The 52,547-nt window shown below is 63.9% G+C and carries 55 protein-coding genes, 1 tRNA gene and 1 pseudogene (1 of these 57 only partly in view); 34 read left to right on the top strand and 23 right to left on the bottom strand.

What is annotated here, in order from left to right; all coding sequences use genetic code 11:
• The 9 genes from MUO32_RS22060 to MUO32_RS22100 form a co-directional block, all read left to right on the top strand.
• On the top strand, window positions 1-1,344 hold the end of the coding sequence (locus tag MUO32_RS22060; protein ID WP_069060770.1) for a 2-oxoglutarate dehydrogenase E1 component. The gene continues 1,653 nt to the left of window position 1, outside the view; only the last 1,344 of its 2,997 coding nucleotides appear in the window; its start codon lies off the left edge, out of view; its stop codon occupies window positions 1,342-1,344.
• Between the two features lie 52 nt (window positions 1,345-1,396).
• Window positions 1,397-2,623 (top strand): 2-oxoglutarate dehydrogenase complex dihydrolipoyllysine-residue succinyltransferase, encoded by a 1,227-nt coding sequence (gene odhB / locus MUO32_RS22065; RefSeq protein ID WP_257950530.1) that lies wholly within the window; start codon window positions 1,397-1,399, stop codon window positions 2,621-2,623.
• Between the two features lie 11 nt (window positions 2,624-2,634).
• The gene (locus tag MUO32_RS22070) at window positions 2,635-3,048 is read left to right on the top strand and encodes an MAPEG family protein (RefSeq protein WP_257950531.1); all 414 of its coding nucleotides are present in this window, start codon (window positions 2,635-2,637) and stop codon (window positions 3,046-3,048) included.
• Between the two features lie 9 nt (window positions 3,049-3,057).
• The gene (locus tag MUO32_RS22075; RefSeq protein WP_257950532.1) at window positions 3,058-3,480 is read left to right on the top strand and encodes a VOC family protein; all 423 of its coding nucleotides are present in this window, start codon (window positions 3,058-3,060) and stop codon (window positions 3,478-3,480) included.
• Complete coding sequence (locus MUO32_RS22080) at window positions 3,477-4,121, top strand: LysE family translocator (RefSeq protein WP_257950533.1); 645 nt, start codon at window positions 3,477-3,479, stop codon at window positions 4,119-4,121. The genes MUO32_RS22075 and MUO32_RS22080 overlap by 4 nt, the downstream gene beginning before the upstream one ends.
• A 2-nt stretch (window positions 4,122-4,123) precedes the next feature.
• Complete coding sequence (locus tag MUO32_RS22085; RefSeq protein WP_257950534.1) at window positions 4,124-4,615, top strand: hypothetical protein; 492 nt, start codon at window positions 4,124-4,126, stop codon at window positions 4,613-4,615.
• Window positions 4,612-5,364 (top strand): SDR family oxidoreductase, encoded by a 753-nt coding sequence (locus MUO32_RS22090; RefSeq protein WP_257950535.1) that lies wholly within the window; start codon window positions 4,612-4,614, stop codon window positions 5,362-5,364. The genes MUO32_RS22085 and MUO32_RS22090 overlap by 4 nt, the downstream gene beginning before the upstream one ends.
• A gap of 24 nt (window positions 5,365-5,388) precedes the next feature.
• The gene (gene lpdA, locus MUO32_RS22095; protein ID WP_257950536.1) at window positions 5,389-6,795 is read left to right on the top strand and encodes a dihydrolipoyl dehydrogenase; all 1,407 of its coding nucleotides are present in this window, start codon (window positions 5,389-5,391) and stop codon (window positions 6,793-6,795) included.
• An 83-nt stretch (window positions 6,796-6,878) separates the two neighbouring features.
• Complete coding sequence (locus MUO32_RS22100) at window positions 6,879-7,379, top strand: DUF2867 domain-containing protein (protein ID WP_257950537.1); 501 nt, start codon at window positions 6,879-6,881, stop codon at window positions 7,377-7,379.
• Here MUO32_RS22100 and MUO32_RS22105 read toward each other — a convergent pair.
• Window positions 7,363-8,442, bottom strand: coding sequence for a TraB/GumN family protein (locus MUO32_RS22105; RefSeq protein WP_374708704.1), 1,080 nt, complete (start codon window positions 8,440-8,442; stop codon window positions 7,363-7,365). The genes MUO32_RS22100 and MUO32_RS22105 overlap by 17 nt on opposite strands.
• A 63-nt stretch (window positions 8,443-8,505) precedes the next feature.
• Window positions 8,506-9,441: a tyrosine recombinase XerC gene (locus MUO32_RS22110; RefSeq protein ID WP_257950538.1), complete on the bottom strand. Its 936-nt coding sequence runs from the start codon at window positions 9,439-9,441 to the stop codon at window positions 8,506-8,508.
• 149 nt (window positions 9,442-9,590) lie between these two features.
• Between MUO32_RS22110 and MUO32_RS22115 the strand changes: the two genes are divergently transcribed.
• From MUO32_RS22115 to MUO32_RS22155, 9 genes are all read left to right on the top strand, one after another.
• Complete coding sequence (locus MUO32_RS22115) at window positions 9,591-10,727, top strand: AAA family ATPase (RefSeq protein ID WP_257950595.1); 1,137 nt, start codon at window positions 9,591-9,593, stop codon at window positions 10,725-10,727.
• 70 nt (window positions 10,728-10,797) lie between these two features.
• Window positions 10,798-13,002 (top strand): primosomal protein N', encoded by a 2,205-nt coding sequence (locus MUO32_RS22120; RefSeq protein ID WP_257950539.1) that lies wholly within the window; start codon window positions 10,798-10,800, stop codon window positions 13,000-13,002.
• Window positions 13,003-13,105: 103 nt separating this feature from the next.
• Window positions 13,106-13,489 carry a DUF4345 domain-containing protein gene (locus MUO32_RS22125; protein WP_257950540.1) on the top strand — a complete coding sequence of 128 codons (384 nt, stop codon included), beginning with the start codon at window positions 13,106-13,108 and terminating at the stop codon, window positions 13,487-13,489.
• A 261-nt stretch (window positions 13,490-13,750) separates the two neighbouring features.
• Window positions 13,751-14,317 carry a F0F1 ATP synthase subunit delta gene (locus MUO32_RS22130; protein ID WP_257950541.1) on the top strand — a complete coding sequence of 189 codons (567 nt, stop codon included), beginning with the start codon at window positions 13,751-13,753 and terminating at the stop codon, window positions 14,315-14,317.
• Window positions 14,317-15,846 carry a F0F1 ATP synthase subunit alpha gene (gene atpA, locus MUO32_RS22135; protein WP_257950542.1) on the top strand — a complete coding sequence of 510 codons (1,530 nt, stop codon included), beginning with the start codon at window positions 14,317-14,319 and terminating at the stop codon, window positions 15,844-15,846. The genes MUO32_RS22130 and atpA overlap by 1 nt, the downstream gene beginning before the upstream one ends.
• A 116-nt stretch (window positions 15,847-15,962) precedes the next feature.
• Complete coding sequence (locus MUO32_RS22140) at window positions 15,963-16,844, top strand: F0F1 ATP synthase subunit gamma (RefSeq protein ID WP_257950543.1); 882 nt, start codon at window positions 15,963-15,965, stop codon at window positions 16,842-16,844.
• A 26-nt stretch (window positions 16,845-16,870) separates the two neighbouring features.
• Entirely contained in the window at window positions 16,871-18,397 is a 1,527-nt protein-coding gene (gene atpD / locus MUO32_RS22145; protein ID WP_257950544.1) for a F0F1 ATP synthase subunit beta, read from the top strand.
• Between the two features lie 65 nt (window positions 18,398-18,462).
• Window positions 18,463-18,870, top strand: coding sequence for a F0F1 ATP synthase subunit epsilon (locus MUO32_RS22150; RefSeq protein ID WP_257950545.1), 408 nt, complete (start codon window positions 18,463-18,465; stop codon window positions 18,868-18,870).
• A gap of 228 nt (window positions 18,871-19,098) precedes the next feature.
• A complete protein-coding gene (locus tag MUO32_RS22155) occupies window positions 19,099-20,526 on the top strand; it encodes a mannose-1-phosphate guanylyltransferase/mannose-6-phosphate isomerase (protein WP_257950546.1) in 1,428 nt (475 codons plus the stop codon).
• Between the two features lie 7 nt (window positions 20,527-20,533).
• Here MUO32_RS22155 and MUO32_RS22160 read toward each other — a convergent pair whose 3' ends face one another.
• The 4 genes from MUO32_RS22160 to MUO32_RS22175 all read right to left on the bottom strand — a co-directional run bounded on the left by MUO32_RS22160 (window position 20,534) and on the right by MUO32_RS22175 (window position 23,345).
• Complete coding sequence (locus MUO32_RS22160; RefSeq protein WP_257950547.1) at window positions 20,534-21,151, bottom strand: thermonuclease family protein; 618 nt, start codon at window positions 21,149-21,151, stop codon at window positions 20,534-20,536.
• Window positions 21,152-21,163: 12 nt separating this feature from the next.
• A complete protein-coding gene (locus tag MUO32_RS22165; protein WP_257950548.1) occupies window positions 21,164-22,000 on the bottom strand; it encodes a DUF6030 family protein in 837 nt (278 codons plus the stop codon).
• Between the two features lie 76 nt (window positions 22,001-22,076).
• Complete coding sequence (locus MUO32_RS22170; RefSeq protein WP_257950549.1) at window positions 22,077-22,274, bottom strand: hypothetical protein; 198 nt, start codon at window positions 22,272-22,274, stop codon at window positions 22,077-22,079.
• A 96-nt stretch (window positions 22,275-22,370) separates the two neighbouring features.
• Complete coding sequence (locus MUO32_RS22175) at window positions 22,371-23,345, bottom strand: LysR substrate-binding domain-containing protein (protein ID WP_257950550.1); 975 nt, start codon at window positions 23,343-23,345, stop codon at window positions 22,371-22,373.
• 93 nt (window positions 23,346-23,438) lie between these two features.
• Here MUO32_RS22175 and MUO32_RS22180 point away from each other — a divergent pair, with 93 nt between their 5' ends.
• The 4 genes from MUO32_RS22180 (at window position 23,439) to ubiG (ending at window position 28,109) form a co-directional block, all read left to right on the top strand.
• On the top strand, window positions 23,439-24,581 hold the full coding sequence (locus tag MUO32_RS22180; RefSeq protein ID WP_257950551.1) for an iron-containing alcohol dehydrogenase: 1,143 nt from the start codon (window positions 23,439-23,441) through the stop codon (window positions 24,579-24,581).
• A 9-nt stretch (window positions 24,582-24,590) separates the two neighbouring features.
• Window positions 24,591-26,090: an aldehyde dehydrogenase gene (locus MUO32_RS22185; RefSeq protein ID WP_257950552.1), complete on the top strand. Its 1,500-nt coding sequence runs from the start codon at window positions 24,591-24,593 to the stop codon at window positions 26,088-26,090.
• Between the two features lie 71 nt (window positions 26,091-26,161).
• Window positions 26,162-27,286 carry a mandelate racemase/muconate lactonizing enzyme family protein gene (locus MUO32_RS22190; RefSeq protein ID WP_257950553.1) on the top strand — a complete coding sequence of 375 codons (1,125 nt, stop codon included), beginning with the start codon at window positions 26,162-26,164 and terminating at the stop codon, window positions 27,284-27,286.
• 73 nt (window positions 27,287-27,359) lie between these two features.
• Window positions 27,360-28,109 (top strand): bifunctional 2-polyprenyl-6-hydroxyphenol methylase/3-demethylubiquinol 3-O-methyltransferase UbiG, encoded by a 750-nt coding sequence (ubiG, locus tag MUO32_RS22195; protein ID WP_257950554.1) that lies wholly within the window; start codon window positions 27,360-27,362, stop codon window positions 28,107-28,109.
• Here the strand turns inward: ubiG and MUO32_RS22200 are convergent, their stop codons facing one another.
• Genes MUO32_RS22200 through MUO32_RS22220 form a run of 5 tightly spaced genes read right to left on the bottom strand, consistent with a single transcriptional unit; the run spans window position 28,110 to window position 31,064 of the window.
• The gene (locus MUO32_RS22200) at window positions 28,110-28,688 is read right to left on the bottom strand and encodes a DUF3291 domain-containing protein (protein WP_257950555.1); all 579 of its coding nucleotides are present in this window, start codon (window positions 28,686-28,688) and stop codon (window positions 28,110-28,112) included. It abuts the gene before it with no gap.
• Entirely contained in the window at window positions 28,688-29,116 is a 429-nt protein-coding gene (locus MUO32_RS22205) for a DUF1178 family protein (protein WP_257950556.1), read from the bottom strand. Before MUO32_RS22205 ends, MUO32_RS22200 begins: the two co-directional genes overlap by 1 nt.
• Window positions 29,113-29,970 (bottom strand): carbon-nitrogen hydrolase family protein, encoded by an 858-nt coding sequence (locus tag MUO32_RS22210; protein ID WP_257950557.1) that lies wholly within the window; start codon window positions 29,968-29,970, stop codon window positions 29,113-29,115. The genes MUO32_RS22205 and MUO32_RS22210 overlap by 4 nt, the downstream gene beginning before the upstream one ends.
• An 11-nt stretch (window positions 29,971-29,981) precedes the next feature.
• A complete protein-coding gene (gene grxC / locus MUO32_RS22215; RefSeq protein WP_257950558.1) occupies window positions 29,982-30,239 on the bottom strand; it encodes a glutaredoxin 3 in 258 nt (85 codons plus the stop codon).
• 33 nt (window positions 30,240-30,272) lie between these two features.
• Complete coding sequence (locus MUO32_RS22220; RefSeq protein ID WP_257950559.1) at window positions 30,273-31,064, bottom strand: ComF family protein; 792 nt, start codon at window positions 31,062-31,064, stop codon at window positions 30,273-30,275.
• Between the two features lie 61 nt (window positions 31,065-31,125).
• Between MUO32_RS22220 and MUO32_RS22225 the strand changes: the two genes are divergently transcribed.
• Entirely contained in the window at window positions 31,126-31,995 is an 870-nt protein-coding gene (locus MUO32_RS22225; RefSeq protein ID WP_257950560.1) for a class I SAM-dependent methyltransferase, read from the top strand.
• Between the two features lie 6 nt (window positions 31,996-32,001).
• Here MUO32_RS22225 and MUO32_RS22230 read toward each other — a convergent pair whose 3' ends face one another.
• The 6 genes from MUO32_RS22230 to MUO32_RS22255 form a co-directional block, all read right to left on the bottom strand.
• Window positions 32,002-32,181 carry a Flp family type IVb pilin gene (locus MUO32_RS22230; protein ID WP_257950561.1) on the bottom strand — a complete coding sequence of 60 codons (180 nt, stop codon included), beginning with the start codon at window positions 32,179-32,181 and terminating at the stop codon, window positions 32,002-32,004.
• 44 nt (window positions 32,182-32,225) lie between these two features.
• A complete protein-coding gene (locus MUO32_RS22235) occupies window positions 32,226-32,543 on the bottom strand; it encodes a hypothetical protein (RefSeq protein WP_257950562.1) in 318 nt (105 codons plus the stop codon).
• Between the two features lie 154 nt (window positions 32,544-32,697).
• Window positions 32,698-33,120: a (deoxy)nucleoside triphosphate pyrophosphohydrolase gene (locus MUO32_RS22240; protein ID WP_257950563.1), complete on the bottom strand. Its 423-nt coding sequence runs from the start codon at window positions 33,118-33,120 to the stop codon at window positions 32,698-32,700.
• On the bottom strand, window positions 33,117-33,875 hold the full coding sequence (locus MUO32_RS22245) for an N-acetyltransferase (RefSeq protein ID WP_257950564.1): 759 nt from the start codon (window positions 33,873-33,875) through the stop codon (window positions 33,117-33,119). Before MUO32_RS22245 ends, MUO32_RS22240 begins: the two co-directional genes overlap by 4 nt.
• Before the next feature lie 36 nt (window positions 33,876-33,911).
• Window positions 33,912-35,144, bottom strand: a complete 1,233-nt coding sequence (gene argJ, locus MUO32_RS22250; protein ID WP_257950565.1) for a bifunctional glutamate N-acetyltransferase/amino-acid acetyltransferase ArgJ — start codon at window positions 35,142-35,144, stop codon at window positions 33,912-33,914.
• A 52-nt stretch (window positions 35,145-35,196) separates the two neighbouring features.
• Window positions 35,197-36,096, bottom strand: a complete 900-nt coding sequence (locus MUO32_RS22255; protein WP_257950566.1) for a peptidylprolyl isomerase — start codon at window positions 36,094-36,096, stop codon at window positions 35,197-35,199.
• 236 nt (window positions 36,097-36,332) lie between these two features.
• Here MUO32_RS22255 and secA point away from each other — a divergent pair, with 236 nt between their 5' ends.
• The 3 genes from secA to MUO32_RS22270 all read left to right on the top strand — a co-directional run bounded on the left by secA (window position 36,333) and on the right by MUO32_RS22270 (window position 41,879).
• The gene (secA, locus tag MUO32_RS22260) at window positions 36,333-39,050 is read left to right on the top strand and encodes a preprotein translocase subunit SecA (RefSeq protein ID WP_257950567.1); all 2,718 of its coding nucleotides are present in this window, start codon (window positions 36,333-36,335) and stop codon (window positions 39,048-39,050) included.
• Window positions 39,051-39,190: 140 nt separating this feature from the next.
• Complete coding sequence (locus MUO32_RS22265; protein WP_257950568.1) at window positions 39,191-40,618, top strand: lipopolysaccharide biosynthesis protein; 1,428 nt, start codon at window positions 39,191-39,193, stop codon at window positions 40,616-40,618.
• The gene (locus MUO32_RS22270) at window positions 40,608-41,879 is read left to right on the top strand and encodes a GNAT family N-acetyltransferase (protein WP_257950569.1); all 1,272 of its coding nucleotides are present in this window, start codon (window positions 40,608-40,610) and stop codon (window positions 41,877-41,879) included. Before MUO32_RS22265 ends, MUO32_RS22270 begins: the two co-directional genes overlap by 11 nt.
• A 52-nt stretch (window positions 41,880-41,931) precedes the next feature.
• Here MUO32_RS22270 and MUO32_RS22275 read toward each other — a convergent pair whose 3' ends face one another.
• Both MUO32_RS22275 and MUO32_RS22280 read right to left on the bottom strand, forming a co-directional pair.
• Window positions 41,932-43,575 carry an AMP-binding protein gene (locus MUO32_RS22275; protein WP_257950570.1) on the bottom strand — a complete coding sequence of 548 codons (1,644 nt, stop codon included), beginning with the start codon at window positions 43,573-43,575 and terminating at the stop codon, window positions 41,932-41,934.
• 77 nt (window positions 43,576-43,652) lie between these two features.
• Window positions 43,653-43,916: a BON domain-containing protein gene (locus MUO32_RS22280; RefSeq protein ID WP_257950571.1), complete on the bottom strand. Its 264-nt coding sequence runs from the start codon at window positions 43,914-43,916 to the stop codon at window positions 43,653-43,655.
• Between the two features lie 173 nt (window positions 43,917-44,089).
• Here MUO32_RS22280 and MUO32_RS22285 point away from each other — a divergent pair, with 173 nt between their 5' ends.
• Entirely contained in the window at window positions 44,090-45,004 is a 915-nt protein-coding gene (locus MUO32_RS22285; RefSeq protein WP_308311325.1) for a M10 family metallopeptidase C-terminal domain-containing protein, read from the top strand.
• A gap of 262 nt (window positions 45,005-45,266) precedes the next feature.
• Here the strand turns inward: MUO32_RS22285 and MUO32_RS22290 are convergent.
• Window positions 45,267-45,351, bottom strand: a tRNA-Leu gene (locus MUO32_RS22290).
• 167 nt (window positions 45,352-45,518) lie between these two features.
• Between MUO32_RS22290 and MUO32_RS22295 the strand changes: the two genes are divergently transcribed.
• Window positions 45,519-46,034 carry a disulfide bond formation protein B gene (locus MUO32_RS22295; RefSeq protein WP_374708708.1) on the top strand — a complete coding sequence of 172 codons (516 nt, stop codon included), beginning with the start codon at window positions 45,519-45,521 and terminating at the stop codon, window positions 46,032-46,034.
• 69 nt (window positions 46,035-46,103) lie between these two features.
• Here the strand turns inward: MUO32_RS22295 and MUO32_RS22300 are convergent, their stop codons facing one another.
• Both MUO32_RS22300 and MUO32_RS22305 read right to left on the bottom strand, forming a co-directional pair.
• Window positions 46,104-46,661 (bottom strand): HNH endonuclease, encoded by a 558-nt coding sequence (locus MUO32_RS22300; RefSeq protein ID WP_257950573.1) that lies wholly within the window; start codon window positions 46,659-46,661, stop codon window positions 46,104-46,106.
• Window positions 46,662-46,765: 104 nt separating this feature from the next.
• A complete protein-coding gene (locus tag MUO32_RS22305; protein ID WP_257950597.1) occupies window positions 46,766-47,416 on the bottom strand; it encodes a DNA-3-methyladenine glycosylase in 651 nt (216 codons plus the stop codon).
• Between the two features lie 111 nt (window positions 47,417-47,527).
• Between MUO32_RS22305 and gluQRS the strand changes: the two genes are divergently transcribed.
• Window positions 47,528-48,436 carry a tRNA glutamyl-Q(34) synthetase GluQRS gene (gene gluQRS, locus MUO32_RS22310; protein WP_257950574.1) on the top strand — a complete coding sequence of 303 codons (909 nt, stop codon included), beginning with the start codon at window positions 47,528-47,530 and terminating at the stop codon, window positions 48,434-48,436.
• On the opposite strand, the gene MUO32_RS22315 is transcribed toward gluQRS, so the two are convergent.
• Complete coding sequence (locus tag MUO32_RS22315) at window positions 48,383-49,330, bottom strand: YihY/virulence factor BrkB family protein (RefSeq protein WP_257950575.1); 948 nt, start codon at window positions 49,328-49,330, stop codon at window positions 48,383-48,385. The genes gluQRS and MUO32_RS22315 overlap by 54 nt on opposite strands.
• 196 nt (window positions 49,331-49,526) lie before the next feature.
• Between MUO32_RS22315 and MUO32_RS22320 the strand changes: the two genes are divergently transcribed.
• The 5 genes and pseudogenes from MUO32_RS22320 to MUO32_RS22340 all read left to right on the top strand — a co-directional run.
• Window positions 49,527-50,375 (top strand): SDR family oxidoreductase, encoded by an 849-nt coding sequence (locus MUO32_RS22320; RefSeq protein ID WP_257950576.1) that lies wholly within the window; start codon window positions 49,527-49,529, stop codon window positions 50,373-50,375.
• A 102-nt stretch (window positions 50,376-50,477) separates the two neighbouring features.
• Window positions 50,478-50,678 carry a twin transmembrane helix small protein gene (locus MUO32_RS22325; protein ID WP_244763154.1) on the top strand — a complete coding sequence of 67 codons (201 nt, stop codon included), beginning with the start codon at window positions 50,478-50,480 and terminating at the stop codon, window positions 50,676-50,678.
• Window positions 50,678-51,256, top strand: coding sequence for a cob(I)yrinic acid a,c-diamide adenosyltransferase (locus tag MUO32_RS22330; RefSeq protein WP_257950577.1), 579 nt, complete (start codon window positions 50,678-50,680; stop codon window positions 51,254-51,256). Before MUO32_RS22325 ends, MUO32_RS22330 begins: the two co-directional genes overlap by 1 nt.
• A 34-nt stretch (window positions 51,257-51,290) precedes the next feature.
• Window positions 51,291-52,076 (top strand): rhomboid family intramembrane serine protease, encoded by a 786-nt coding sequence (locus MUO32_RS22335; RefSeq protein WP_257950578.1) that lies wholly within the window; start codon window positions 51,291-51,293, stop codon window positions 52,074-52,076.
• Window positions 52,077-52,259: 183 nt separating this feature from the next.
• Window positions 52,260-52,547: pseudogene (locus MUO32_RS22340) on the top strand (electron transfer flavoprotein subunit beta/FixA family protein); the annotation flags it as partial.

The raw sequence follows: 52,547 nt of genomic DNA on the forward strand, positions 1-52,547 counted from the left end.
AAGATGAAGGCCGACTGGCGTGCCAGCCTCGAACAGGAATTCGAGGCCGGCCAGTCCTACAAGCCGAACAAGGCCGACTGGCTGGACGGTGTGTGGTCGGGCCTGCGCTCGGCCGACAACCAGGACGAACAGCGTCGCGGCAAGACATCCGTGCCGATGAAGCAGCTGAAGGAAATCGGCCGCAAGATCTCGACGATCCCGGAAGGCTTCCGCGCCCACAAGACCATTCAGCGGTTCATGGACAACCGCATGCAGATGGTCGAGACGGGCGAAGGCATCGACTGGGCAATGGCCGAGGCGCTCGCTTTCGGCACGCTCTGCGTCGAGGGCACGAAGATCCGCCTGTCCGGCCAGGACTGCGAACGCGGCACCTTCTCGCAGCGCCATTCTGTGCTCTACGATCAGGAGACCGAAGACCGTTACATCCCGCTCGCCAACCTCGCGCCGACCCAGGCCCGCTACGAGGTCATCAACTCGATGCTCTCGGAAGAGGCCGTGCTCGGTTTCGAATACGGCTACTCGCTGGCCCGTCCGAACGCGCTGACGCTGTGGGAAGCCCAGTTCGGCGACTTCGCCAACGGTGCGCAGGTCGTCTTCGACCAGTTCATTTCGTCGGGCGAACGCAAGTGGCTGCGCATGTCGGGTCTCGTCTGCCTGCTGCCGCACGGCTATGAGGGCCAGGGTCCGGAGCACTCCTCCGCCCGCCTCGAACGCTGGCTGCAGATGTGCGCCGAAGACAACATGCAGGTCGCCAACGTCACGACGCCGGCGAACTACTTCCACATCCTGCGCCGCCAGGTGAAGCGCGACTTCCGCAAGCCGCTGATCATGATGACGCCGAAGTCGCTGCTGCGCCACAAGCGCGCGGTCTCCTCGCTGTCGGAAATGGCGGGCGAAAGCTCGTTCCACCGCCTGCTGTGGGACGACGCGGAGGTCATCAAGGACGGCCCGATCAAGCTGCAGAAGGACGCGAAGATCCGTCGCGTCGTGATGTGCTCGGGCAAGGTCTATTACGACCTGCTGGAAGAGCGCGAAAAGCGCGGCATCGACGACGTCTACCTGCTGCGCCTGGAACAGCTCTATCCGTTCCCGGCCAAGGCGCTGATCAACGAGCTGTCGCGCTTCCGCAATGCCGAGATGGTGTGGTGCCAGGAAGAGCCCAAGAACATGGGCGGCTGGGCCTTCATCGACCCCTATCTCGAATGGGTGCTTGCCCATATCGACGCCAAGTACCAGCGCGTGCGCTACACCGGCCGTCCGGCCGCAGCCTCGCCGGCAACGGGCCTGATGTCCAAGCACCTCGCGCAGCTCGCTGCCTTCCTTGAGGACGCACTGGGCGGTTGATCCGCCCAGTTCCCCGCACCCGCGACAACGAAATCAAGAACGGAACACACTCATGGCTACCGAAATCCGCGTCCCGACTTTGGGCGAATCCGTCAGCGAAGCCACCGTCGGCACCTGGTTCAAGAAGGTCGGCGACGTCATCAAGGCAGACGAGCCGCTCTGTGAGCTCGAAACCGACAAGGTGACGATCGAAGTGCCCGCACCGGCCGCCGGCGTCCTGTCGGAAATTGTTGCGAATGCCGGCGACACCGTCGCCCCGGGCGGCCTGCTCGGCCAGATCTCCGAAGGCGCTTCTGCCGCTCCGGCTGCCGCCGAAAAGGTCGAGAAGGTTGCGGCCGCCCCGGCTGCCGAAGCCAAGCCGGCCGCTGCTGCGTCTTCCATGCCGCCGGCCCCGTCCGCTGCAAAGCTGCTTGCCGAAAACAACGTCTCGGCCGATCAGGTTGACGGTTCCGGCAAGCGCGGCCAGGTGCTGAAGGGCGACGTGATCGCCGCCGTTGCCAAGGGCATCACGGCAACCCCTGCTGCCGCCGCCGAGCCGGTCAAGGTTGTCGCCCGTGCGGCATCTTCCGAAGCCGATGCGCCGCGCGAAGAGCGCGTGAAGATGACGCGCCTGCGCCAGACGATCGCCAAGCGCCTCAAGGACGCGCAGAACACCGCAGCCATGCTCACCACCTACAACGAGGTGGACATGTCGGCCGTGATGGACCTGCGCAACCGCTACAAGGACCTGTTCGAGAAGAAGCACGGCGTGAAGCTCGGCTTCATGGGCTTCTTCACCAAGGCCGTGACCCACGCGCTGAAGGAACTGCCGGCGGTCAACGCCGAGATCGACGGCACCGACATCATTTACAAGAACTACTGCCACATCGGCGTCGCCGTCGGCACCGACAAGGGCCTCGTCGTTCCGGTCGTGCGCGATGCCGACCAGATGTCGATTGCCGAAATCGAAAAGGACATCGGCCGTCTCGGCAAGCTCGCCCGTGACGGTGCGCTCTCCATGGCCGACATGCAGGGCGGCACGTTCACCATCTCGAACGGCGGCGTCTACGGTTCGCTGATGTCCTCGCCGATCCTCAACGCCCCGCAGTCCGGCATCCTCGGCATGCACAAGATCCAGGAACGCCCGGTCGTTGTCGGCGGCCAGATCGTCATCCGCCCGATGATGTATCTCGCCCTCTCCTATGACCACCGCATGGTCGACGGCAAGGAAGCGGTTACCTTCCTGGTCCGCGTCAAGGACAGCCTGGAAGATCCGGAACGCCTCGTTCTCGATCTGTAAGGGAGGTCCCTATGGAGGCGGCAGCGTCTGCATCTTCGCCGATGCTCGTGCTTCTTGCACTGAGCGTGGCGCTGCTCGTCTTCCATATCGGGCTCCAGGGCATGCTCTCCACGAGGGAGCTTGGCTCCGCCTGGAACGCCGGCCCGCGCGATGGCGCGCGGGAGCCGACAGGCAAGCTTGCCGGACGCGCCGCCCGCGCGTCGGCGAATTTTCGGGAAACCTATCCTGCCTTCGTCGCTCTCGCGCTGGCGCTTGCCATCGCGGGCGACCCGGCAGGTTGGGGCCTCATCGGGGCGTGGCTGTGGTTCGTTGCCCGGCTCGTCTATATCCCGCTCTATCTCGCAGGCATCCCCTATATCCGTTCGATCGTCTGGCTCGTCGCGCTGGCGGGTCTCGCGGTCATGGCGGGTGTGGTCGTTCTCTAGGAGGCTGGCATGGCATTCACCAATGTTCCCCCGCTTCAGCCGCATATCTGCGTGAAGGGCGGCCTGGAAGCGATCGCCTTCTACGAAAAGGCGCTCGGCGCTGAAAAAACGTTCCATCAGCTTGCCGAAGATGGCAGGCGCGTCATGCATGCCAATCTCGCCATCTATGGCGGCGAGGTGATGCTGCACGACGAGTTCCCGGAATTCGAGATGGCCGTCAGCGCGCCGACGACGGTCGGCGGCACGAGCTTTGCCATCAGCATTAACCTGGCCGACCCGTCCGCCGTCGATGTGGCCTTCGCCAAGGCGGTGGATGCCGGCGCCCATGGTCTGATGCCGCCCGCCGATGTGTTCTGGGGCGCCCGCTACGCCCGCATCACCGATCCCTTCGGCCATATCTGGGCCTTCAACGCGCCCCTGGAGAGACAATGAGCAGCTATTTTCTGGAACTCGCCTCGCTGATGGCGATCTTCTCCTTTGCCATCGTCTCGCCGGGTGCCGACCTTGCCATGGTCATGCGCCAGTCGATCGTGCATGGGCGCCGTTCGGCGATCATCACGTCCTTCGGCGTGGGCACCTCGCTGATGTTCCACGTCACCTATACGATCCTTGGCCTCGGCCTCATCATTTCCCAGTCGATCTACCTGTTCAATATCGTGAAGTGGTGCGGTGTCGCCTACCTCATCTATATCGGCATCAAGGCCTTGCGTGCCGGCAAGACGGACATGTCCGTCGAGACGGTGAAGGGCAACGAGGACGGCAAGGGCGAGCAGTCGGCGCTGCGCGCCTTCGGCCTCGGTTTCCTCGCCAATGCGCTGAACCCCAAGCCGGTCTTCTTCTTCCTGTCGATCTTTTCGACCGTCGTCAGTGCCCACACGCCGATTGCCATCAAGTTCGGCTATGGCCTTGTCATGGCGTCCTGCCTGATCGCCTGGTTCGTCGGTGTCTCGCTGTTCATGACGACGCCGCGCATGCGGGCGGCGTTTTCCCGTGCCAGCCAGTGGATCGACCGCGCCAGCGGTCTCGTCTTCATCGCGCTCGGCATCAAGCTCGCCACGGAAAAGGCCCACTGAGCATGCGCACCGCCCTCGTTTTCCTCGGTCTCGTTGCCGCGACCACCGCTTCCGCGGCGGAGTGCCGGCAGGACCGCGCGATCTATGCGGATCGCGACGGGGGCTATGAGCTGACCTTCGAGCCGGTCGGGTCGAGTGCAGCGGCAACCAGCCATCATTTCAAGCTGAAGGTTCTTTCGAGCAAGACCGTTCTCGACGGCATCGTCATGCCCGGTGACGACCCGGTCCGTTCCAATGGCATGGTCATGCACAATTGCCCGGAAGGCGACGTGACCGGCGAGGAGATCGCCGCCTGCACCGTCTGGGAAGGCGTGATCTACGTGCTCGATGGCGCCGGTGATGCCGCCGTCCTGCCGGAGGAAGGCGCCAAGGCCGCCGAAACGCTGCTGCTGGCCGGCTTCGGACCGTCGCTGCGCTATTCGACGCTGTGGGATGAGAGCAAGGCCAAGGTCGCGCCGTGGGACGTGTTCAAGCGGAAGGGATGCGCCGCATGACGGAAGCGCCCGTTCTTCTCGTCACCGGCGGGAGCCGCGGCATTGGCGCGAGTGTCTGCCGCATGGCAGGCGCTGCCGGCTGGCAGGTTGCGGTGAACTACGTCTCCAACCTCGACGCGGCCGAGGCGATCGTCGCGCAGATCCATGCGCTGGGCGGCTCGGCGATTGCCGTTCAGGGCGATGTCGGCAGCGAGCTCGGCCTTGCCTCGATCTTTTCGGCGATCGACGGCACCTTCGGCCGGCTCGACGGGCTGGTCAACAATGCCGGCATCGTCGCCCTGCCGCAGCGTCTCGACGAGATGTCCGCCGAGCGGCTGGAGCGCATGTTCGCCGTCAACGTCATGGGCTCGATCCGCTGCGCACAGGAGGCCGTACGGCGCATGTCGACGCTGCATGGCGGCAAGGGCGGTTCGATCGTCAACATTTCCTCGGTGGCGGCCCAGCTCGGCTCGGCCGGGCAATATATCGATTATGCCGCGAGCAAGGGCGCGATCGAGAGCTTTACCATCGGGCTTGCCCGCGAAGTGGCGCTGGAAGGCATCCGCGTCAATCTCGTGCGCCCCGGCATCATCGACACCGACATCCACGCTTCCGGTGGCCTGCCGGAGCGGGCGCGCGACATTGCCTCGCTCATTCCGATGCAGCGGCCGGGTACGGCCGATGAAGTCGCCCATTCGATTCTCTATCTTCTCTCCGATGCGGCATCCTATGTGACGGGTGCCGCCCTCAACGTCAGCGGCGGCCGCTAGGCCCCCGCGCAGGAAGGACTTGTCATGGCATATGATCTCATCGTTATCGGTTCCGGCCCCGGCGGCTATGTCTGCGCCATAAAGTCGGCCCAGCTCGGCCTGAAGGTCGCGGTCGTCGAAAAGCGAGCGACCTACGGCGGCACCTGCCTCAATGTCGGCTGCATCCCGTCGAAGGCGCTGCTGCATGCGTCGGAGACCTACAGCCATGCCGCCCATGGCATGGAAGCACTCGGCATTGACGGCGTGAAGCCGACCCTCAACCTGCCGAAGATGATGGCGCACAAGGATGCGACCGTGAAGTCGAACGTCGACGGCGTCGCCTTCCTGTTCAAGAAGAACAAGATCGACGGCATCCAGGGCACCGGCAAGGTGATGGGCGCGGGCAAGGTCTCCGTCACCAACGACAAGGGTGAAGAGCAGGTCCTGGAGACGAAGAACATCGTCATCGCCACCGGCTCCGACGTCGCGGGCATTCCGGGCGTACCGGTCGATATCGACGAGACGATCATCGTCTCCTCCACCGGCGGCATCGCGCTCGAAAAAGTGCCGGGTCATCTCATAGTCGTCGGCGGCGGCGTGATCGGCCTCGAACTCGGCTCGGTCTGGGCGCGCCTCGGTGCCAAGGTGACGGTGGTCGAATATCTCGACACGATCCTCGGCGGCATGGACGGCGATGTCTCCAAGCAGTTCCAGCGCATGCTCGCCAAGCAGGGCATGGAGTTCAAGCTCGGCGCCAAGGTAACGGGTGTGGAAAAGGCAGGTTCGGGCGCCAAGGTGACGTTCGAGCCGGTCAAGGGCGGCGATGCCGTGACGATCGAGGCAGACGTCGTTCTGATCGCCACCGGCCGCAAGCCTTACACAGAAGGTCTCGGCCTCAAGGAAGCCGGTGTTGCGCTCGACAACCGCGGCCGCGTCGAGATCGACAATCACTTCCAGACCAACGTTCCCGGCATCTATGCGCTGGGTGACGTGGTGCGCGGTCCGATGCTCGCCCACAAGGCGGAAGACGAGGGTGTTGCCGTTGCCGAAATCCTCACCGGCCAGGCCGGACATGTGAACTATGACGTCATCCCGGGCGTCGTCTACACCCAGCCGGAAGTCGCCTCCGTCGGCAAGACGGAAGAGGAGCTGAAGGCTGCGGGCATCGCCTACAAGACCGGAAAGTTCCCCTTTACGGCAAACGGCCGCGCCCGCGCCATGCTGGCGACCGACGGCTTCGTCAAGGTGCTGGCCGACAAGGAGACCGACCGCGTGCTCGGCGTGCACATCGTCGGCTTCGGCGCCGGCGAGATGATCCACGAGGCGGCCGTGCTGATGGAGTTCGGCGGCTCGTCGGAAGACCTCGGTCGCACCTGCCATGCGCACCCGACCATGTCGGAAGCCGTCAAGGAAGCCGCACTCGCGACCTTCTTCAAGCCGATCCATATGTGATCGCCTCAGGCGGCTGCGACAACCGGCCGCCTGTCCTCGCCCGCCGAACGGGGGCACCATGAAAGCCACAAAGGATGGCCTTCATGTCCCCCGTATCGAGACCCGTCTCGCTCCCGCATCCACTTCTTCCATCTGCCGACTGGGCGGATCGTTTTACGCTTGGCCTGCCCGTCGACAACCTCACGGCGCGCGAGGCGGCCCGGCTGGCGCTGGAGCACCCGCCGGGCTGGGTGCGCCGGCTGATGGTGCTGCGCAATGCGCTCGTCGCGCCCTTCGGGCTGAAGGGGGCGGCGGAGCAGGTGAAGACATCGGAAACGGAGATCGGCGGCTTTCCGGTGGTGAGTGCGACCGACGACCGGGTCGTGCTCGGCTTCGACGACCGGCATCTGGATTTCCGCATCGTCATCGACGTGATGGCGGACCGTCCGTCCGGCCAGACCCTGAGCGTCATGACGCTCGTCCAGCGCAACAATCTGCTCGGCCGGCTCTATCTCGCCGCCGTCATGCCGTTCCACAAGCTGATCGTTCGCACCATGCTGTCGGGCATCGGACGGCAGGCGATGAAGCTCAATTCACGGCGGTGACGGTAAAGCCGTTTTTGCGCAGCAGCTCCACCACGCCTTCGGGGCCGGGAAGATGCAATGCGCCGACGGCCATGAACACGTTGCCGTCGTTGAGGATCGGCGTCGCGCGCTCGGCCATGACGTGGTTGCGGTCGACGATGATCCGCTGTTCGAAATCGGCATAGCCCTTTGCATTGTCGTCTTCGGGTGCGGCGGCGCGCATCATCGGCATGATCATGCCGGTATCGCCGGCAAGATAAAGCTGGCTCATCGTCTCGATGACGTCCTTCAGCGTGTCGCCGAGTTCCAGCGTCTGCACGAGGCCCTGGATCTGCGGTTCGAGCGGCAGGGAATCAAGGGCGGAAATCTGCTCGATCAGCGTTTCAAGGCCCTTCAGAGCCTTGCCGTCAGCAAGCGCGTTCTTGGCGAGCTGCTGGTCGAGGAAGGCGGCGCCTGCGGTCTTGCGGGCGATTTCGCAGGCGGGCAGGGCGACGAAGCTCGCGATCATCCATGGCTTCATGCGGCCGACGGCGGAAAGGGCGAGGCCGCGGCTCTTCAAGCCCTCTGCGAGCGTTTCCGCATCCTCCTTGTCGAGGAAGTCGGTGATCGATTTCCCGTCGGTGAACATGATGAGGTCGGGACGGGCCATCATCGCGGCTCCCGCCTTTTTCTCGTCGGTGATCTCGTCCGATTCCACGATGACCGTCGCGGCTTGCGCATAGGCGGCGCGGGCGGCGTCCGGCATGGCGAGCACGCGCGGGTCCGTCACATGCATGGTGCCGAGCAGCCAGGAGGTGGGCTTGCCGTCCTTTTCGATCTTCCAGAGGATACCCTTGCCGTTCGGCACGGCGTCCGCCTCGGCGCGCAGCTTTGCGAACCCTGCCGGGTCGTCCTTCTCGTATTTCGTCAGCAGATTGTTGCCGCCGCAGGCCGGCAGCTCTTCGGCCCTGGCCGGGGACAGACCGGCAAGCACGATGACGAAGGAGAGAGCGATGACCACATGGAGGACGGCCATGAGCCAGAGGCCGGCATCGGTGAGGCGATCGGCAAGCGCCAATCGGCTCTTGTGAAGAAGGACTGTCATGGTCGAACTCCGTGCATTTTCGGCGAACCCTAGTGCCCTCATCCTCACAATCCCTTAACGGGGTCAGGCTCTTGGGTGGGCACGGTCATAAATTTCCAGCAGCCGCGCCGAATCGACGCCGGTATAGACCTGGGTCGTCGAGAGGCTGGCATGGCCGAGCAGTTCCTGGATCGTGCGGAGGTCTCCACCACCGGCCAAGAGATGGGTGGCAAAGGAGTGGCGCAATGCATGCGGCGTGGCGCTGTCCGGCAGGCCGAGCGCACCGCGCATCTTCTGCATCTCGCGCTGGATGATGGCTGGCTGCAACGGTCCGCCGCGCGCGCCGCGAAAGAGCGGCCTGTCGGCGCCGAGCGGGAAGGGGCAGAGCTTGATGTAGTCCTCCACACCGGTTCGGGCGGGAGCGATCAGCGGCACGATGCGCATCTTGTCGCCCTTGCCGGTGATGCGCAGCGACGTGGGCGTGCCGGCAAAATCGGCCGGCGTCAGCGACAGGGCCTCGGAGATGCGCAGGCCGCATCCGTAGAGCAGCGTGAGCACGGCGGCATTGCGCAGGCGGATCCAGGGTTCCTCGGCCAACTGCTCATGGGCATCGACGACGGCGATGGCCTGGCGATCGGAGAGCGGTTTCGGCAGGGATTTAGGCTGTTTGGGCGAGCGCACGGCGGACGCACCGGCGGCATTGGCGAGGCCCCTGCGCTCGAGATGGCGCAGGAACGAGCGCAGGCCGGCAAGACCGCGGCCGAGCGTGCGCGCCCCCGCGCCATCGCGGCGGCGGGCGGCGAGGAAGCCGCGCAGGTCCGCCGGGCGCAGGTTGCCGATATCCTTGAGGCGGGCGGGGGCGGCGAGATGTCCGGTGAGGAAGGCGAGGAACTGGCGTGTGTCCCGCTCATAGGCGTCCAACGTGTGGCCGGCGAGACGGCGTTCGTCGGCGAGCGATGCCAGCCAGGCCTGGCGCTCGGCCATGAGCGTGGGGTCGGCGATGATGAGAAGTTCGGTCATGTCCTGCCTTCGATGTTCATCGCAGGATCGGCGATTTGCGTTAGGGCTTTGCTAACATTCGCCCCGAGGGTCTGGGCAGACCGGGCCGCCTTCCTCTAGACATGGTGGCCTGTATAGAGAGCGCGTTGTTCACGAAGCCCGGTAAGATCATGCTGCTGCGTTCCATGTCCGCCGAAAACTACCGTTCGCTGCGCTCGATCCGCATGGATCTCGGGCGGGTAAATCTCTTTGTCGGCGAGAACGGTGCGGGCAAGTCCAACCTCTACCGCTCGCTGCAACTGGTTCAGGCGGCGGTGCGCGGGACCTTTGCGCAGGAGATCGCGGCGGAGGGCGGCATGGCCTCGGCGCTGTGGACCGGCAAGCGGCGGGCGAACGATCCGGTGCGCATCCGTCTCGAAACCGAATTGCTCGACGAGGATCGGGCGATCACCTTCCGCTACCGCGTCGAGGCAGGGCTGCGGCCGCCGAAGGCTGCGGCCGGCTTCGCCTTCGAGCCGCAGGTGAAGGCCGAGGAACTGAGCATCGAGACCGGCCGCCGGCCGGTGACGGTCATGAAACGCTCGGGACCAGGCATCATGGTGCGCGACGAAAACGGCCGAATGGCCGAGTATCCGGAACAGGCGATGACCTCGGAAACGGCCATCGCGCTTTTGGGCGATGCCGGACACTACCCCGAGATCGGCACTTTTCGCCGGGCGGTCTCGCAATGGCGCTTCTTCCATGGTTTTCGGTCCGACCGCGATTCGGCGCTGCGCCAGCCCTGCCTTGCCGTCACCGCGCCGCTGCTCGACCAGGACGGCGCGAACATGGCGGCGGTTTTTGCCACGCTGACCTGGACGCGCGAGGATACGATCGATCTCGACCGGGCCGTCGCCGATGCTTTTGGCGGCGCGCGGCTCACCGTGCCGGAACCGGAGGAGTTCGCTTCCTATGGCCTGACCTTCCCGCAGTTTCCGCAGCGCGTCTTCCAGCCGCGCGAGCTTTCCGACGGGCAGATCCGCTTTCTTGCGCTTGCCGCGGCCCTTCTCTCCTATCGCACGCCGCCGTTGATCGCGCTCAACGAACCGGAGGCGAGCCTCCATCCCGACATGCTGCCGCCGCTTGCCGAAATGATCGCGCGGGCGGCGCAGTCGAGCCAGCTCTGGATCGTGACCCATTCCGAGCGGCTGGCGCAGGAGGTGGAAACACGCTGCGGCGTCAGGGCAAAACGCGTCGTGCGCAATGACGGCGCGACCTGGATCGACGGCATGCGGCTGACCGGCGCGATGGATGACGATGACGAATGACCATGACGAATGACGGGGCTGCCATCTTTGCGGTTTTCTTCCCGCGGTCGCGGAGGCATCTTCGCGGGCAATGAGCAGCGATTCGACCAATCTTTTCGGGGACAGGCTTTTCCCGCGCACGGTGCCCGTCATGGTGCCGGTGCCTACACCCGTGCCCTATTCCTATACGGTGCCCGAAGACATGGCCGTCCAGCCCGGCTCCATCGTGCAGGTGCCGCTCGGGCCGCGCCTCGTGCCCGGTGTCGTCTGGGACGGCGGCGATGACGGCAAGGTCGATCCGAAGAAGCTGCGACCGATCGAAAAAGTGTTCGATTGCCCGCCGCTCTCCAAGGAGATGCGCGATTTCCTCGACTGGGTTTCAGCCTATACGGTGACGCCGCCGGGTCTCGTCACCCGCATGGCGCTGCGCGCGCCGACGGCGTTCGATCCTGAACCGATGATCGAGGGCCTGCGTTTTACCGGTCATCGGCCGGAGCGGCTGACGAGCGCACGTGAGCGCGTGCTGGAGATGATCGAGGATGGCGTTCCCTGGACCAAGTCCGGTCTTGCCCATGCGTCGGGCACGTCGACGAGCGTCATCGACGGGCTGATGAAGCAGGGCACGTTCGAAACCGTCTTCCTGCCGCCGCCGCCGGTGGTCGCGGCACCCGATCCGGACTATGCCGCGCCACGGCTCGAAGGGCCGCAGACGGACAGCGCGGCCGAGCTGGTGGAGAGCGTCCAGAAGGGTGTCTTCTCCGTCTCGCTGATCGACGGCATTACCGGTTCGGGCAAGACGGAGGTCTATTTCGAAGCGATCGCCGAGACGCTCAGGCGCGGCAGGCAGGTGCTCATCCTGTTGCCGGAAATCGCGCTGACAGCGAGTTTCCTCGAACGGTTTCACGACCGCTTCGGCGCAAAACCCGCCGAATGGCATTCGGATCTCGCGCCCCGAATGCGCGAACGCGTCTGGCGGCAGGTGACGACGGGGGATGTGCGGGTGGTGGCGGGCGCGCGCTCGGCGCTGTTCCTGCCCTTCGAAAACCTCGGCCTCATCATTGTCGATGAAGAGCATGACCCCGCCTACAAGCAGGAAGACCGCGTCTTCTACAATGCCCGCGACATGGCGGTGGTGCGCGCGCGCATCGGCGATTTTCCGGCCGTGCTCGTTTCGGCGACGCCATCCGTCGAAAGCCGGGTCAACAGCGATGTCGGACGCTACCGCAAGCTGCACCTGCCGACACGCTATGGCGATGCGGCGCTGCCGGACCTGCATCTTGTCGACATGCGCCGCCATCCACCGGCGCGTGGCGGCTTCCTGTCGCCGATCCTGCTGCGCGGCATCCAGCGCACCATCGAGAAGCAGGAGCAGTCGTTGCTCTTCCTTAACAGGCGCGGTTATGCGCCGCTGACGCTCTGCCGGGTTTGCGGTCATCGCTTCCAGTGCCCGCAGTGCTCGAGCTGGCTGGTCGAGCACCGGTTCCGCGGCCAGATCCAGTGCCATCATTGCGGCTATGCCGAGCGCACGCCGGAAGCCTGCCCGGAATGCGGCACCTTCGATCATCTCGCCGCCTGCGGGCCGGGCGTGGAGCGCATCGCGGAAGAGGTTGAGAAGCATTTTCCCGAGGCGCGCACCATCGTGCTCTCTTCCGACCTGATGGGCGTGAAGCGCCTCCGGCTGGAGCTGGAGGCAATCGCGCGGGGCGAGGCGGATATCGTGATCGGCACCCAGCTCGTCGCCAAGGGGCATAATTTCCCGCTGATGTCGCTGGTCGGCGTTGTCGACGCCGATCTCGGCCTTGCCAACGGTGATCCGCGTGCGGCGGAGCGGACCTTCCAGTTGCTTTCGCAGGTGACGGGCCGTGCGGGGCGTTCCGGCCTCAAGAGCCACGGCCTCATCCAGACCTACCAGCCGGCGCATCCGGTGATGCAGGCGATCGTCTCGGGCGATGCGCAGGCTTTTTACGATCGCGAGATCGGCGAGCGGGAAAAGGCCTTGTTGCCGCCGTTCGGCCGGCTCGCCTCGGTCATCGTGTCCGCCGACAGTCGTGCCGAGGCGGAGACGCATGCGCGCGGGCTGCGGCAGGCCGCGCCCCAGGTCTCCGGTATTTCGATCCTCGGGCCGGCGGAGGCGCCGCTTGCGCTCGTGCGCGGCCGCCATCGTTTCCGTCTATTGGTGCATGGCCGTCGCAACAGCGATATGCAGACGTTTCTGCGCACCATGCTCGCCAATGGGCCAAAGGAACGCGCCTCGCTACAGGTGCAGCTCGACATCGACCCACAAAGCTTCCTCTAGGGCGCGTGGTTAACAAAGAACTGTGCGAAGTTTTCCCGTCCGCTTCTGCCAGTCTTGCGGCTGTGCGATAGAGGGCGGCGAGCAGTTCCGGAGAGAGACCCAGATGGAATTCTACATCCCCACCGAGACCGGCGAGTTGCTCGCCTTCTGTGCGGCCATCGTCACGGGGCTTATCGGCCTGTTCGGTCTCTTCGCGCCGGGTATCGCTCTCAAGCTTGCGGGGCTCCAGCCGAAGGACGTCAGTCGTGAAGGTTTCGCCTTCGTGCGGTCGGCTGGCGGCTTCTACGCGGGCCTTGCCATCGTTGCGCTGCTCATGGCGCAGAGCTGGATCTACATGGCGATCGGCGGCGGCTTTGCGCTTGCTGCTTTCGGCCGAATTCTCTCGCTGATGTCGGACGGTTCGTTCAGCGCCAAGAACCTTCTGGTGCTCGTCGTGCAGGTGGTGCTTGCCGCCTTGCCGCTCGGCTATGCCTTCGGCTTCCTCTGAGGGAAAAGCGGCGTTTTCCGCTCCGTCTGCGCCTGAACATAGTTCGCGCAGTCAACTTTTGCTCCGACTGTGGCCGACTTATGGCGCATTCCTGCGTCCGGCGTGTTGCGAGTCCCGGTTTCCTATGCTAGACGAACCGCGAAATTCAGAAAAAACGGGCGAAAACGCCTGTGGGCGCTGAAAATTACAGCAACGATTTCAGGGATTTAGGACCGTAGCCTCGCTACTGCCCTGTTTCTTGAATGAAAAGAAGAGAAGCTTGTGCCCGTGGCAGACACATCCCAGCTCGTTTCCGGTGTTGCAGAAAGATACGCGTCTTCGCTTTTCGACCTCGCGCAGGAAGCTGGCTCCGCTGCCAGCGTCGGCGCCGATCTCGACCGTTTTCAGGCCCTGATCGACGAGAGTGAAGACCTGAAGCGGCTGATCGTCAGCCCCGTCTTCTCCGCCGAAGATCAGACCAAGGCCATTTCCGCCGTTGCCGCCAAGGCCGGCATCACGGGTCTCGTGGCAAACTTCCTCAAGGTGGTTGCGTCGAATCGTCGCCTGTTCGCCGTCCCCGGCATGATCAAGGCGTACCGCATCATCGCGGCCCGCGCCCGCGGCGAAATCACGGCCGATGTCACTTCGGCCCATGCGCTCACCGCAGCGCAGGAAACAGAATTGAAGGCGGCGCTGAAAGGCGTCACCGGCAAAGACGTGACGATTGCCGTCACCGTCGACCCGTCCATTCTCGGTGGCCTGATCGTCAAGGTGGGATCCCGCCAGATCGACACGTCCCTTCGCACCAAACTCTCTACTCTTAAGCTTGCACTGAAAGAGGTCGGCTGATGGATATCCGCGCCGCGGAAATTTCCGCAATTCTCAAAGATCAGATCAAAAATTTCGGCAAAGAGGCGGAAGTCTCGGAAGTCGGCCAGGTGCTTTCCGTCGGTGACGGTATCGCCCGCGTTTACGGCCTCGACAATGTCCAGGCCGGCGAAATGGTCGAGTTCCCCGGTGGCATCCGTGGCATGGCCCTGAACCTGGAAAGCGACAACGTCGGTGTCGTTATCTTCGGTTCAGACCGTGACATCAAGGAAGGCGACACCGTCAAGCGTACCGGCGCCATCGTGGACGTGCCGGTCGGTCCGGAACTGCTCGGCCGCGTCGTCGACGCGCTTGGCAACCCGATCGACGGCAAGGGCCCGATCAATGCCAAGCAGCGCTCGCGCGTTGACGTCAAGGCTCCGGGCATCATCCCGCGCAAGTCGGTGCATGAGCCGATGTCGACCGGCCTCAAGGCCATCGACGCCCTCATCCCGGTCGGCCGCGGCCAGCGCGAGCTGGTCATCGGCGACCGCCAGACCGGCAAGACCGCGATCATCCTGGACGCGATCCTGAACCAGAAGGCGATCCACGACAACGGCCCGGACGCTGAGAAGCTGTACTGCGTCTACGTCGCTATCGGCCAGAAGCGTTCGACGGTTGCCCAGTTCGTTAAGGTTCTCGAAGAGCGTGGCGCTCTGCAGTACTCGATCATCGTTGCTGCGACCGCCTCCGACCCGGCGCCGATGCAGTATCTCGCGCCGTTCGCCGGTTGCGCGATGGGCGAATACTTCCGTGACAACGGCAAGCACGCCCTCATCGGTTACGACGACCTTTCCAAGCAGGCCGTTTCCTACCGCCAGATGTCGCTCCTGCTGCGCCGCCCGCCGGGCCGCGAAGCTTACCCGGGCGACGTTTTCTACCTGCATTCGCGTCTCCTCGAGCGCGCTGCAAAGCTCAACGACGACATGGGCGCTGGCTCGCTGACGGCTCTGCCGGTCATCGAAACCCAGGGTAACGACGTGTCGGCGTTCATCCCGACCAACGTGATCTCGATCACCGACGGCCAGATCTTCCTTGAAACGGACCTGTTCTACCAGGGTATCCGCCCGGCCGTTAACGTCGGTCTGTCGGTATCCCGCGTGGGCTCGGCCGCTCAGATCAAGGCGATGAAGCAGGTCGCCGGCTCGATCAAGGGCGAACTCGCCCAGTACCGCGAAATGGCAGCTTTCGCCCAGTTCGGCTCGGACCTCGACGCCGCAACGCAGCGCCTGCTGAACCGCGGCGCACGCCTGACCGAACTCCTGAAGCAGCCGCAATTCTCGCCGCTGAAGACGGAAGAACAGGTCGCGGTCATCTTCGCGGGCGTCAACGGTTACCTCGACAAGCTTCCGGTCGCTCAGGTCGGCAAGTTCGAGCAGGGCCTGCTGGCGTATATGCGCTCCGAGGGTAAGGCTATCCTCGACGCGATCCGCACGGACAAGTCGATCAGCGATGACACGAAGGGCAAGCTCAAGGCTGCCATCGACGCCTTCGCCAAGACCTTCGGCTGAGGCTGACGGTTCCGTGCCTTCGCGCTGACAAGCGCGAAGGCACCCCGAATTTTGGATTTGACGCATGATCCGCCCCGGAAACAAACCGGGGGCTCGTGTTACAGGACGGAAAACGGATGCCTTCACTTAAGGATCTGAAAAACCGGATCGCCTCCGTCAAGGCGACGCAGAAGATTACCAAGGCGATGAAAATGGTCGCCGCGGCTAAACTTCGGCGTGCCCAGGAAGCGGCCGAGGCCGCCCGGCCCTATTCGCAGCGCATGAGTGCTGTTCTCGCCAATATCGCCCAGGCCGTCGGCCAGGACGACAGCGCGCCGCGTCTGATGACCGGCACGGGCAAGGACCAGGTTCATCTGCTCGTCGTCTGCACGGCCGAACGCGGCCTGTGTGGCGGCTTCAATTCGCAGATTGCGCGTCTCGCGCGTGATCATACCCGCAAGCTTCTGGCGAGCGGCAAGACGGTCAAGATCGTCTGCGTGGGCAAGAAGGGCTTCGATATCCTGCGGCGCGAATTCGCCTCGCTGATCATCGACCGTGTCGATCTGCGCGAAGTCAAGCGCATCGGCTTTACGAATGCAGACCAGGTCGGCCGCAAGGTCATCGGTCTCTTCGAACAGGGCGAATTCGACGTTTGCACGCTGTTCTATTCCGAGTTCAAGTCGGTCATCTCGCAGATTCCGACCGCGCTCCAGCTCATCCCGGCATCCGCTCCCGCGGCTGTTGCCGAGACGACGGGTGCGACGGCGATCTACGACTACGAGCCGGACGCCGGCGCGATCCTCGGCGACCTCATTCCGCGCAACATTTCCGTGCAGATCTTCCGGGCCCTGCTCGAGAACGTCGCCGGCGAAATGGGCGCCAAGATGAGCGCAATGGACAACGCGACCCGCAATGCTGGTGAAATGATCAACAAGTTGACGCTGAACTACAACCGTCAGCGCCAGGCTCAGATCACCAAGGAACTCATCGAAATCATCTCGGGCGCCGAAGCGCTCTAAGGACCAGGACAAAGAGGGTAAGATACATGGCTAAGGCAGCTACCCCGAAGGAAACCGTAGCGGAAAAGAAGCCCGCTGCTCGTAAGCCGGCAGCAAAGACCGCCGCTGCAACGAAGGCTGCCGCACCGGCTGCGTTTGTCGCGACCGGTCGTGTGACGCAGGTCATCGGCGCCGTCGTCGACGTTGCTTTTGACGGCAACCTGCCGCAGATCCTCAACGCGCTGGAAACCGACAACAACGGCAACCGCCTCGTTCTCGAAGTCGCCCAGCACCTCGGTGAAAACACCGTCCGCACGATCGCCATGGACTCGACCGAAGGTCTCGTCCGCGGTCAGCCGGTTGCCGACACGGGCGCCCCGATCACCGTTCCGGTCGGTCCGGAAACGCTCGGCCGCATCATGAACGTCATCGGCGAGCCCGTTGACGAAGCCGGCCCGCTCGTCACCTCCGGCAAGCGCGCCATCCACCAGGATGCGCCGGCCTATGTCGAGCAGTCCACGGAAGCGCAGATTCTCGTGACGGGCATCAAGGTCGTCGACCTTCTCGCGCCCTACGCAAAGGGCGGCAAGATCGGCCTGTTCGGCGGCGCCGGCGTCGGCAAGACCGTTCTCATCATGGAACTGATCAACAACGTCGCCAAGGCGCACGGTGGTTACTCGGTGTTTGCAGGCGTGGGTGAACGCACCCGCGAAGGCAACGACCTTTACCACGAAATGATCGAATCCGGCGTGAACAAGCACGGCGGCGGCGAAGGCTCCAAGGCTGCCCTCGTTTACGGCCAGATGAACGAACCGCCGGGTGCACGCGCACGCGTCGCTCTGACGGGTCTGACGATCGCTGAAGACTTCCGTGACAAGGGCCAGGACGTTCTGTTCTTCGTCGACAACATCTTCCGCTTCACGCAGGCTGGTTCCGAAGTGTCGGCTCTGCTCGGCCGTATCCCGTCGGCCGTGGGCTATCAGCCGACGCTCGCGACCGACATGGGCCAGATGCAGGAACGCATCACCACCACGACCAAGGGCTCGATCACCTCGGTTCAGGCCATCTACGTTCCCGCCGACGACTTGACCGACCCCGCGCCGGCAACCTCGTTCGCCCACCTGGACGCCACGACCGTTCTGTCGCGCTCGATTGCCGAAAAGGGTATCTACCCGGCCGTTGACCCGCTCGACTCGACCTCGCGCATGCTCGACCCGATCGTCGTCGGCGAAGAGCACTACGAAGTCGCCCGTAAGGTCCAGACGACCCTGCAGCGCTACAAGTCGCTCCAGGACATCATCGCCATCCTGGGCATGGACGAACTGTCGGAAGACGACAAGATCGCCGTTGCCCGCGCCCGCAAGATCGAGCGCTTCTTGTCCCAGCCGTTCTTCGTGGCAGAAGTCTTCACCGGTTCGCCGGGCAAGCTGGTTGCGCTCGAAGACACGATCAAGGGCTTCAAGGGCCTCGTCAACGGCGAGTACGACCACCTGCCGGAAGCCGCCTTCTACATGGTCGGCTCCATGGAAGAGGCCGTCGAAAAGGCCAAGAAGCTGGCTGCCGAAGCCGCTTGATGAACTTTGGGCGCCCGCAACGGGCGCCCATTCCTGACCGGATGAATGACAAGAAGTGAATGGTCATGGCTGACAATTTCAATTTTGAACTCGTCTCCCCCGAGCGCCTGCTGGTTTCCGGCAGCGTCAGCGAAGTCGTCATTCCGGCGACCGAGGGCGAGATGACCGTCATGGCCCACCATGCGCCGACCATGACGACGATCAAGCCGGGTGTCGTCACCGTGAAGTTCGCGGATGGCCGCAAGGACCGCTACGTGGTCTTCGGCGGTTTCGCCGACATCGTCCCGACCGGCTGCACGCTGCTGGCCGAGTCCGCCGTTCCGGCCGATGAGGTCAAGAGCGACGAGATCACCCGCCGCATCGAAGCCGCCCGCGCCGAACTGGCTCACGCCAAGTCCGACGACCAGAAGTTCGGCATCGAGACCTATCTCGCCGAACTGACGACGCTGCAGGGCATCGTCGTTCCGGTCTGATTTTTTTCGACCGACCTGCTGACATCGAACCCGCCTTTCCGGCGGGTTTTTTGTTGTCCGTCAAAAGCAGGCGTGCGTCGGAAGGTCCTCTTTACCTTGTCGTCAGGAAAACGCCTCCCGGTGAGACAACCTGAACGCGGGATTTGCTGTTTCTTTACGGCGTAGCGGGAGAGTAGCCGCACTATGCCGCCTGCCATGAAGGCGGGCCTTCGCGCAAGGACGAGGAAAATGAGCAGCAAGATCGTACCCGTAATCATGGCCGGCGGTAAGGGCACGCGCCTGTGGCCCCTCTCGCGCTCGTCCGCACCGAAACAGTTCCTCGAATTCCTGGGCGACGCGACGCTGTTCCAGAAGACGCTGGCGCGTGTGGCCGACAAGGCGCTCTATGAGGCTCCTGTCGTCGTCACCAACAGCGATTTCCGTTTCCTCGTGGCCGAGCAGGCGCGCGCAGCGGAGATGGCGCTGGCCTCGATCCTGCTCGAGCCCGTCGCGCGCAACACGGCGCCGGCGCTCGCTGCGTCCGCCACGCTCATTTCCCGCCTGCATGGCGATCAGGCCATCATGCAGGTTCTCGCCTCCGATCACGAGATCGATGCCGACGCCACCTATTTCGACTGTATCGCCAAGGCGCGCACCGCCGCGGAAGCCGGGCGCCTCGTGACCTTCGGCATCACGCCGCACGAGCCCGCCACCGGCTACGGCTATATCGAGATCGGCGAGGATCTCGGCAATGGTGCCAATGCCGTGCGCCGCTTCGTCGAGAAACCGGATCGCGACAAGGCTGCCGCGATGCTGGAGACGGGCGGTTATCTCTGGAACTCCGGCATGTTCATGCTGCCGGTCGGCCTGTTCCTGCGCGAGCTTCGCCAATATGCGCCGGAGGTGCTGGATGCTGCCGCCGAAGCGGTCGCCAAGGCGCAGCACGATCTTGATTTCGAACGTCTCGATGAGGTCGCGTTTGCCCGCGCGCCGGATATTTCCGTCGACTATGCGATCTTCGAGAAGACGCCGATCGCCGCTGTCGTGCCCTCGCCCATCACCTGGTCCGACCTCGGCAGCTGGGATTCCGTTTGGAGGACCGGCAAACAGGATGCGGCCGGCAATGTCGCCGACGGCAGCACGACCGTGCTCGACACCCGCAATTCGCTGGTCATCTCCCGCGACATTCATGTCGCCGTGCAGGGTCTCGACAATATCGCGGTCATCGCCAGCGAGGACGCGGTCTATGTCGGGCGCATGGAAGACAGCCAGAATGTCGGCAAGCTGGTGAAACATCTCGCGAGCCTGCCGAAGACGGCAAAGCTGACCGAGACGCACCCCACCGCCTATCGCCCCTGGGGCGGTTACACTTCCGTGCTGAACGGCGAGCGCTTCCAGGTGAAGCGCCTGTTCGTGACGCCGGGCAAGCGGCTGTCTCTCCAGAAGCATCACCACCGCTCTGAGCATTGGATCGTGGTGCGCGGCACGGCCGAAGTGACGATCGGCGACAGGACGATCCCGCTGCGCGAAAACGAATCCGTCTATATCCCGCAGGGCGAACTGCATCGCCTCGCCAATCCCGGCAAGATCATGCTCGAACTGATCGAGGTGCAGACCGGCTCCTATCTCGGCGAGGACGACATCATCCGCATCGAGGACGAGTTCGGCCGAGGCTGAACCGCCATCATTGGCCTCGCCGCTTCGGCGGCGGGCATCGCCCACGCGCGCGGCATTCAGCATCGAGCCAGATGCCGGCGCCTTGCTGCATGGCGGTCTTCTGCCGGCTGTCGAGCCGTGGCGTCGCCGCCCGGGCTGCGCCTTTCGTGACGAGCGTTTGCGCCAGATCTTCCCGCGCGACGGCACAACGCACGAAAGAGACCGCACCGGAGCGGAAATCCTCCAGACAGGTCAGCGTCCGGTTCGCAATCAGGTTCCGGAAGTAGATGCGTGCCTGCTGGCCGCAGGCGACGAGGCGCTGGTCATGGCCACGGCAAAGCTGCCTGGGAGCGACCGCGATACCATCCGTCAGCACATAAAGCTGCCCGTTTTCCTCGAACGAGGTGCTGTCGAAAACCTTGACGCGGGCGGTCGGTTTCAGGATGAGCGGCGTGATTTTCCGCTCGATTTCCACGCGCTCCAGGGATTGTTTCTTCCGGTCGACGCGTATGGGCTTGTCGGTCCAGATTGGCTCGTCGGACAAGGGGCCGGAAGATTTCAGGCCTGCCGCCAATGCCGAAGCGCCTATCGCAAGGCAGACAAGCGTCGCGACGAGGGTCTGCTTTATCTTTCCGTGTGAAGTCACCGCCACCCTCGCTCAATCGCTGGAAGTTTGGGCGGTGGTGCCCGGCACATCAAGCCGCTCGCCAAAATTTTCCCGCAGCGGCAGCCAGCGGCTGCGGTCGAAATAGTCGGGCAGGTAGGAGCCGCGATTGCGCGTGCGGTCGGGTGTGACGATGAAATTGTAGCGCGGTGTCTCGCTGAATTCCTTCTTGAGAAGGATGCGGTTGCCGAAGCGGATGATGTCGAATTCTTTCAGCGCTCGGATGTCTGCGAAGACTTCCGGCGCATCCTCCCATCGCATCTCATCGAGAAAGACGCGGATCGCGGCGATGACGGCATCCGTCACGGCATTCTGCGTCGTCTTGTCCTCGATGTTCAGCTTGATGCGGAAGGAGGAGACGCGCGTCTCCGCATTGCCCTTGATCGACAGGAAGGCGGAGGAGGGGGGCACGCCTTCCACTGCACCGGGAAACTCCCGATAGGATTGGCACTCCCAGCTGTCCTTGTTGAAGACGCCGGCCTTCCATCCGGAATTGACGAAGCCGGCACGGCGCAGCGCTTCGCAGAGCGCCTCGGGCGCCTTGCGGATGGTGCGGACGAATTGTGTCTGCATGGGCGTTACCGGGATGAGCAGACGATCCGAGATGAGACCCTTCGGGCGCGGCATCCGGTTGCCCTTGAGCTCATAGGGGCGCAGCACGCGTTCGGCTGGTGCCGTGGTGACGGGGGCATAGCCGAAGCGAGCGAGCAGCAGGTTGAGATTGCGGTAGTCGTTGGCCAGAAGCACGGTCGCGCAGATCGCTCCGAGCAGCACGACGGCAAAAAGCCCGAAGACGACCAAGCCGGATCTGCCTTGCTTTCGCTGCGTCATGCCGACCCGCGTCTTTGCCCGTGCTGTGCGGTCGATACCGGGCCTTCTGGCAAAGGCGGGACCAAAGCCCTCGGGATCAGCCGATCTCCCGCTCCTGATAGGCTACAACCAGGGTGCCTGCAAGCGCGAGCGGCCAGGCAAGGCAGAGCAGCAGGCCAAGGGCGCGGTCCAGATCCCATCTGCCGCCATTCTCCTCGCCTTCGCGCAGGCTGCAATCGACGAAGCGCAGCGCGATGAAGGTGTAGAAAGCCATGAGAAAGGCAGTCAGCGTCATTCTTCCCGATCCTGTTTCAGGATAAGCAGCCAGCCTCCTGTCCCTTTGCGCATCCCCGCGCTCCGGATTCGGTCCTGTCTGCTCCAAAGTGTGACACTATTTGCCAGCGTCGCCAATACAAACCTGTTGCTGGTGATCAGGTATTGTCGGCTGCATGCGGGCGCAAAGCAGGTGTTCGTGCAGCCGCAGGACGGCCGGCGGCGCGGTGCGGAATTTCGGCAGGCCGAGATGATAGCCGTAGCCCGTCGCGAGACTGATGCGCCCGAGCTGCACGAGCGCGCCCGTGTCCAACTGCTCGGCGATGAGGCCGAGGCTGCCGAGCGCCACGCCGTCGCCGCTCAGCGCCGCATCGATGGCGAGCGCATAGGTGGAGAAGGTGAGATGCGGCCGGGGCGGCGGCATGCGCCGGAACGTCTCCGGCGCCACCCGCTCCAGCCAGGGGCGGAACGAGATCCAGTTGGCGTTGAAGCGCTCGTAGTCGATGAGATCGAGGCTGGCCAGATCCGCAAGGCTGACGGCGGTCGCATCGAGCCCCTTGCGGGCGATGTAGCCGGGCGCGGCGACGGGGGCCAGTTCTTCCGCCACAAGCAGCGTCAGGTCCCAGCGCGGGTGGTCGTCGGCCGCATAGAGGATCACGAGGTCGTTGTTTTCGGAGGCGAGGTCCGCAGGACTGTCCGATGTGGTGAGCCGGATGGCGACGTCGGGATTGTCTCGGGAAAATTCGCGCAGGCGCTTTCCCAGCCATAGATGCGAGACCGAACCGCTGGCGGCAAGGGCGATGCTCGGCCCGGCGCCCATGCGAAAGGGTTCCAGGCTTTCCTCGAGATAATCGAGCGAGGCACGCACGCGCTGGAACAGTTTTTCGCCGCGCGGCGTCAACGTCAGGTTCTTGCCCCGGCGCGTGAAGAGCGGCGCGCCGAGATGGTCCTCAAGGCCCTTGATGCGGCGGCTGACGGCGGCCTGGGTGATGTTCAGTTCACGCCCCGCGCGGGAAAAGTTCATGTGACGGCAGGCGGCGTCGAAGACGCGGAAGGCTTCCAGGGGAATATGGGCGAGCAGAGTTGCTTTCATGATCTCAAGTTATCAAAAAGCCTGAAAAATCCAAGGATTTGAAAATCTGAAATCGTGATGCACGGTCTCGAAAATCACTTCCGGGGAATTTTCGTGACATTCGCAACATCGTTCGTGCCCGATATCCGTTTCGGCGAAGGCGTTCATGCCACCATCGCCTCCTCCGCCGGCGCGCTGGAAACCCGGAGCGCGCTCGTCGTCATCGATGGCTTTCTCGCCGCCAGCGGACTTGGAGAGCAGCTTGCCGCCCAGTTCGCGGCCGAAGGGATTGCGGCGGAGTTTTTCTCGAGTTTTGCCGGCGAGCCGAAGCTTGCGCATGTGCAGGCGGCGAGCGATGCGGCGCGCGGCAAGGATCTTGTCGTCGGCATCGGCGGCGGCTCGGCGCTGGATATCGCCAAGATCGCGGCTTGCGTGGCGGCGGCGGACAGCGATCCGATGCACTACGCGCTCGCCGCCAACCCGTTGCCGAAGAAGCCTCTGAGGAAGATCATGGTGCCGACGACGGCGGGCACCGGCTCGGAGACGTCAGCAACGACCATCTTCACCGGACCGGCGGGAAAGAAGCTCTGGATCTGGGGAGCGGAAACGAAGGCTGACCTCGTCCTGCTCGATCCCGCGCTGACGGTGACACTGCCGGCGAACCTGACGGCCTGGTGCGGCCTCGATGCCTTCGTACACGCCTTCGAGGCCGCCACCAACCGCAATACCCATGCCGGCGCGACGCTCTACGCCCATGCGGCGCTGCGTCTACTGACGGAGGCGCTCGAGACGGCGGTGAAGAGCCCGGCAGATATCGAGGCACGGGGAAAGGTGCTGCTCGGCTCCTGCTATGCAGGTGTGGCCATCGACAATTGCGGCACGGCGATCGCGCACAACATCAGCCATGCGCTGGCCGGCCTCGCTCCGGTTCACCACGGCCTTGCCACCGCCCTCGGCTTCGAGGCAACGCTGGCCTGGCTTGCCGAGGCCGACACGGCCGATCTCGCGGCCGCCGCCCGTGCTTGCGGCCTTTCCGATGCCGCGCTGCTGCCGGGCTTCGTCAGCGACCTCATGGACCGCTGCGGCATCGTTCGCGCATTGCCGAAAGCCTTTGCCGATTTTTCCGCCGAAGACCTCGCCCGTGAGATGCGCGCGCCGGAAAACCAGCCGATGCGCCGCGCGACGATCCGCGAGATTTCGGATGCCGATATCGACACGATGGCCGCCACGATGATGGCACTGCCAAGGACGCTTTGAGGACCCGCCATGACCGAACAGTTTAGCCGTGCCTACTGGGAACAGCGCCTTGCCGGCCTGTCGCTCGCTCGCGGGCATTTCATCGATGGCAAGGTCGAGCCGGCAAGATCCGGCCGCACCTTCACGCGCACCCGCCCGATGGACGGGAAGCCGGGTGCCGTGCTGGCGCAGGGCGATGTCCAGGATGTCGATCTGGCCGTGGCCTCGGCCCGCAAGGCCTTTGCCAGCGGGGTGTGGCGTGGCAGGGAGCCGCTGGAGAAGAAGAAGGTCATGCTGCGCTGGGCGGAGTTGATCCGCGCTCACGGCGAGGAGCTGGCGCTTCTGGAAACGCTCGATGTCGGCAAGCCTGTGCAGGCGTCGCTCGGCGTGGATGTACGGCTCTGCGCCGACGGTATCCAGTATTACGGCGAGATGATCGACAAGATGTATGACGAGATCGCGCCGACCGGACCGAAGGCCCGGGCACTGGTGCGCAAGGTGCCGCTCGGCGTTATCGCGGCGATCACGCCGTGGAACTATCCGATGATCATCGATGCCTGGAAGCTCGGGCCGGCGATCGCAGCAGGCAATTCCGTCGTGCTGAAGCCGGCCGAACAGTCGTCGCTTTCGGCGCTGAAGCTTGCCGAACTTGCCGTCGAGGCGGGGCTTCCCGTCGGCGTCTTCAACGTCGTCACCGGCTTTGGCGAAGAGGTGGGCAAGCCGCTGGCGCTGCATCAGGATGTCGATATGGTCGCCTTTACGGGCTCGACCGAGGTGGGCAAGCTGGTCATGGGCTATGCGGCGCAATCGAACCTCAAGCGCGTGGCGCTGGAACTTGGCGGCAAGTCGCCGCTCGTGGTTTTCGAGGATGCCGATCTCGATGCGGCGGCCAGTGCCGCCGCCTGGGGCTGCTTCTACAATTCCGGCGAGACCTGCCATGCCGCCACGCGCCTCGTCGTGCAGCGCTCGGTGCAGGACGAGTTGATCGGAAAAATCGAGGCGGTGGTGAAGCGCGAGATCGCGCTGGCCCATCCCTTCGAGCCCTCGGCGCAGATCGGCGCGCTGATCGAGGCGGAGCATATGGAGAAGGTGCTCGGCCTCATCGCAACAGGTGAGAAGGACGGCGGCCGCCGCGCCTTTGGGGCGGAGCGGGTGTTGTCGGAGACGGGTGGCTACTACGTCTCGCCCGGTGTCATCACCGATGTGACGAACGACATGCGCATCGCCCGGCAGGAGATATTCGGGCCTGTGCTGGCCGCCATCGCCTTCGATACGGAGGAGGAGGCGCTCGCCATTGCCAATGACACGATCTACGGCCTTGCCGGCGCGGTCTTCACCCGTGACATGGACCGCGCGCATCGGTTTTCAGAAAGCATCCATGCCGGCACGGTCTGGATCAACACCTATGACATGTCGAATTTCGCGACGCCCTTCGGCGGCTTCAAGCAGTCCGGTTTCGGCCGCGACCGCTCGGTGCATGCGATCGACAAATACTGCGACTACAAGACGATCTGGCAGCAGTTCAACTGAGCTGTTGTTTTCGCAATTCCTACGGAAAACCGCTTCACACGTTTCCTGGAACTGCTTTTGAGGGAGGGCGCATGAGCAAGATCGTTTCCATCGGGATCAGTCATCACCGGCTGCCGCTCGATCCGCCGTTCAAGGCGAGCTGGGATGGCCGTCCCCGCCGGCATTTCGATGCGACGATCGTGCGCGTGACGGATGACGAGGGCCGCGAGGGCATCGGCTCCGGTGATTTGATGAAAGGCTTCGAAGGCCACGAGGACCTGTTCATCGGGCAGGATCCGCGCCATCTCGAGCGGCACTACGAGGTGCTGTCGCATATCAATTTCCACTACGGCCGCTGCTGGCCGCTCGACATCGCGCTTTGGGATCTCGCGGGCAAGGTGACGGGCGAACCGGTCTGGCGCATGCTGGGCGGGCGGGCCGATCGGGTGCGGCTCTACGCCTCCTCCGGCGTGCTGCGTGCGCCCTCGGCGATGGCGGATCAGGCCGAGCGCTATATCGCGGAAGGTTTTCCGGCGATGAAGGTGCGGTTTTCCTCCTCCGCAGGCGGGCGCCATGGCTGGCGCGACGATGTGAAGGCGCTGGAGGCCATTCGCGCGCGCGTCGGCGACCGGCTGGAACTGATGGTCGATTGCAACCAGGGTTGGCGCATGCCGTGGGACACCACGCTGCCCTGGACTTTCAAGGATGCGCTGGTCGTGGCGCGCGAACTGGAACGGCTCGGTATCTACTGGATGGAGGAACCGCTGCACCGCTCCGACCGCAAGGGCATGAAGGCGCTGAAGGAGGCGACGGATATCCGCATCGCAGGCGGTGAAATGACGCGTGAACTCTACGAGTTCCGCGACATCATCGAGGAACGCGCCTTCGATGTCATCCAGCCCGACGTGGCGCTGGTCGGTGGCATCACCGGCTGCCGGCGGCTGGCCCTCCAGGCGCGCGAGGCGGGTGTCACCTTCACCCCGCATTCCTGGACCAACGGCATCGGCGTGCTGGCCAATGCGCATCTGACGGCCGGAGCAGGGGACGCACCCTTCCTCGAATATCCCTATGACGCGCCGGAATGGAGCGAGGAGCGCCGCGACTATCCGCTTGTTTCACCGCTTCGCCACGAGAATGGCTGGCTGCTGCTTGGCGAAGCGCCGGGTCTTGGCATCACGCTCGACGAGGAACGGCTCAAGGCGACCCGTATCGGCTGAGACGCTTCGCCCTCTTGACATCCGCCCCGTGGAGGCCGACTTCACGGGGAGAAGGACGCGAAGGAGACGAGCCATGAGCGAGGCAGCCCGCACGACGATCGACCAGGCGGAAGTCGACCGCTTTTCGGCGATGGCCGCCGAGTGGTGGGACCCGACGGGCAAGTTCCGCCCGCTGCACAAGTTCAACCCCGTTCGCCTCACCTATATCCGCGATCTCGTTTCGGCCCAGTTCGGCCGCGACCCGAAGGCGCATCGTCCGTTGGAGGGCCTGCGTATCCTCGATATCGGCTGCGGCGGTGGCCTGCTCTCCGAGCCGATGGCACGCATGGGGGCGGAGGTGCTCGGCGCAGACGCGTCCGAAAAGAACATCGGCATCGCCAAGGCCCATGCGGCCGGCAGCGGCGTTCCCGTCGACTACCGCGCGGTGACGGCCGAGGCGCTGGCTGAGGCTGGCGAGACCTTCGACGTCGTGCTCAACATGGAAGTGGTCGAGCATGTCTCCGATGTCGAGTTCTTCCTCACCACCTGTGCCTCCATGGTGCGTCCGGGCGGCATGACGTTCGTCGCCACGATCAACCGCACGATGAAGGCGGCGGCGCTTGCGATCTTCGCGGCGGAAAACGTGCTGCGCTGGTTGCCGCGCGGCACGCATCAATATGAGAAGCTGGTGCGTCCGGAAGAGATCGAGAAGCCGCTCACGGCATCCGGCCTGACGGTGACGGACCGCACCGGCGTGTTCTTCAATCCGCTCTTGAACCAGTGGAACCTGTCGAAGGACATGGATGTGAACTACATGCTAGTGGCGCGTCGCGCGTCGGCCTGATCAGGCCTTCAGCGTTTTCACGACGGCCAACAGCGCTTCCTGACCAGTGGCATTGCGGCCGGCGATCGCTTTCACATTGTCGCGGTCGATGGTTATGGCATTGCCATGGGGACAGAACGGCGCCTTGAAGGTAAAGGCGCGTGGTGTCGATCCGTCGTCGTGCAGAGATTCCAGACGCTCGGCACCGTCGGCCCAGCTGGGTCGCGTATCCTCCCCGACCCACCAGAGCACCAGTGCCGGCCAGGCCTGACGCTGGTTCCAGTTGCGGGCGTGTTTCAAGGCGTCGGCGTGCACGCCGCTATAGGTGAAGGCCATCAGGGCTTCGAGGCCGGTCCAGAGCGAGAGCGAGGAGGGGGCGTCGTCGAAGCCGCTCTCTTTGATGAAACGCGGATAGACCTTTTCGCCCCAGCTTTCCGGTCCCGGCTCGCCGTCATAGCCCGAGCGGCCGAGATATCCTTCCGCCCGGCGCGCCGCCTCGAAATTCAAGGGTTCACGCAGGCGAAACCCCTCGACGCGCGGGCTTTCATACGCATCGACATGGAGACCGAAATTGTAGACGGCGAGATGGTGGCCGCGCATCAGTTGGTGTCGTCAGGCAGGATGGGCAGGGGCGCGATCTCGACGCCTTCGTCCAGCAGGTCACGAACCTCTTCGGCCGATGCCTTGCCGATCAGGCCGCGCTGCTCGGTTTCGCCGTAGTGGATCTTGCGGGCCTCTTCCGGGAAGCGTTCGCCGACATCCTCGGAATTGGCGCGGATCGTCGTGACGATCTCGCGCAGCTTGTTTATCATTTCCTTCTGGCCGGCCTGCATGACCATCTCCTGCCGCGTCTCCTTCTTGCGCGCCGTCGAGACGGAAGGCGCCATCAGGCGCTTGGCGACATGGGCGGAGCCGCAGGTCGGACAGGAGACGAGCGCCATCTTCTGCTGGCGGTCGAAATCGTCCGCCGAGCCGAACCACCCTTCGAAGGTGTGGCCGTTGTCGCAGGAGAGTTCGTAGCGGATCAAGCGGCAACGCCTCCCTTCGCGGGCGCACCCGATACCTCGAGGGTGAAGGCGCGGCCGTTGCGCAGATTGGGGATCTTGTCGTGTGCGGCCTTGACGGCGGCGATGTCGATGTCGGCCAGCACGATGGCCTCTCCCGTGCCGCCGGCGGAGCCAAGCACGCGGCCCCAGGGGTCGATGATCATGGAATGGCCGAAGGTCTCGCGGCCATCCTCATGCACGCCCGCCTGTGCCGCGGCGATGATATAAACGCCGTTCTCGATGGCACGCGCCCGCAGCAGCGTTTCCCAATGGGCCTCGCCCGTCTGGCGCGTGAAGGCGGCCGGGACGGAGATGATTTCCGCGCCGGCCTGCGCCTGCGTCTTGAACAGTTCGGGGAAGCGTACGTCGTAGCAGATGGCAAAGCCGAGCCTGGCGAAGGGCAGGTCCGCCATGCGTGCGACTGCGCCCGGCGCGTAAACCGCGCTTTCGCGCCAGCTCTCGCCGTTGTCGAGGTCGACGTCGAACATGTGGATCTTGTCGTAGCTGCAGATCTTTGCGCCGTCAGGCCCGAAGAGGAAGCCGCGATTGGCGACCTTGCCGTCGGCAAGCTCGATGGCCGTGGAGCCGACATGGACGTGGATGCCGAGTTCGGCGGCAAGTTCGGCGGCCGCGGCAACCACGAGGTCGTCTTCTTCCCTGCGCAGGATCGCGCGCAGGCCCGCCCGGTCGCGCTGGAGCGCACCGGTCATTTCCGGTGTCTGGACATAGGTGGCGCCCTTGGCTGCCGCCTCGCGCACGAGGCGCCGCATCGTCTCCACGTTGTGGACCGGATCGGTCCCGGAGCACATCTGGAGGGCGGCGATCGTGACGGTCATCTCATGTCCTCTCAGGCAGCCAGCAGGGCGTCGAGTTCGCCCGCGCGTTCCAGCGCCTGCAGGTCGTCGCAGCCGCCGACATGGCGGTCGTTGATGAAGATTTGCGGAAAGGTGTTGCGGCCGTTGGCGCGCTTGATCATTTCCTGGCGCACGTCGGGTGCATAGGTCGCGTCATGTTCTTCGAAGGCCACGCCTTTCGTTTCCAGAAGTTTTTTCGCGGCGCTGCAATAACCGCAGAACTGACGCGTATAGATCACCACCGAAGGCATGGTTTCCGCTCCAAAGCTTGAAAAGTCATCTTTTCATATAGGTCCGGGAAGCGCCCTTGCAAAGGTTAAAACGGTGACGTCGGCAACACCCGCGCGCTTCAGCGTGCGGGTGACGGCCGAAACAGTCGCGCCGGTCGTGTAGACGTCATCGACCAGCACGACGCGGCGGCCGAAAAGCCGCTCACGCCCCTCGGGTGTGATCGAAAAGGCGCCGCGCACGTTTTCCTCGCGCGCCCTCGGGCCAAGGCCGATCTGGCGGCGGGTACGCTTCGTGCGGCGTACGGCATCGACGAGCTGGGGCTTGCCGGACAGGCTTGCGAGCGCGCGGGCGAGTTCCGCCGACTGGTTGAACTTGCGCCAGACAAGGCGCAGGCGATGGAGCGGCACGGGCACGATGAGATCCGCCGCCTCGACCGCGCCGTCGCCGGCGCGCAGCATCCACCCAGCCATCATCGGCGCCAGATCGGTGCGGTCGCGATATTTCAGCGAATGCACGAGGACGCGGGCGAGATCGTCATAGAATGCGACGGAGCGCAGGCGATCGAAGGGGGGCGGATTGGCGATGGCATCGGCGCTGAGGATGCCGGGGCCGAGGTCGTGCGAAAAGGGTGTACCGAGCACCTCGCAATAGGGCCGCTCGATGAAGGCGAGCATCGACCAGCATTTCGGGCAGAGGCTGGCCTTGCTGCCGGTAAGCACGCCGCAGCCGGCGCAGGCTGGCGGATAGACGAGATCGAGTGCCGCGCCTGCAAGGCCTCTCAGCCGGCGGGCGAAAACCTGCCGGAGCGGGACTGCCGGAACTGTCTCGGCCTCGATTTCGTCCATGCGGTTGACATTAGCCGCCCTTAGCGGCCAAAGCGAAGGAAATCCGAAAGGGACTTTTTCCATGGAAACGCTCTTCGACCACAGCCTGATCGACACCAACCGGCGGCGCGCGCTGTCCACCGGGCCGGCGGACTTCCTGCTCGACGTGGTGGCGCGCGAACTGGCGGAGCGGCTCAGCGTCATCGACCGCCGCTTCGAGCGCGCCGTCGAGCTGCACGGCCATACGGGCGCTGCCGCGCGGGCCATTGCCGAGACCGGCAAGGTGGACGTCCTCGAACGGGTGGAAAGCGACGAACGTTTTGCCGTGCCCGGTGAGGCCCTGATGGTTTCACCGCTTGAAACGGTGCCGCTCGCGCCGCAATCGGCCAATCTCATCGTCTCGCCGCTCGCCCTGCACTTGACCAACGACACGCCCGGCGTCTTCGTGCAGATCCGCCGCGCGCTGAAGCCGGATGGGCTGTTTCTCGGGGCCATTCCCGGCAACGGCACCTTGCAGGAGCTGCGCGAGGTTCTGTTGGCGGCGGAGAGCGAACTGACGGGCGGGGCAAGTCCGCGCGTCATTCCCTTTCCCGATGTGCGCGATGTTGGGGCACTGCTCCAGCGCGGCGGCTTCGCCCTGCCGGTGACGGACAGGGAAACCTACACGGTTCGCTACGATTCGATCTTCCCGCTGATGAAGGATCTGCGCGCCATGGGCATGGCCAACCCGCTGACGGGCCGCAGCCGGCGACCCTTGACGCGCGGCATTTTTTTACGCGCGGCGGAGATCTACGCCGAGCGGTTCTCCGATCCGGACGGACGTATCCGGGCGAGTTTTTCGATCATCTACGTTTCGGGCTGGGCACCGCACGAAAGCCAGCAGAAGCCGCTGAAACCCGGTTCCGCGACGATGCGTCTTGCCGATGCGCTGAAGCAGGGCGGCAAAGAATAGGTTGGTCTATTGCCGGGCGGCTTCGATGGCGGCGGTGATCGTATCGAAGGTGGCCTGCAGGCCGCCGCTGAAGGCGCCAAGGCCGCCGAGAAGGCCAATGGAGATGAGGCCCGCCAGCAAGCCGTATTCGACCGCGGTTGCGCCATCGGTGGCGGAGCGGAGGGATTTCAGCAGTCTCGATACCATTCCCGTTCTCCGCGTGCTCGAGGCACTTCACTCCGTCTTGCGGCTCAGCAGCCGCTGCTCCGCCCGTTGTCGTCTATGATGCAGACCGCGCCGGGCATTTCCTGCAGGACGCTGCGGCGAACGGTGTAGCGTTTGCCGCTTTCCGAAGGGATCGAACCCGTCGAGATCATGTCGAACTCGTCAGGCACGTTCGCCATGATGCGCTTGTCGGTCTTTGCCGACAGGATGGGTGTCAGAACGAGCGCAAGGGCGATCACCGCCGTACCGAACAACAGGGCAAGGTTGAGTACACCGGTCCGGGTATCGCCGGCCGGCGTGAAGTCCTTCTCCTGAACGGTCTTCCAGAAGTCTTCGTCACGCATAACAGGGTCTCGTAAGCATTCATTGCAACGTTAAGCCCAATCTTTGAACGATGGTGCTAAACGATTGCTTAACGGAGACTGAAAAATTGAGGGTAAATCCCTGCCGGCCGGTGCGTTCCCGGCACTTTTATGGGGATGGCTCCGTCCCGAACGCTCAGAGCAGGTCCATGAGGAACGGGATCAGCGGCTCGTCGGCGGGCGGCATCGGATAGTCGCGCAGGGCCTTCGGGCGCACCCATTTGACGGCCTGGCCCTCGCGGCCGTGGGCCGTACCCTCGAAACGGCGGCAGACATAGAGCGGCATCAGGAGGTGGAAGTCGTCATAGGTGTGGCTCGCGAAGGTCAGCGGCGCCAGGCAGGGGATCTTCGTGGCGATGCCGAGTTCCTCGTCAAGCTCGCGGATCAGCGTCTGCTCGGGCGTCTCGCCCGGTTCGACCTTGCCGCCCGGAAACTCCCAGAGACCGGCGAGAGACTTGCCCTCGGGGCGCTGTGCCAGAAGGACACGTCCATCCGCGTCGACAAGCGCGCAGGCGGCGACGAGAAGGATGCGGCGTGGTTTCGCGACGATTTCGGTCATGCCGCTTTCGGTCCCCGGTAGCTGTAGCGGTAGACTTCCTTGAAGCCGGCGCGGCGGTAGAGTGCGATTGCCGCGGTATTGTCCGCTTCCACCTGCACCCAGGCCTGGCGCGCGCCCTTGAGCTTTGCCCAGCGAAGCGCCGCGTGCAGGACGGCCGTGCCGGTGCCCTGGCCGCGACGTTCTTCGGCGACGCCTAGCTGGAGGATGCCGGCGAGATCGTTGTCCTGCACGGCGAGTGCGACCGCCGTCGGGCCGAAATCCGCCTCCTCGAAGATGAACAGGCCGACCTCCGGCTTGATGGCGTTGATGATCTCGGTGAGGCCCGGCTTGAGGGCCGGATCGTCGCCGGCAACGCGGATGCGCGCATCGACGAAGCGCCCGACATCGCGGCTCGGCAGATGGTCCACGCCCTCTTCGCGGGGAAGATCGGCAAGATTGGCCGTCATGACGATCGTGTGGCCGATATCGACCCAGCCGGCATCGTCCATGAAGGCAATCAGTTGCGGCGGCGTCAGCGGCGTCTGGCGCACGAGCAGAGGGCGGGCGTAATCGGAAAAGCGTTTTGCCGCCTTTTCCAGGCGGATTGCGATATCCCTGACATCGGACGGGTCGAGCGGGTTGACGGAATTCAGCCGGCGCGACGGGTGGCCGGCGGTCAGCCGGCAAAGCCAGCTGCCGTCATACTGGGCGCTCGCCGCAGGCCAGGCGCGAAAACCGACGGCTTCGAGCCGTCGGACTTTGGGAAGGTCGCTCATCGAATTTTGTCCGGAAAGGGTCACGCTGTCCGGCCCTTAGCTGCGGTAGTCGCCGTTGATCTCGACATATTCCTTGGTGAGGTCACAGGTCCATACGGTCGCGCGGCCGTTGCCAAGCCCGATTTCGACGCGCACCGGAATATCTTCCCGCTTCATCACCGCTGTCGCGGCCGCTTCCGAATAGGTGGGATCGCGTTCGCCGTCGACGGCAACGCGCACATCGCCGAACCAGATGGCGAGGCGGTCGCGGTCGGCCATTTCGCCCGACTTGCCGACGGCCATGACGATGCGGCCCCAGTTGGCGTCCTCGCCGGCCACCGCCGTCTTGACCAGCGGGGAATTGGCGATGGAAAGCGCGATGCGCTTGGCGGCGTCGTCGCTTTCGGCGCCTTCGACGGTGACAGCCACCATCTTGCGCGCGCCCTCGCCGTCGCGCACGACCTGGAGCGCAAGGTCGCGCAGGAGATCGTTGAGCGCGGCACGGAAGCCGTCGAGCGATGCGTTATCGGCCGTGACGGGCGTCTGGCCTTCGGCGGCGCCCGTGGCAAACAGCATCAGCGTGTCCGATGTCGAGGTGTCGCTGTCGACGGTGACGGAGTTGAACGTGGGGCCGACGCCGGCCGACAGCAGCGACTGCAGAACCGGGGCGGGGATCGCGGCATCGGTGACGACGAAGGAAAGCATGGTCGCCATGTCGGGCGCGATCATGCCCGCGCCCTTGGCGATGCCGTTGATGCGGACGGTGACGCCGCCAAGCTCTGCGGTGCGGGTCGCGACCTTCGGATAGGTATCCGTCGTCATGATGGCCTTGGCGGCCTCGAACCAGAAGTCCTCGGTGCCGGAGGCGGCGAGGCCGTCGAGCACGCCGGAGAATTTCGTGGCGTCGAGCGGTTCGCCGATCACGCCTGTCGAGGCGAGGAAGACTTCGCTTTCCGCGCAGCCGATCGCCCGTGCCGCAGCTTCCGCCGTCATTTTCGTTGATTCGCGGCCTTTGCGGCCGGTAAAGGCATTGGCATTGCCGGAATTGACCACCACGGCGCGGGCAATGCCGCCGGGCAGATTGGCGCGGCAGAAATCGACCGGTGCCGAGGGGCACTTGGAGCGGGTGAACACGCCGGCGACCGTCGCGGGGCGGTCGAACACCATCATCAGCACGTCCGTCCGGTTCTTGTACTTGATCCCGGCGGCGGCGGTCGCCATGCGCACGCCGCGGACCGGCGGCATTTCGGCATAGGTTTTCGGAGCGAGCGGGGAGATGGAGCCGGACATTCGTGCTTTCCTAGTGAAGAAGGCCCGGCGTGAAACGCCGGGCCATGATGTGTTACTGCTGGGCTTCGGTTGCCGGGGCGGCCTCGCCTTCACCCGCGGCTTCCTGCTTGTTGACCGCGTCATAGGCGGTCTTCAGCGCGGCGTCCTGGATGTCGATCGGTGCAGCGGCCTTGGCCTTTTCCAGAAGCTCAAGATACTTGTCACGCATGACGAGCTGGCGAACCTGGGGTTCGACCTGGTCGAGCGCAGGGGGCTGCTGCTTGCGCTTGTCCTCGATCTTGATGACATGGAAGCCGAACTGGGTCTTCACCGGCTCCTTGGAATAGGCACCCTTCTCGAGCGCGAAAGCGGCTGTTTCGAATTCCGGAACCATGCGGCCCTTGCCGAAGTAACCGAGGTCGCCGCCTTCGGACTTGTTCGGGTCGGTCGACTTTTCCTTGGCGATCTCGATGAAGTCCTTGCCGGCGTCGAGGTCCTTGATGATGGCCTTCGCCTCTTCCTCGGTCTTGACGAGGATGTGGCGGGCACGGATCTCGTCTTCCGGCGTGATGGCGGCGATTTCCTTTTCGTAGCGCGCCTTCACCTCGTCGGGCGTCACGGCGTCGACGACGTGCTTCTTGAAGTAGGCGTTGTGCAATTCACGATCCGTGAGGAAGGCGAGGCGCTGCTTGAACTCGGCATCGTCCTTCAGGCCTTCCTTGTCGGCGTCGGCCGAAAGCAGCTTGACGTCGATGATCGAGGAGAGGGCGGCAACGCGCTTCTGCTCGTCCGGCAGATTGGCAAGCTGCGGATCGAGGCCGGCAATGGCAAGCTTCAGTTCCGATTCGTGGATCTCGACAGCGCCGACCTTGGCGACGACCGGATCGGCGGCCGCATCTTGTGCACGGGCGCCGGTGCTTGCGGCGACGATCGCGATGAGGGCGACTGCCGCGAGATTGCTGTACTTCAACATAAAGAAAGACCTTTCACATCCTCGCCGGAATCGGGCCGATATCCGGTGCCAGACGGCTCAACACCACCAGAATGTGGCAGTTGTGCAACCGCCTCAGCCGTTGACATCATTCGACCCCCCTCTTATCTGTCACGCAATCCCGCGTCCAGAACAGTTTCCGGGCGTTTCACGGCTTTGCGCGCAAATAAACGTGCGACCTGTCACGCGCCGGGCGCCACAAAGAAAGGACCATCCTGATGGTCAGCCTCGGCGGCATTGCCCGCAAGTTGTTCGGTTCCTCGAACGATCGCCGCGTCCGTTCCTACAAGCCTCGCGTCGATGCCATCAATGCGCTTGAGCCGCAGATGAAGGCACTGTCCGACGAAGCGCTGCGCGCCAAGACGGTGGAGTTCCGCGAACAGCTCGCAGGCGGCAAGACGCTCGACGACATTCTGGAGCCGGCCTTTGCGGTTGCCCGCGAGGCGGCTTTCCGCGTTCTCGGCCTGCGTCCCTTCGACGTCCAGCTCATCGGTGGCATGATCCTGCACGAGAAGTCGATCGCCGAAATGAAGACCGGTGAAGGCAAGACGCTCGTCGCGACGCTTCCCGTCTATCTCAATGCGCTCGCCGGCAAGGGCGTGCACGTCGTGACCGTCAACGACTATCTCGCCACCCGCGACAGTGCGCAGATGGGCAGGATCTACGGTTTCCTCGGCCTGACCACCGGTGTCATCGTGCACGGTCTCGACGACGACCAGCGCCGCGCCGCCTACGCCTCCGACATCACCTACGCGACGAACAACGAGCTCGGCTTCGACTATCTGCGCGACAACATGAAGTACGAGCGCGGCCAGATGGTGCAGCGCGGCCACTTCTTCGCCATCGTCGACGAAGTCGACTCGATCCTCGTCGATGAAGCGCGCACGCCGCTGATCATTTCCGGCCCGCTCGACGACCGCTCCGATCTCTACACGACGATCGACGCCTATATCCCTCTGCTGGATGAAGCCGACTACGAAATCGACGAGAAGCAGCGTTCCGCCAACTTTTCCGAAGTCGGCACGGAGAAGCTCGAAAACCTGCTGCGCCAGGCCGGTCTTCTCAAGGGGGAATCGCTTTATGACGTCGAGAATGTCGCGATCGTTCACCACATCAACAATGCGCTGAAGGCCCACAAGCTCTTCACCCGCGACAAGGACTACATCGTCCGTAACGACGAGATCGTCATCATCGACGAGTTCACCGGCCGCATGATGCCGGGCCGCCGGTATTCGGAAGGCCAGCACCAGGCGCTCGAAGCCAAGGAAAAGGTCACGATCCAGCCGGAAAACCAGACACTGGCCTCGATCACCTTCCAGAACTATTTCCGCATGTATTCCAAGCTCGGCGGCATGACCGGCACGGCTTCGACAGAAGCCGAGGAATTCGGCAACATCTACGGCCTCGAGGTCGTGGAAGTGCCGACCAACCTGCCGATCCAGCGTCTTGACGAGGACGACGAGGTCTACCGGACCGTCGAGGAGAAGTACAAGGCGATCATCCAGGAGATCAAGGAAGCCCGCGAGAAGAACCAGCCGGTCCTCGTCGGCACGACCTCGATCGAAAAGTCCGAATATCTCGCCGAGCGCCTCCGGATGGCCGGCTTCAAGGACTTCCAGGTCCTGAACGCGCGCTACCACGAGCAGGAAGCCTATATCGTCAGCCAGGCCGGCGTTCCCGGCGCCGTGACGATCGCCACCAACATGGCCGGCCGCGGTACGGACATCCAGCTCGGCGGCAATCTCGACATGCGCCTCGAGCGCGACCTTGCCGATATGGAGCCGGGTCCGGAGCGTGACGCCAAGCGCGATGAGATCATCGCCGAGGTCAAGCAGCTCAAGGAAAAGGCGCTTGCCGGCGGCGGTCTCTACGTTCTTGCCACCGAGCGCCACGAAAGCCGCCGCATCGACAACCAGCTGCGCGGCCGTTCCGGCCGTCAGGGCGACCCGGGCCGCTCGAAATTCTTCCTGTCGCTGCAGGACGACCTGATGCGCATCTTCGGCTCCGAGCGCATGGACTCGATGCTGCAGAAGCTGGGTCTCAAGGAGGGCGAGGCGATCGTCCATCCCTGGATCAACAAGGCACTGGAACGCGCGCAGAAGAAGGTCGAAGCCCGCAACTTCGATATCCGCAAGAATCTGCTCAAGTATGACGACGTGCTGAACGACCAGCGCAAGGTCATCTTCGAGCAGCGCATCGAGCTGATGGACAGCGAGAACCTCTCCGAGATCGTCAACGACATGCGCCACGAAGTCGTGGAGAACCTCGTTCACCTCAGCATTCCGGAAAATGCCTATGCCGAGCAGTGGGACGTCGCCGGCCTGAAGAAGGGCGTTCTCGAGCAGCTGAACCTCGATCTGCCGATCGAGGCCTGGGCGGCCGAGGAGGGCATCGACGAGAAGGACATCCTGGAGCGCCTGCGCAAGGCCACGGACGATGCCGCCGCCGACCGTGCGGAACGCTTCGGCCCCGAGATCATGACCTATGTCGAGCGCTCGGTGCTGCTCCAAACGCTGGATATGCTGTGGCGCGAGCACATCGTCAATCTCGACCATCTGCGCTCCGTCATCGGCTTCCGCGGCTATGCCCAGCGTGACCCGTTGCAGGAATACAAGGCTGAAGCCTTCGAACTCTTCCAGGCGCTGCTGGCGAACCTGCGCCAGACCGTCACCTCGCAGCTGATGCGCGTCGAGTTGGTGCGCCAGGCAGCCGATGCTCCGACGCCGGTGCCGCCGGAAATGGAAGGCCACCATATCGACGGCACGACCGGTGAGGACGATTTCGGCGAAGGTGGCGGCGGCTTCATGGCCGTGGCCGTCGAAGACCGCGATCCGAACGACCCGACGACCTGGGGCCGCATTGCCCGCAACGAACCCTGCCCCTGTGGCTCGGGCAAGAAATACAAACATTGCCACGGCGCCTTCGAACAGGCCTGAAGATCGAAAATGCCGCCTCCGGGCGGCATTTTCTTTTTCTGCCGACAGGCACTTCGGCCGTGCGCCCAACCCTTTGTTAACCGTGATCTGACAAGACTGACGCTGGTAAAGTTCTGCGTAGCGTTCGGGTTCCTGTGTTGATGGCGGTCATTCAATCGGCGGAGAGGTTGCTGCCATCGGGCCTTCGCGGCAAGGCGGAGCCCCTGGTGCGGGCGCTCGCGACCATTCTGGCCAGCGACGATCCCCGCAACCTTGCCCAACGCATGGCACTGATCGCCTTTGCGATCCGCGTCGCCAGTGCGGCCATCGCCTTCATCTCGCAGATCATCCTTGCCCGCGTGATGGGCGAGTTCGAATACGGCATCTTCGTCTTCGTCTGGGCGATCGTCGTCATCTTCGGCGACATGTCCTGCCTCGGTTTCCACACCACGGTCGTACGCTTCCTGCCCGACTATGTCGGCCGCAGCGCCCATGCGGAAATTCGCGGCCTGACCTCGACGGCGCGCGTCTTCGCCATCTTGTCCTCGACGGCGCTCGCGACGGCCGGCTTCTTGGCGCTCTGGCTGTTCCGCGACCGGGTTGCGGACTACTATGTCGTGCCGTTGTTCGTCGGCCTTTTCTGCATGCCGATGATCGCACTCGGCGATGTGCTGGAGAGTACCGCCCGCGCCCATAGCTGGGCGGTGGTGGCGCTCAGCCCGACCTATATCATCCGCCCGCTGCTGATCCTCGCCTTCATGGTTCTGGCCGTGTGGATGGACCAGCCGCACACGGCATTGACGGCGATGGTCGCCGCGCTCGCGGCCACCTACCTCACGACCGTCGCCCAGTTCTTCAACATCGTGCGCCGGCTCGGCAAGCGCTATGTGGCAGGCCCGCGCAAGATCGAATTCTCCCTCTGGATCAAGGCGGCGCTGCCGATCTTCCTGATCGAGGGGTTCGGTTTCCTTTTGACCAATTCGGACGTCATCGTCGTCGGCCTTTTCCTCGATCCCGAGAGCGTCGCCGTCTATTTCGCGGCCGCCAAGACGATGGCGCTGGTGCATTTCGTGTTCTTCTCGGTGAAGGCCGCCGCCGCGCCACGGTTTTCCGCCATGTTTGCGGCCGGGGACCGGGTGGCGCTTGCGCGTTTTGCCGGTGAAACGGTGCGCTGGAGTTTCTGGCCGTCGCTTGCTGTCGGTCTCGGCGTGTTGGCGCTCGGTCATCTCCTGCTGTCTTTGTTCGGCCCGGCCTTCACGGCCGGCTGGGGGCTTATGTTCATTCTTTTCATCGGCATCCTCGCCAAGGCGCTCGTCGGCCCCGGCGAAGTGCTGCTGACCATGTGTGGCGAACAGAAGCTCTGCGTCGCCGTCTATGCCGTGGCGCTTGCGGCCAATATCGCTTTCAACGTCACGCTCATTCCGCTTTTCGGCCTCGTCGGAGCCGCCTCGGCAACGGCCGGGGCCATGGTCGTCGAAGCCGTGCTGCTGCACCTTACGGTGCGCGGAAAACTCTCCATCATTCTCTTTGCCTTTGCCGATCCGGTAATGGCCAAGCTTGCCAACGGGACGGATCACGATGACCGATAGTCACGGCTTCGACCACACGATTGCCGCCGGCCGGGCTCAGGCCGCGCTTCCGCCCGCCGCGCCGCTCGCGCAGCCACCGGCGGACCAACGCTTCGTCGTTGGCCGGTCTGGCCGTTCGCTGGCCATCTATCCGGCAACGGCCGGCTATGAGCTGCAGCAGGAACTGGACTTCCTGTCGAACCGCGTGATGGAGCCGAATGTCTTCTTCACCGGCCGCTTCATCGCACCCGCCATGCCGCGGCTCGAAGACCGCACCGTGCGCCTCTCCGTCATCCGCGACGAGGCGGGGGGGCGAAGCCGCATGCGTTTTCTCATGCCGTTCTCGATCGAGAAGCCGGGTTTTTCCATCGGCTCCAGCATCCTGCGCGCCTGGTCGAACCCCTTCGGCCCGCTCGGCACGCCGCTGGTCGACGCCGAGGATGCGGCCGAGACCCTCGATAATTTCCTGGAGGCGCTCGGCGGGCCGGGCACGGGCCTTCCGGCTGTCCTCGTTCTGCCGGACCTGCGCCTCAACGGCGCTTTCGCCCAGCTGCTGCGCGCTGTCGCGATCAGCCGCAACCTGCCGGTCACCGTCACCGACACCTATCGCCGCCCGATGCTGGACAGCCTGCTCGATGGCCAGACCTATCTGCAGAAGGCCATCTCTCCGGAACATTTCCGCGAGTTGCGCCGGCAGTGGCGCAAACTCGATGCCATGGGCGACCTCAGCTACAATGTTGCCCGCCAGCCTGCCGACATACGGTTGCGCATGGAGGAATTTCTGCTGCTCGAAGCGGGAGGCTGGAAGGGACGCGGCCGCACGGCGATGATCAACGACCGCTACCGCGCCGCCTTCGCCCGCGAAGCGATCAGCAATCTTGCCGAAACCGACGGCGTGCGCATCCACACGCTCGACCTCGACGGTCGCGCCATCGCCTCCATGGTCGTCTTCATGATGGGTGGCGAGGCCTATACGTGGAAGACGGCCTATGACGAGGCGTTCGCGAAATATTCGCCCGGCAAGCTGCTGGTGGCCGAACTCACCGAATGGCATCTCGACGATGCCAACATTGCCCGCTCGGATTCCTGCGCCGTGCCGGACCACCCGGTCATGAGCCGGTTCTGGGAAGAGCGCGAGGACATGGGCACGCTCGTCGTCGGCCTGCACCAGAACCGCGACCGCGACGTGCGCCAGGTGGCCGCCCAGCTCCATCTCTACCGCAACACGCGCAACGTGGCGCGCCTGCTGCGCGACAAGATCCGGTCGCTGGCCCGCCGCTAGCCCATTTCCGCAATTTCCGGCTAAACCGCTTCGCGTTTTTGCTGGAATTGGATTATGCCGCGAAGGGCGTTTCCTCGGCTGCGCGCTTGCGCAGGAGATGGCGGATGACCTTGCCGGATGTCGTCAGCGGCAGGGTGTCGACGAAATCCACCTCGCGGGGATATTCGTGCATCGACAGGCGTGACTTCACCCATTCGCGGATCTCCACCGCCAGCGCGGGCGAGGGCGCGTGGCCCGGGCGCAGCATCACATAGGCCTTGACGATTTCCGTGCGCACCGGATCCGGCTTGCCGACGGCGGCGGCGAGCTGCACGGCGGGGTGGCCGGCCAGGCAGTCCTCGATCTCGCTCGGCCCGATACGGTAGCCAGAGGAGGTGATGACGTCGTCGTCGCGGCCGAAGAAGGTGACATATCCCTCCGCGTCCATGCGGCCGAGATCGCCGGTGGTCATCCAGTCCCCGATGAACTTTTCCGCGGTCGCCTTCTCGTTCTTCCAGTAGCCGAGGAACATCACCGGGTCGGGGCGCTTCACCGCCACCTGCCCGACCGTGCCGCGCGCCACCTCCTTGCCATCCGCGTCGATGATCGCGACCACATGACCGGGGACGGCCTTGCCGATCGGTCCGGGACGGGACACGTCGAGCTTGCCGATGGAGCCGAGCACGATGTTGCACTCGGTCTGGCCGTAGAATTCATTGATGGTGATGCCGAGCGTATCGCGCACCCATTCCCAGGTTTCGCGGCCGAGCGATTCACCCGCGGACCCGATCGTGCGCAGGTTCAGCCGGTACTTTTCCCTTGGCTTGTCGACGGTCTTCATCAGCCTGAGCGCCGTCGGCGGAATGAAGGCATTGCGCACATCCATGTCCTGCATGATGCGATAGGCCATGTCGGGGTCGAATTTCTGACCCGGCGAGGAGACGACGGGCACGCCGAGCAGCAGCGCCGGCAGCAGCACGTTGAGAAGCCCGCCAGCCCAGGCCCAGTCAGACGGCGTCCAGATGCGGTCGCCCGGCTGCGGCAGGAATTCATGGTGCATCTGGAAGCCCGGCACATGGCCGAGCAACACCCGGTGGCCATGCAGCGCGCCCTTCGGCGGCCCCGTCGTGCCCGAGGTGTAGATCATCATCGCCGGATCGTCCGGACCGCTATCGGCGGCGGAAAACGGGCCGGCGTGTTTCTCAACCAGGTCGTGGAAGGATTTTGCCGAGGGATCGCTCGACGGTTCCGTCGTAACAACCAGATCGAGCGTCGGCAGTTCATGGCGGATCGGCCCGAGGCGTTCGGCGCCGAAACGGTTCGTCACGATCGCCTTGGCCTCGGCGTTCTTCAGGCGAAAGAGCAGGGCATCCGCGCCGAAGAGCAGCGCGAGCGGCAGGGCGATGGCACCGAGCTTGTAGGTCGCGACATGGGCGATGACCGTCTCGAACCCCTGCGGCAGCAGGATCGCCACCCGGTCGCCCCTTTGAACACCCTCGGCGGCAAGCGCTGCGGCGAAGGCATCGGTACGGGCGGCGAGTTCGCCATAGGTCAGGGAAAGCGAAGCGGCATCCGGCAGGAAATGCTCGAGGCAGACGCGATCCGGCGCGCGGGCGGCCCAGGCATTGGAGACGGCGGTGCCGATGTTGAACCGCTCGGGGATCTGCCAGCGGAAATCCTCGTACAGCGCATCATAGGTCGATCTCTCGGCGAGCATCCGGCATCACTCCAGTTTGCTGCACTGCAACTAGCATTCCGGAGGGGGCGTCGGCAATGGCGGCTTTTTGCGGGTGCTCACGGCCAGGCGAGGCGGTTGTCCACTTCGCTGACCTCCTTGACCGAGGCGGCGATGGTGGTTGCGCGTTCCGCTTCTTCGGCCGTCGCAACGCTGCCGGAGAGGATGATCCGCCGGCCCTTGCAGGTCACGGTGACGTCGGAGGCATCCACATCGCCGGCGACGGACAGCGCATCCGCCACCTGCGCCTCCAGCCAGGCGGGATGCGGTGGCTCGACATGTTCGGGCTTCTTGCCCTTGAAGGTCGCTTCCTTGAAAACCATGACATGATCCTTTCACCGGTTAACGAAAGGAAACGCGGAAGGATCGGATTTGTTCGTCTCGATTTAAGGGATGATTAGCGGTGTTTCGAAGTCGGACAGATCTGCCCTGGAATGGACGTTGCCGCCCTGATGAGCTCACGTTAAGTATCGGGCATCGCAACCGGGGATAGCATATGAGCACCATCAAAATTAGCGGAGACGAGCCGACGCAGGGCGCCAGCTTCAAGGATTTCGTTTCCGAAAGTCTTTACTCGATCATGGACTTCGACCGGGAAGCTGCCACCAGGACTTCCTTCAAGATGTGGAACATCGATGAAGATACGTCGCTGACCTTCCGCGGCAAGGACCTGGCCTACAAGTATGACGGTAAGCAAGTCGTCGGCATCACGGCGGGCACGATCACGTCCTTCACGGCCATCGCCGAAGGCTCGACGTTGTTGGATGCAAAGGGTCTCTCGCTTTCCGGCCGCGACCTCACCAAAGCCATCGACAGCGGCAACACGACCACGTTCCTCAACGCCTTCCTGAAGGGCAACGACGTGATCACCGCGACGAAGTACGCCGACCTCTTCTGGGGTGGTGACGGCAACGATACGCTCAACGGCCTTGGCGGCAACGACACGCTGTCGGGCGGGAAGGGCATCGATACGCTCAATGGCGGCAGCGGCAACGACAAGTTGAAGGGCGAGGCCGGCAACGATACGCTCAAGGGTGACGCCGGTAACGACCGCCTGGAAGGCGGTACCGGGGCGGACAAGCTCTATGGCGGTGCGGGCGCAGACACCTTCGTCTTCCGCTCCAAGGCGGATTCGACGACGAGCGCTCCCGACACGATCTACGATTTCAGCAGGTCACAGAAGGACAAGATCGACCTCAGCGCCTTCGACGCGAACGCGGTGAAGACGGGCGTGCAGGACTTCTCTTTCATCGGCACGCAGAAGTTTCACAAGGCCGCTGGCGAACTGCGCTACGAGAAGTCGGGCGGCGACACGTTCATCTATGGGGATATCGACGGCAACGGCAAGGCGGACTTCAAGATCGTCCTCGACAGCTCGTTGAGCCTCCTGAAGGGCGACTTTATCCTCTGAGCGAGGTGCCGGCATCCCGCTTTTCCAAATGGGATACCCCCGAAATGGTTGAGACCCAAGAGCGTGCACATCGCTCTCGGGTCCCCCTCACAACCGCATCCGGGGGTGTCTGCAGTTGCCCATGAGAAATGCGGCTCTGCCAAATTTGTTCCCGCTAAAAAGCAAATTTCCAAACTCGTAGGGATTTGTTTGCAAAAACGCGGCCGGCCGCGTCCTTACCCGGGTAAAAACGCTGAAATCGGATGCGTCGATGCGGTGATTTTGGTGCCCCATGCCGGAATCGAACCAGCACTCCTTTCGGAACTCGATTTTGAGTCGAGCGCGTCTACCAGTTCCGCCAATGGGGCACGGCACTTGTGAGCCATCGCCGTTTACACGAAGCGTTCGTGGGCGGCAACCGGGAAATCGGCGCTAAACGGGTCTGATCACATATCCGTGCAGGTGATTTACAACGACGTGCCACCTGATAGAACTCGGCGCCGTTCGCCGGCACCTCCGCCGGCCCGATTGGACGATCCTGATGACGGCATTCCTCGACCTTTCCCGCAAGACATCCGCAGGCCTGCTTTCGCTCGGCATGGCGGCGACCGTGGGCGGCGCGCTCGCCTTCGAACATGTTGGCGGCTACATTCCCTGTGCGCTCTGCCTGCTGCAGCGGGATCCCTATTATTATGGCATTCCGGTTGCGGTTGCGGCGCTGGTCTCCGCCCTGTTCGGCGGCCCGGCCTGGCTGACGCGTCTGCTTTTGGCGCTCGCCGGCATCATGATGCTGGTCGGTGCGGGCATGGGCGTCTATCACGCGGGCGTCGAATGGAGTTTCTGGGAGGGGCCGGCGACCTGCGCGACGTCCGCCCAGGGCGTCACGCAGAATGCCGGTGATCTCTTGTCCGATCTCAACAGCAAGCACGGTCCATCCTGCACGGAGGCGTCATTCCGCTTCCTCGGCCTGTCCTTTGCCGGCTGGAATGTGATCGCAAGCCTCATCCTCGCCGCGATCGCCTTCAAGGGCGTGCGGTCCGCGAAAGCCTGAGATGCCGCAACCCTTCGGGCCACGCAGGTTGATGGCGTAAAACGGTTTCGCCGTTTCGCGCGACCTGCGTCAGGGTTGCAGTTCGACGTCCCAGTAGAGATAGTCCATCCAGCTTTCATGCAGGAAGTTGGGTGGAAACAGTCGCCCGTTGTTGTGCAGATCCTGAACCGTCGGCTGGTAGGGCTTCTGATGCGGGAACATGCCCGCCTGCTTCGGCAGCTTGCTGCCTTTTCTCAAATTGCATGGGGAGCAGGCCGCGACCACATTGTGCCAGGTCGTCTCGCCGCCATGGGCGCGCGGGATAACATGGTCAAAGGTCAGGTCGTCGGGCGTCCCGCAGTACTGGCATTCGAACTTGTCGCGCAGGAACACGTTGAACCGGGTGAAGGCCGGGTGGCGTGAAGGCTGCACGTAGGACTTGAGGCACACGACGCTCGGCAGGCGCATCGTGAAGCTCGGGGAGGAAACCGAATGGTCGTATTCGGCGATGATGTTTACGCGGTCAAGAAACACGGCCTTGATCGCGTCCTGCCAGGACCAAAGCGATAAGGGGTAATAACTCAGTGGCCGGTAGTCAGCATTCAAGACAAGAGCTGGCAGGGCCTGTGGTGAAACAGAAATCGTCAAGGGCTTCTCCTGATCGATTCGGCATCTGCTCTTCTATATTAGGCCCGTTGTTACAGCATTGTGAAGCGGGAAAGGAAAAGCGAAAACAACGTATTTCGCAAAGCTCAACCTTCGAGCACCGGCGCAACCTCGCGGCGCATTTCGCGGGCATAATAGGCCCAGAACAACCGGGCCGAGACGCCGCGCCAGGGCGACCAGCTTTCGGCGATCCGGTCGAGTTCCTGGGGGCTCGGGCGCATGGCAAGGCCAAGCGCATGGGCGACGGCATTTTGCAGGGCGATATCGCCGGACGGAAAGATATCCGGATGGCCGCCGCAGAACAGCAGATAGACATCCGCCGTCCAGCGGCCGATGCCCTTGATGGCGGTGAGCTTGTGGGTCGCAGCCTTCGCTTCCATGCGGCAGATCGCGTCGAGATCGAGTTCCCCGCGATCGACGGCCTCGGCCGCGCGGCGCAGCGTCTCCGCCTTGGCGCGCGACAGCCCGATCGTGCGACAGGCCTCGTCGGAAAGGGCGAGGATGTGGTGGGGCGTGATATCGCCGGATAGTTCCTCCAGCCGCCGCCAGATCGCATCGGCGCTGGCGCGCGACACCATCTGGGCGACGATGATGCCGGCAAGGCCTCGATAGCCGGGTGGCAGGCGGCGGAGCGGCACCGGGCCGGCCTTGTCGATGACGGTGAACAGGCGTGCGTCGAGCAGGGCGAGGTCGACCAGACCCGCCGCGACATCGGCCTCAGAATGGATCATGTGCAGTCGCATGGTCTCGAGCGGCCTCGATCCTTGTTCCAACAGCGGCCTTTGTGCGTCATTCTCAACGCATAGCCCTGTAGTGACGTGAGACGCCTCTTCGTGCCAGAAGACCTCATGCAAAGTGCTTTGTCAAAAAATCGTGTCTTTCGTTTTGCGCCGAGCCCGAATGGTCTGCTGCATCTCGGCCATGCGCTTTCGGCCATCCTCAACCACGACCTTGCCGCGGCCTGCGGCGGACGGTTCCTGCTGCGCATGGAAGACATCGATCCTGCCCGATCGCGCGCCGAATTCGAGGCGGCGATCTACCGGGACCTCGCCTGGCTGGGGCTTGACTGGGAAAAGCCGGTGCGGCGTCAGTCGGAGCATCTGGCCTTCTATGCCGAGGCACTGGAACGGCTGAAGGCGATGGGTCTGCTCTATCCGGGCTTTTTGAGCCGCGGCGAGGTGAAGGCGCGGGTTCAGGCGCATGAGGCGGCGGGTGGTCTCTGGCCGCGCGATCCGGACGGTGCGCCGCTCTACCCGACGGAAGAACGTGTGCTCGACCGGGATCAGGCGAAGGCCTGGATCGCAGCGGGCCGCCAGCATGCCTGGCGGCTCGATATGGACAAGGCACGGGCGCTTGCACCCGATATCCTCGACTGGTCGGAGGCGGGCGAGGGGCCGGAGGGCGAGACGGGCATCGTGACGGCGCGGCCCGAGCGCTGGGGCGACGTCATCCTGTCGCGGCCGGATGCGCCGGCGAGCTATCACCTCGCCGTCGTGCTCGACGATGCGGTACAGGGCATTACCGACGTGGTGCGCGGGCAGGATCTTTTTTATGCGACGGCGGTGCATCGTCTCCTGCAAAGCCTGTTCGGGTTGCCGGCCCCCGCCTATCGTCACCACGGGCTGGTGCCGGGGCCGGATGGGCGAAAACTGTCGAAGAGCAACCAGGATACCGGGATTGCGGCCTATCGGGAAAAGGGTGCTTCACCTGCCGGCATTCGCGCCCTGCTCGCGGGCTATGGCTTCGTCTTCCATTGAATCGCCATCGGCTGGCGGCTGTTGCTTGCGCACGCCCCTGATCCTGTCGAGAATCAGGCGCTTTACGCGGAACTTCATCAGGGCCGCGTTGATCTCCGCGCCGAGGATGAAGATCACGCCGATGATGTAGAGGAAGACCAGGGCGATCATGATCGAGGCGAGGCCGGCATAGGTCGAGACGTAATTGGCGAAGGTCGTGAGATAGGAGGCAAAGGTATAGGCGCCGATGCCCCAGGCCAGTAGCGTCAGCAGGATGCCGGGCAGCACGTCGGCGATCTTACGCCGGCCGGCGGGCATCCAGAGATGGGCGATCAGCAGGCCGACGAACAGAACGAGGATGGTGCCGAACAGGCCCCAGCTTTCCACCCAGGAATAGACATAGTTCAGCCAGGGCAGCCAGTCGCCGGTGGCGCGCACGGCAAGCGGGGCTGCAACCAGCACGATGCTGATGACGGCAAGCGCCAGCACGCCGGCGATGACGAAGCCGAGGCTGGCGAGGCGCGTGACGTACCAGTAGCGCGTTTCGGCCACGCGGTAGGCACGGTTGAGCGAGACGCGCAGCGCCTCCACCCCGTTCGAGGCGAAATAGGCGGCGGCGAGCACGGAGACCGTCAACAGCCCGCCGCGTGGAATGGTGAGGACGGCGACGACCTCGCGGGAAATCGGGGCGGCGATCGATTCCGGCCAGGTGTCGAAGATCAGGTGCACGGCGGTTTCGGCGAACTGGTCGGCGCCGAGGAAGGAACCGAGTGCTGTGCCGAAGATCAGGAAGGGAAAGATCGCCAGAAGCGTCGAGAGCGCGACGTGGCTCGCCATCGCCCAGCCGTCGTCCTCGGAAAAATGCCAGATCGCGTCGAAGACGACCTTGTAGGCAAGACGGATGGCGGTCGGCATCGGCAATGTCCAGTTCCTTTTGCGACCGTGCCCGGCCGGCTCTGCAATTGTCTGCCCGGGCATTACGTCTTAAACCGGATTCAGTTTAAGACGTTATGCCCAAATTCAAATTTCCATAATACCGCGCTTTATGGACGACGCGCGGTGCTGTCGTGGTGATATGGGAAACGGACGCAGATTTGTACAGGAAACCGCCATGTCTTCTCCACATGCGACAACCCCGCCGAGCATCATCGTCACCGGGTGCTCCTCGGGTATCGGCGCGCACTGCGCCCGCGCGCTGAAGGCGGAAGGCTGGCGGGTTTTTGCAACGGTGCGGCGGGAGGAGGACCGGGCGAGCCTCGAAGCGGATGGTATCGAAGCGCTGCTGATGGATTACACCAAAGCGGACACGATCGCAGCCCTCGTCGAGACGGTGTTTTCGCGCACTGGCGGCCGGCTCGATGCACTCTTCAACAATGGTGCTTACGGACAGGCCGGTGCCGTCGAGGACCTGCCGGTGGATGTGTTGCGCCAGCAATTCGAGACGAATGTCTTCGGCTGGCACGATCTGACGCGGCGGGTCATTCCCACCATGCGCAGACAGGGTTCCGGCCGCATCGTGCAATGCTCCTCGATCCTCGGCATCGTGCCCTATCGCTGGCGTGGCGCCTACAATGCCTCGAAATTCGCGCTCGAGGCCCTGTCGCTGACGATGCGCATGGAGCTTGCCGGGTCCGGCGTGCATGTCAGCCTCATCGAGCCGGGGCCGATCACCTCGCGTTTCACCGCCACTGCGCTGACCTACATCGAGAAGAACATCGATCTTGAAAACTCGGTGCATGCGGAAGAATACCGCCGGCAGTTGCAACGGTTGCGCGGTGAATCCAAGCCGGCGCGCGGCAAGCTGGGGCCGGAGGCGGTGCATGCGGTGCTGCGCCATGCGTTGACGGCGAAGGCGCCACGGCCGCACTATATCGTGACGACACCGGCCAAGCAGGGTGCGCTGTTGAAGAAGCTGCTGCCGGCAGCTCTGTTCTATCGCATCATAGGCAGGCTTGGCTGACGCGGCGCGGCGTCGCAGGCGCATTCGCCCGAAAACGCGTGCTATTTGTCGTGAATGCCCTATGTGAATAGGGCTGACAGAAATCAAAACCGGATCGTTGGCATGTCTTCCTTCCTTACCTTTCTGACCCTGCTCGTCATGGGCCTTGTTGCCATCGTGCTCGTGCGCGGTCTCGTCAACATGGCCAAGGGCGGCAGCGGCAACACATCCAACAAGCTGATGCAGGCGCGCGTGCTTTTGCAGGCCATCGCCATCATCCTGATCATGCTGACGCTCTGGGTCACCGGGGGCGGGCGCGGCTGATGGTCAAGCTCAACAAGATCTATACGCGTACCGGCGATGACGGCACGACGGGTCTCGTCGCCGGCCCGCGCCGCAAGAAACATGATCTGCGCGTTGAATCCTACGGCGAGGTCGACGAGGCCAATTCCTGCATCGGCCTGGTGCGCGAGCACCTCGCGGACTACCCTGACCTCGACCGTATGCTCATGCGCATCCAGAACGACCTCTTCGATCTGGGCGCGGACCTTGCGACGCCGGAGACCGGCAAGACGCTCGACTACGAACCGCTGCGCATCGCGCAGTCGCAGGTCGACCGGCTGGAACAGGAAATCGACGCGCTGAACGCCGATCTCGAGCCGCTGCGCTCCTTCGTGCTGCCGGGTGGTACGCCGGCGTCGGCGGCGCTGCATCTGGCGCGCACCGTTGCGCGCCGGGCCGAGCGCCGTATCGTTGCCTTGCAGGAGAGCAAGGGCGAGACGGTGTCGGCCGCTGCGGTCGCCTATATCAACCGGCTCTCGGATTTTCTTTTTGTCGCGGCGCGCTGGGTGAACGACAAGGGGCGCACGGACATATTGTGGGTTCCGGGGCAGAACAGATAAGGTCCCTGACGAGCGAGGTTGGGGAAGGGGATCCATGTTCATACCGCTGCATGACGCGAACTCCCTGAAATATATCAAGGTGCAGTATGTCACGATCAGCCTGATCGTGATCGATGTCCTGGTATGGCTGGTGACGGGTGTTGTCTCCACCCGGTCGTTTTCCGACGCCGCGGTGGTCGGCCTCGGTTACATCCCGGCTGTCGTCTTCGATTTTGCCGACCTGGAGCCGAGCCTCGTGCTGGTGCCTGAAGATGCGACCTATGTCACCTATGCCTTCCTGCACGGCGACTTCATGCATCTCGCCTCCAACATGCTGTTCCTCTGGGTGTTCGGCGACAATGTCGAGGATGCGCTCGGCCATTTCCGCTTCCTCGTCTTCTACCTGCTCTGCGCGGCGGCCGGCGCGCTGGTGCACGGTCTCGTTCAGCCGGATTCGGAAGCGCCGCTGATCGGCGCCTCGGGGGCGATTTCCGGGGTGGTGGCGGCGTATTTCCTGCTGCATCCGAAGGTGCGCGTCTGGGTTTTGGTGTTCTTCCGCATTCCGCTGCCGCTGCCGGCGGTCATTCCGCTCGCCTTCTGGATCGCCCAGCAATTCTACATGCTGGTGGTCGATGGTGACAGCGGTGTCTCGTGGGGCGCCCATGTCGGCGGTATCGTCGCGGGGGCCATCCTCGTGCTCGTCCTGCGTCGACGCGGCGTGCCGCTGTTCGACCGGACGATCGTCACGCCCAAGGCCGTCCGGCATGTCGAGGCGACCCCCGCTCCTGTCGAGGAGACGCCGTCAGGCCCTGCGGTGCCGCCGACTCATTGGGGGCGGTGAGCGTGTCGCACATGGTGAATTGACGTGAACGTAAAGGTAATTTACAACGCCTGCGTTTTCACGTGGGGAGGGCCCGTGACACATTGTGTTTGGGGAAAAAACGCGTATCGATGTCGCCAACCGACAATCAGGGCGCCTTTGAAAGGCGCATTTTCCCTCGCGGGCATATGAAGGAAGGAAGCCATGAAGATCTTGGTCCCTGTAAAGCGGGTCGTTGATTACAACGTCAAAATTCGCGTCAAGTCTGACGGCTCGGGTGTCGAGCTAGCGAATGTGAAGATGTCGATGAACCCGTTCGACGAGATTTCCGTCGAGGAGGCGTTGCGGCTGAAGGAAGCCGGCAAGGCGGAGGAAGTGATCGTCGTGTCGATCGGCCCTGCCAAGGCCGAGGAGACGCTGCGCACAGCCCTCGCCATGGGTGCCGACCGCGCCGTGCTGGTCGAGACAGAGGATCAGGTCGAGCCGCTGGCG

The sequence above is a fragment of the Shinella sp. CPCC 101442 genome (assembly GCF_024704725.1).
GTDB lineage: Bacteria > Pseudomonadota > Alphaproteobacteria > Rhizobiales > Rhizobiaceae > Shinella.

Excerpts from the sequence above, each read along its gene's own strand:
- MUO32_RS22090 (WP_257950535.1), top strand. The coding sequence starts at position 4,612 with ATGACGGAAGCGCCCGTTCTTCTCGTCACCGGCGGGAGCCGCGGCATT.
- MUO32_RS22165 (WP_257950548.1), bottom strand. The coding sequence starts at position 22,000 with ATGACGCAGCGAAAGCAAGGCAGATCCGGCTTGGTCGTCTTCGGGCTT.
- MUO32_RS22070 (WP_257950531.1), top strand. The coding sequence starts at position 2,635 with ATGGAGGCGGCAGCGTCTGCATCTTCGCCGATGCTCGTGCTTCTTGCA.
- MUO32_RS22155 (WP_257950546.1), top strand. The coding sequence starts at position 19,099 with ATGAGCAGCAAGATCGTACCCGTAATCATGGCCGGCGGTAAGGGCACG.
- MUO32_RS22075 (WP_257950532.1), top strand. The coding sequence starts at position 3,058 with ATGGCATTCACCAATGTTCCCCCGCTTCAGCCGCATATCTGCGTGAAG.
- MUO32_RS22275 (WP_257950570.1), bottom strand. The coding sequence starts at position 43,575 with ATGCTCGCCGAGAGATCGACCTATGATGCGCTGTACGAGGATTTCCGC.
- MUO32_RS22220 (WP_257950559.1), bottom strand. The coding sequence starts at position 31,064 with ATGGACGAAATCGAGGCCGAGACAGTTCCGGCAGTCCCGCTCCGGCAG.
- atpD (WP_257950544.1), top strand. The coding sequence starts at position 16,871 with ATGGCTAAGGCAGCTACCCCGAAGGAAACCGTAGCGGAAAAGAAGCCC.
- MUO32_RS22240 (WP_257950563.1), bottom strand. The coding sequence starts at position 33,120 with ATGACCGAAATCGTCGCGAAACCACGCCGCATCCTTCTCGTCGCCGCC.
- MUO32_RS22330 (WP_257950577.1), top strand. The coding sequence starts at position 50,678 with ATGGTCAAGCTCAACAAGATCTATACGCGTACCGGCGATGACGGCACG.
- MUO32_RS22335 (WP_257950578.1), top strand. The coding sequence starts at position 51,291 with ATGTTCATACCGCTGCATGACGCGAACTCCCTGAAATATATCAAGGTG.
- gluQRS (WP_257950574.1), top strand. The coding sequence starts at position 47,528 with ATGCAAAGTGCTTTGTCAAAAAATCGTGTCTTTCGTTTTGCGCCGAGC.
- MUO32_RS22225 (WP_257950560.1), top strand. The coding sequence starts at position 31,126 with ATGGAAACGCTCTTCGACCACAGCCTGATCGACACCAACCGGCGGCGC.
- MUO32_RS22200 (WP_257950555.1), bottom strand. The coding sequence starts at position 28,688 with ATGCGCGGCCACCATCTCGCCGTCTACAATTTCGGTCTCCATGTCGAT.
- MUO32_RS22110 (WP_257950538.1), bottom strand. The coding sequence starts at position 9,441 with ATGACCGAACTTCTCATCATCGCCGACCCCACGCTCATGGCCGAGCGC.
- argJ (WP_257950565.1), bottom strand. The coding sequence starts at position 35,144 with ATGTCCGGCTCCATCTCCCCGCTCGCTCCGAAAACCTATGCCGAAATG.
- MUO32_RS22230 (WP_257950561.1), bottom strand. The coding sequence starts at position 32,181 with ATGGTATCGAGACTGCTGAAATCCCTCCGCTCCGCCACCGATGGCGCA.
- odhB (WP_257950530.1), top strand. The coding sequence starts at position 1,397 with ATGGCTACCGAAATCCGCGTCCCGACTTTGGGCGAATCCGTCAGCGAA.
- MUO32_RS22190 (WP_257950553.1), top strand. The coding sequence starts at position 26,162 with ATGAGCAAGATCGTTTCCATCGGGATCAGTCATCACCGGCTGCCGCTC.
- MUO32_RS22285 (WP_308311325.1), top strand. The coding sequence starts at position 44,090 with ATGAGCACCATCAAAATTAGCGGAGACGAGCCGACGCAGGGCGCCAGC.
- MUO32_RS22255 (WP_257950566.1), bottom strand. The coding sequence starts at position 36,096 with ATGTTGAAGTACAGCAATCTCGCGGCAGTCGCCCTCATCGCGATCGTC.
- lpdA (WP_257950536.1), top strand. The coding sequence starts at position 5,389 with ATGGCATATGATCTCATCGTTATCGGTTCCGGCCCCGGCGGCTATGTC.
- MUO32_RS22325 (WP_244763154.1), top strand. The coding sequence starts at position 50,478 with ATGTCTTCCTTCCTTACCTTTCTGACCCTGCTCGTCATGGGCCTTGTT.
- MUO32_RS22315 (WP_257950575.1), bottom strand. The coding sequence starts at position 49,330 with ATGCCGACCGCCATCCGTCTTGCCTACAAGGTCGTCTTCGACGCGATC.
- MUO32_RS22170 (WP_257950549.1), bottom strand. The coding sequence starts at position 22,274 with ATGACGCTGACTGCCTTTCTCATGGCTTTCTACACCTTCATCGCGCTG.
- MUO32_RS22120 (WP_257950539.1), top strand. The coding sequence starts at position 10,798 with ATGAGCAGCGATTCGACCAATCTTTTCGGGGACAGGCTTTTCCCGCGC.
- MUO32_RS22235 (WP_257950562.1), bottom strand. The coding sequence starts at position 32,543 with ATGCGTGACGAAGACTTCTGGAAGACCGTTCAGGAGAAGGACTTCACG.
- atpA (WP_257950542.1), top strand. The coding sequence starts at position 14,317 with ATGGATATCCGCGCCGCGGAAATTTCCGCAATTCTCAAAGATCAGATC.
- MUO32_RS22115 (WP_257950595.1), top strand. The coding sequence starts at position 9,591 with ATGCTGCTGCGTTCCATGTCCGCCGAAAACTACCGTTCGCTGCGCTCG.
- MUO32_RS22270 (WP_257950569.1), top strand. The coding sequence starts at position 40,608 with ATGACCGATAGTCACGGCTTCGACCACACGATTGCCGCCGGCCGGGCT.
- MUO32_RS22320 (WP_257950576.1), top strand. The coding sequence starts at position 49,527 with ATGTCTTCTCCACATGCGACAACCCCGCCGAGCATCATCGTCACCGGG.
- secA (WP_257950567.1), top strand. The coding sequence starts at position 36,333 with ATGGTCAGCCTCGGCGGCATTGCCCGCAAGTTGTTCGGTTCCTCGAAC.
- MUO32_RS22245 (WP_257950564.1), bottom strand. The coding sequence starts at position 33,875 with ATGAGCGACCTTCCCAAAGTCCGACGGCTCGAAGCCGTCGGTTTTCGC.
- MUO32_RS22085 (WP_257950534.1), top strand. The coding sequence starts at position 4,124 with ATGCGCACCGCCCTCGTTTTCCTCGGTCTCGTTGCCGCGACCACCGCT.
- MUO32_RS22105 (WP_374708704.1), bottom strand. The coding sequence starts at position 8,442 with ATGACAGTCCTTCTTCACAAGAGCCGATTGGCGCTTGCCGATCGCCTC.
- MUO32_RS22140 (WP_257950543.1), top strand. The coding sequence starts at position 15,963 with ATGCCTTCACTTAAGGATCTGAAAAACCGGATCGCCTCCGTCAAGGCG.
- MUO32_RS22210 (WP_257950557.1), bottom strand. The coding sequence starts at position 29,970 with ATGACCGTCACGATCGCCGCCCTCCAGATGTGCTCCGGGACCGATCCG.
- grxC (WP_257950558.1), bottom strand. The coding sequence starts at position 30,239 with ATGCCTTCGGTGGTGATCTATACGCGTCAGTTCTGCGGTTATTGCAGC.
- MUO32_RS22175 (WP_257950550.1), bottom strand. The coding sequence starts at position 23,345 with ATGAAAGCAACTCTGCTCGCCCATATTCCCCTGGAAGCCTTCCGCGTC.
- MUO32_RS22125 (WP_257950540.1), top strand. The coding sequence starts at position 13,106 with ATGGAATTCTACATCCCCACCGAGACCGGCGAGTTGCTCGCCTTCTGT.
- MUO32_RS22100 (WP_257950537.1), top strand. The coding sequence starts at position 6,879 with ATGTCCCCCGTATCGAGACCCGTCTCGCTCCCGCATCCACTTCTTCCA.
- ubiG (WP_257950554.1), top strand. The coding sequence starts at position 27,360 with ATGAGCGAGGCAGCCCGCACGACGATCGACCAGGCGGAAGTCGACCGC.
- MUO32_RS22185 (WP_257950552.1), top strand. The coding sequence starts at position 24,591 with ATGACCGAACAGTTTAGCCGTGCCTACTGGGAACAGCGCCTTGCCGGC.
- MUO32_RS22280 (WP_257950571.1), bottom strand. The coding sequence starts at position 43,916 with ATGGTTTTCAAGGAAGCGACCTTCAAGGGCAAGAAGCCCGAACATGTC.
- MUO32_RS22265 (WP_257950568.1), top strand. The coding sequence starts at position 39,191 with ATGGCGGTCATTCAATCGGCGGAGAGGTTGCTGCCATCGGGCCTTCGC.
- MUO32_RS22150 (WP_257950545.1), top strand. The coding sequence starts at position 18,463 with ATGGCTGACAATTTCAATTTTGAACTCGTCTCCCCCGAGCGCCTGCTG.
- MUO32_RS22080 (WP_257950533.1), top strand. The coding sequence starts at position 3,477 with ATGAGCAGCTATTTTCTGGAACTCGCCTCGCTGATGGCGATCTTCTCC.